Origin of the sequence: Nostoc sp. (genome assembly GCF_036918015.1) — a bacterium.
Taxonomy (GTDB): Bacteria; Cyanobacteriota; Cyanobacteriia; order Cyanobacteriales; family Nostocaceae; genus Nostoc.
In genome coordinates, this window is record NZ_JBALEO010000001.1 from 1 (window position 1) to 57,671 (window position 57,671).

48 protein-coding genes (1 of these 48 running past the window's edge) are annotated in these 57,671 nt (G+C 42.4%); 19 read left to right on the forward strand and 29 right to left on the reverse strand.

Features of this window, described 5'->3' with window-relative positions:
- Window positions 1-236: 236 nt before the first annotated feature.
- On the forward strand, window positions 237-851 hold the full coding sequence (locus V7K61_RS00005) for a hypothetical protein (RefSeq protein ID WP_335049778.1): 615 nt from the start codon (window positions 237-239) through the stop codon (window positions 849-851).
- Window positions 848-1,234: a hypothetical protein gene (locus V7K61_RS00010; RefSeq protein ID WP_335049780.1), complete on the forward strand. Its 387-nt coding sequence runs from the start codon at window positions 848-850 to the stop codon at window positions 1,232-1,234. The genes V7K61_RS00005 and V7K61_RS00010 overlap by 4 nt, the downstream gene beginning before the upstream one ends.
- Here the strand turns inward: V7K61_RS00010 and V7K61_RS00015 are convergent.
- From V7K61_RS00015 to V7K61_RS00025, 3 genes are all read right to left on the reverse strand, one after another.
- On the reverse strand, window positions 1,216-1,377 hold the full coding sequence (locus V7K61_RS00015; protein WP_335049782.1) for a hypothetical protein: 162 nt from the start codon (window positions 1,375-1,377) through the stop codon (window positions 1,216-1,218). The genes V7K61_RS00010 and V7K61_RS00015 overlap by 19 nt on opposite strands.
- 195 nt (window positions 1,378-1,572) lie before the next feature.
- A complete protein-coding gene (locus tag V7K61_RS00020; protein WP_335049885.1) occupies window positions 1,573-2,445 on the reverse strand; it encodes an ABC transporter substrate-binding protein in 873 nt (290 codons plus the stop codon).
- A gap of 171 nt (window positions 2,446-2,616) precedes the next feature.
- Window positions 2,617-4,611 carry a heavy metal translocating P-type ATPase gene (locus V7K61_RS00025; RefSeq protein ID WP_335049784.1) on the reverse strand — a complete coding sequence of 665 codons (1,995 nt, stop codon included), beginning with the start codon at window positions 4,609-4,611 and terminating at the stop codon, window positions 2,617-2,619.
- 728 nt (window positions 4,612-5,339) lie between these two features.
- Here V7K61_RS00025 and V7K61_RS00030 point away from each other — a divergent pair.
- Complete coding sequence (locus tag V7K61_RS00030; RefSeq protein WP_335049786.1) at window positions 5,340-5,720, forward strand: hypothetical protein; 381 nt, start codon at window positions 5,340-5,342, stop codon at window positions 5,718-5,720.
- Window positions 5,721-5,945: 225 nt separating this feature from the next.
- On the opposite strand, the gene V7K61_RS00035 is transcribed toward V7K61_RS00030, so the two are convergent.
- The 9 genes from V7K61_RS00035 to psaK all read right to left on the reverse strand — a co-directional run bounded on the left by V7K61_RS00035 (window position 5,946) and on the right by psaK (window position 17,223).
- Window positions 5,946-8,654, reverse strand: a complete 2,709-nt coding sequence (locus V7K61_RS00035; protein ID WP_335049788.1) for a DEAD/DEAH box helicase — start codon at window positions 8,652-8,654, stop codon at window positions 5,946-5,948.
- Window positions 8,655-8,780: 126 nt separating this feature from the next.
- Window positions 8,781-9,599 (reverse strand): pyrroline-5-carboxylate reductase, encoded by an 819-nt coding sequence (proC, locus tag V7K61_RS00040; protein ID WP_335049790.1) that lies wholly within the window; start codon window positions 9,597-9,599, stop codon window positions 8,781-8,783.
- Window positions 9,600-9,705: 106 nt separating this feature from the next.
- Window positions 9,706-10,314 carry a cell division protein SepF gene (locus tag V7K61_RS00045; RefSeq protein WP_335049792.1) on the reverse strand — a complete coding sequence of 203 codons (609 nt, stop codon included), beginning with the start codon at window positions 10,312-10,314 and terminating at the stop codon, window positions 9,706-9,708.
- A gap of 367 nt (window positions 10,315-10,681) precedes the next feature.
- The gene (locus V7K61_RS00050) at window positions 10,682-11,350 is read right to left on the reverse strand and encodes a YggS family pyridoxal phosphate-dependent enzyme (RefSeq protein WP_335049794.1); all 669 of its coding nucleotides are present in this window, start codon (window positions 11,348-11,350) and stop codon (window positions 10,682-10,684) included.
- Window positions 11,347-11,625: a transcriptional coactivator PipX gene (pipX, locus tag V7K61_RS00055; RefSeq protein WP_069068710.1), complete on the reverse strand. Its 279-nt coding sequence runs from the start codon at window positions 11,623-11,625 to the stop codon at window positions 11,347-11,349. The genes V7K61_RS00050 and pipX overlap by 4 nt, the downstream gene beginning before the upstream one ends.
- A gap of 1,009 nt (window positions 11,626-12,634) precedes the next feature.
- Window positions 12,635-13,552 (reverse strand): energy-coupling factor transporter transmembrane component T family protein, encoded by a 918-nt coding sequence (locus V7K61_RS00060; protein WP_335049796.1) that lies wholly within the window; start codon window positions 13,550-13,552, stop codon window positions 12,635-12,637.
- A 170-nt stretch (window positions 13,553-13,722) separates the two neighbouring features.
- Window positions 13,723-15,093, reverse strand: a complete 1,371-nt coding sequence (gene der / locus V7K61_RS00065; RefSeq protein WP_335049798.1) for a ribosome biogenesis GTPase Der — start codon at window positions 15,091-15,093, stop codon at window positions 13,723-13,725.
- Window positions 15,094-15,415: 322 nt separating this feature from the next.
- Entirely contained in the window at window positions 15,416-16,612 is a 1,197-nt protein-coding gene (locus V7K61_RS00070) for a site-2 protease family protein (protein WP_335049801.1), read from the reverse strand.
- 356 nt (window positions 16,613-16,968) lie between these two features.
- On the reverse strand, window positions 16,969-17,223 hold the full coding sequence (psaK, locus tag V7K61_RS00075) for a photosystem I reaction center subunit PsaK (protein WP_335049803.1): 255 nt from the start codon (window positions 17,221-17,223) through the stop codon (window positions 16,969-16,971).
- A gap of 121 nt (window positions 17,224-17,344) precedes the next feature.
- On the opposite strand from psaK, the gene V7K61_RS00080 reads away from it, so the two are divergent.
- Window positions 17,345-17,989, forward strand: a complete 645-nt coding sequence (locus tag V7K61_RS00080) for a phosphoribosylanthranilate isomerase (protein ID WP_335049805.1) — start codon at window positions 17,345-17,347, stop codon at window positions 17,987-17,989.
- A gap of 127 nt (window positions 17,990-18,116) precedes the next feature.
- On the opposite strand, the gene folE is transcribed toward V7K61_RS00080, so the two are convergent.
- From folE to V7K61_RS00105, 5 genes are all read right to left on the reverse strand, one after another.
- A complete protein-coding gene (folE, locus tag V7K61_RS00085) occupies window positions 18,117-18,824 on the reverse strand; it encodes a GTP cyclohydrolase I FolE (RefSeq protein ID WP_335049807.1) in 708 nt (235 codons plus the stop codon).
- Window positions 18,825-18,931: 107 nt separating this feature from the next.
- The gene (locus V7K61_RS00090; RefSeq protein ID WP_335049809.1) at window positions 18,932-19,657 is read right to left on the reverse strand and encodes an SDR family oxidoreductase; all 726 of its coding nucleotides are present in this window, start codon (window positions 19,655-19,657) and stop codon (window positions 18,932-18,934) included.
- Between the two features lie 356 nt (window positions 19,658-20,013).
- Window positions 20,014-20,994, reverse strand: coding sequence for an acetyl-CoA carboxylase carboxyltransferase subunit alpha (locus V7K61_RS00095; protein ID WP_094349744.1), 981 nt, complete (start codon window positions 20,992-20,994; stop codon window positions 20,014-20,016).
- 204 nt (window positions 20,995-21,198) lie between these two features.
- Window positions 21,199-22,218, reverse strand: coding sequence for a long-chain acyl-[acyl-carrier-protein] reductase (locus V7K61_RS00100; protein ID WP_335049811.1), 1,020 nt, complete (start codon window positions 22,216-22,218; stop codon window positions 21,199-21,201).
- Between the two features lie 176 nt (window positions 22,219-22,394).
- Window positions 22,395-23,093 (reverse strand): aldehyde oxygenase (deformylating), encoded by a 699-nt coding sequence (locus V7K61_RS00105; RefSeq protein WP_335049813.1) that lies wholly within the window; start codon window positions 23,091-23,093, stop codon window positions 22,395-22,397.
- 181 nt (window positions 23,094-23,274) lie between these two features.
- Between V7K61_RS00105 and V7K61_RS00110 the strand changes: the two genes are divergently transcribed.
- The 6 genes from V7K61_RS00110 to V7K61_RS00135 all read left to right on the forward strand — a co-directional run bounded on the left by V7K61_RS00110 (window position 23,275) and on the right by V7K61_RS00135 (window position 31,278).
- Complete coding sequence (locus V7K61_RS00110) at window positions 23,275-24,102, forward strand: carbohydrate ABC transporter permease (protein ID WP_335049815.1); 828 nt, start codon at window positions 23,275-23,277, stop codon at window positions 24,100-24,102.
- A 340-nt stretch (window positions 24,103-24,442) separates the two neighbouring features.
- Window positions 24,443-24,772: a hypothetical protein gene (locus tag V7K61_RS00115; protein WP_335049817.1), complete on the forward strand. Its 330-nt coding sequence runs from the start codon at window positions 24,443-24,445 to the stop codon at window positions 24,770-24,772.
- Window positions 24,773-24,940: 168 nt separating this feature from the next.
- Window positions 24,941-27,403 (forward strand): two-partner secretion domain-containing protein, encoded by a 2,463-nt coding sequence (locus V7K61_RS00120; RefSeq protein WP_335049819.1) that lies wholly within the window; start codon window positions 24,941-24,943, stop codon window positions 27,401-27,403.
- A 513-nt stretch (window positions 27,404-27,916) separates the two neighbouring features.
- The gene (locus V7K61_RS00125) at window positions 27,917-28,195 is read left to right on the forward strand and encodes a hypothetical protein (protein WP_335049821.1); all 279 of its coding nucleotides are present in this window, start codon (window positions 27,917-27,919) and stop codon (window positions 28,193-28,195) included.
- A gap of 262 nt (window positions 28,196-28,457) precedes the next feature.
- Window positions 28,458-28,799: a hypothetical protein gene (locus V7K61_RS00130; protein ID WP_335049824.1), complete on the forward strand. Its 342-nt coding sequence runs from the start codon at window positions 28,458-28,460 to the stop codon at window positions 28,797-28,799.
- 145 nt (window positions 28,800-28,944) lie between these two features.
- Entirely contained in the window at window positions 28,945-31,278 is a 2,334-nt protein-coding gene (locus tag V7K61_RS00135) for a two-partner secretion domain-containing protein (protein WP_335049826.1), read from the forward strand.
- Window positions 31,279-31,333: 55 nt separating this feature from the next.
- Here the strand turns inward: V7K61_RS00135 and V7K61_RS00140 are convergent, their stop codons facing one another.
- Window positions 31,334-32,365, reverse strand: coding sequence for a hypothetical protein (locus tag V7K61_RS00140; protein ID WP_335049828.1), 1,032 nt, complete (start codon window positions 32,363-32,365; stop codon window positions 31,334-31,336).
- A gap of 366 nt (window positions 32,366-32,731) precedes the next feature.
- Here V7K61_RS00140 and moaA point away from each other — a divergent pair, with 366 nt between their 5' ends.
- Entirely contained in the window at window positions 32,732-33,718 is a 987-nt protein-coding gene (moaA, locus tag V7K61_RS00145; protein WP_335049830.1) for a GTP 3',8-cyclase MoaA, read from the forward strand.
- A 59-nt stretch (window positions 33,719-33,777) separates the two neighbouring features.
- Here the strand turns inward: moaA and rpsD are convergent, their stop codons facing one another.
- Window positions 33,778-34,386, reverse strand: coding sequence for a 30S ribosomal protein S4 (gene rpsD / locus V7K61_RS00150; protein WP_094349733.1), 609 nt, complete (start codon window positions 34,384-34,386; stop codon window positions 33,778-33,780).
- A gap of 461 nt (window positions 34,387-34,847) precedes the next feature.
- Between rpsD and V7K61_RS00155 the strand changes: the two genes are divergently transcribed.
- Complete coding sequence (locus V7K61_RS00155) at window positions 34,848-35,501, forward strand: hypothetical protein (RefSeq protein ID WP_335049832.1); 654 nt, start codon at window positions 34,848-34,850, stop codon at window positions 35,499-35,501.
- A gap of 249 nt (window positions 35,502-35,750) precedes the next feature.
- On the opposite strand, the gene V7K61_RS00160 is transcribed toward V7K61_RS00155, so the two are convergent.
- Both V7K61_RS00160 and hetR read right to left on the reverse strand, forming a co-directional pair.
- Window positions 35,751-36,092: a hypothetical protein gene (locus tag V7K61_RS00160; protein ID WP_335049834.1), complete on the reverse strand. Its 342-nt coding sequence runs from the start codon at window positions 36,090-36,092 to the stop codon at window positions 35,751-35,753.
- Between the two features lie 210 nt (window positions 36,093-36,302).
- The gene (hetR, locus tag V7K61_RS00165; protein WP_094349731.1) at window positions 36,303-37,202 is read right to left on the reverse strand and encodes a heterocyst differentiation master regulator HetR; all 900 of its coding nucleotides are present in this window, start codon (window positions 37,200-37,202) and stop codon (window positions 36,303-36,305) included.
- 180 nt (window positions 37,203-37,382) lie between these two features.
- Here hetR and V7K61_RS00170 point away from each other — a divergent pair, with 180 nt between their 5' ends.
- A complete protein-coding gene (locus V7K61_RS00170; protein WP_335049836.1) occupies window positions 37,383-37,601 on the forward strand; it encodes a hypothetical protein in 219 nt (72 codons plus the stop codon).
- Between the two features lie 1,563 nt (window positions 37,602-39,164).
- On the opposite strand, the gene V7K61_RS00175 is transcribed toward V7K61_RS00170, so the two are convergent.
- The 5 genes from V7K61_RS00175 to V7K61_RS00195 all read right to left on the reverse strand — a co-directional run bounded on the left by V7K61_RS00175 (window position 39,165) and on the right by V7K61_RS00195 (window position 49,704).
- Window positions 39,165-41,498: an EamA family transporter gene (locus V7K61_RS00175; RefSeq protein WP_335049839.1), complete on the reverse strand. Its 2,334-nt coding sequence runs from the start codon at window positions 41,496-41,498 to the stop codon at window positions 39,165-39,167.
- A gap of 664 nt (window positions 41,499-42,162) precedes the next feature.
- Window positions 42,163-43,434, reverse strand: a complete 1,272-nt coding sequence (locus V7K61_RS00180; RefSeq protein ID WP_335049841.1) for an inorganic phosphate transporter — start codon at window positions 43,432-43,434, stop codon at window positions 42,163-42,165.
- Between the two features lie 154 nt (window positions 43,435-43,588).
- Complete coding sequence (locus V7K61_RS00185) at window positions 43,589-44,635, reverse strand: zinc-dependent dehydrogenase (protein ID WP_335049887.1); 1,047 nt, start codon at window positions 44,633-44,635, stop codon at window positions 43,589-43,591.
- Between the two features lie 304 nt (window positions 44,636-44,939).
- Window positions 44,940-46,364, reverse strand: a complete 1,425-nt coding sequence (locus V7K61_RS00190; protein ID WP_335049843.1) for an efflux RND transporter periplasmic adaptor subunit — start codon at window positions 46,362-46,364, stop codon at window positions 44,940-44,942.
- Window positions 46,365-46,458: 94 nt separating this feature from the next.
- Window positions 46,459-49,704, reverse strand: coding sequence for an efflux RND transporter permease subunit (locus V7K61_RS00195; protein ID WP_335049845.1), 3,246 nt, complete (start codon window positions 49,702-49,704; stop codon window positions 46,459-46,461).
- 445 nt (window positions 49,705-50,149) lie between these two features.
- On the opposite strand from V7K61_RS00195, the gene V7K61_RS00200 reads away from it, so the two are divergent.
- Together V7K61_RS00200 and patX are read left to right on the forward strand one after the other, a co-directional pair.
- Window positions 50,150-51,916: an FAD-dependent oxidoreductase gene (locus V7K61_RS00200; RefSeq protein ID WP_335049847.1), complete on the forward strand. Its 1,767-nt coding sequence runs from the start codon at window positions 50,150-50,152 to the stop codon at window positions 51,914-51,916.
- 107 nt (window positions 51,917-52,023) lie between these two features.
- Entirely contained in the window at window positions 52,024-52,251 is a 228-nt protein-coding gene (gene patX / locus V7K61_RS00205) for a heterocyst-inhibiting protein PatX (protein WP_335049849.1), read from the forward strand.
- Window positions 52,252-53,059: 808 nt separating this feature from the next.
- On the opposite strand, the gene V7K61_RS00210 is transcribed toward patX, so the two are convergent.
- Complete coding sequence (locus tag V7K61_RS00210) at window positions 53,060-53,959, reverse strand: ferritin-like domain-containing protein (protein ID WP_335049851.1); 900 nt, start codon at window positions 53,957-53,959, stop codon at window positions 53,060-53,062.
- A 354-nt stretch (window positions 53,960-54,313) separates the two neighbouring features.
- On the opposite strand from V7K61_RS00210, the gene V7K61_RS00215 reads away from it, so the two are divergent.
- Window positions 54,314-54,514: a hypothetical protein gene (locus V7K61_RS00215; protein ID WP_012411649.1), complete on the forward strand. Its 201-nt coding sequence runs from the start codon at window positions 54,314-54,316 to the stop codon at window positions 54,512-54,514.
- Window positions 54,515-54,636: 122 nt separating this feature from the next.
- On the opposite strand, the gene glnA is transcribed toward V7K61_RS00215, so the two are convergent.
- On the reverse strand, window positions 54,637-56,061 hold the full coding sequence (gene glnA / locus V7K61_RS00220; protein ID WP_335049853.1) for a type I glutamate--ammonia ligase: 1,425 nt from the start codon (window positions 56,059-56,061) through the stop codon (window positions 54,637-54,639).
- A gap of 357 nt (window positions 56,062-56,418) precedes the next feature.
- On the opposite strand from glnA, the gene apcB reads away from it, so the two are divergent.
- Window positions 56,419-56,928, forward strand: a complete 510-nt coding sequence (gene apcB, locus V7K61_RS00225; RefSeq protein WP_335049856.1) for an allophycocyanin subunit beta — start codon at window positions 56,419-56,421, stop codon at window positions 56,926-56,928.
- Window positions 56,929-56,931: 3 nt separating this feature from the next.
- On the opposite strand, the gene V7K61_RS00230 is transcribed toward apcB, so the two are convergent.
- Window positions 56,932-57,060: a hypothetical protein gene (locus V7K61_RS00230; RefSeq protein WP_335049858.1), complete on the reverse strand. Its 129-nt coding sequence runs from the start codon at window positions 57,058-57,060 to the stop codon at window positions 56,932-56,934.
- Between the two features lie 73 nt (window positions 57,061-57,133).
- Here V7K61_RS00230 and V7K61_RS00235 point away from each other — a divergent pair, with 73 nt between their 5' ends.
- Together V7K61_RS00235 and V7K61_RS00240 are read left to right on the forward strand one after the other, a co-directional pair.
- The gene (locus V7K61_RS00235; protein WP_335049860.1) at window positions 57,134-57,553 is read left to right on the forward strand and encodes an element excision factor XisH family protein; all 420 of its coding nucleotides are present in this window, start codon (window positions 57,134-57,136) and stop codon (window positions 57,551-57,553) included.
- A protein-coding gene (locus tag V7K61_RS00240) for a XisI protein (protein WP_335049862.1) crosses the window boundary here: on the forward strand, window positions 57,541-57,671 show its beginning. Its footprint extends 205 nt past the window's final position; only the first 131 of its 336 coding nucleotides appear in the window; it begins with the start codon at window positions 57,541-57,543; its stop codon lies beyond the right edge, outside the window. Before V7K61_RS00235 ends, V7K61_RS00240 begins: the two co-directional genes overlap by 13 nt.

The window sequence follows — 57,671 nt, forward strand, 5'->3', positions numbered from 1 at the left end:
TCGCCTCTCCCTGAAAAACTAGTTCTTTTATACTACTTTGGGAATTTCAAAATGGGGGTTAATACTCTATTTATTTCAAAATGAGAATTGCTGGGTAAAAGTTTGGTTTGTCATAGGGTGGGTGATAAATGCGTAGCTCCTAGCTTGTCGTTAGACATCGCCTTTTATACTCTATAACTTGTGGAGAAGTGCAATGTCTAGACGCGCTGTTTGGTGACACACTTTAGCTCACTGATATGCTAGTTTCAATAATTAGGCGATCGCTTTTCACTGCTCCACAATCTAATGGGGTACAAGAGGGCTATTCGATGAATTCAAACTCGAAGGAATTGGTAATTACCAAACTTGAGCAAGGATTACCCACTATCACTCCAGCATTTGGTGCAGCATTAGCAGAAGCTTGTGCTGTCTGCTTAACCGACCAAGATTATATTCAGGGTGTAGAACTCAAAGTCAAAGGAGACTTTACGGCTGTTTTTCAACTATATTGGCAAGAAGTCACTGACCAAATGATGCGCTGTTGGAACGACAGTGAATATACTACAGAACAAGCGGCCTATGGAATTGCTTTTTTAGTGATACAAGAACTCACAGACTATACAGTTATTGAACGTTCTCGCAGAGGAACAGGATTTGATTACTGGTTGGGCAAAAAAAGTGAGAACAATGAACTACCATTTCAAAATGCAGTTCGGTTGGAAGTTTCAGGCATACGTAAGGGCGACAACAGCCGCGTCAAAGCTAGAGTTAAACAGAAACTTGAGCAGGTAAGTCCTACAGATGGTACACTCCCAGCATATATCGTGGTTGTGGAGTTCAGTAACCCTTTAGCATTCATCGTGAAAAAATGAGTCAAATTCAAGAGTTACATCAACAGGCAATGGATTTGGCAGAGATGGCACAGGTTGCCAAACTTAGAGGTGACTTGATTTCAGCTTCGCAATTATCCAGCCAAGCATTTGAAAAAGAACGATTAGCGGCAGAATTAATCGCAGATAATCTCGAAGCAGAACCAACCCGTTCAGTGTTACATCGTAGTGCGGCAACTCTCGCAGTTGAATGTGGTGAAATTCACACAGCAGAGCGTTTAATTGCGATCGCTTTATCAGGAAATCCGCCGGCTGAGATTGCTGAAGAACTCAAAGATTTATTTGTGCAAATAAACATTGATAAATATTTTGCGCGTCGCGGCCTTGCATTTGATGAAGCGAAACTTCAAAGCTTCATGGGGTGATTTGTATTGGTGGATGGTGAGGTATGGCGATCGCTATCAATCAGTATATTGCGTATAGCCGTTGCATCTTTGACTGTGACTGGTAAATCAGCACCTACGCCAATCAGTAATGCATAACCGTTGGTAAAAGTTTGGTTTGTCATACGGTGGGTGAGGAATGCGTAGCTCCTAGCTTGTCGTTAGACATCGCCTTTTATACTCTATAACTTGTGGGGAAGTGCGATCGCTTTCAGTAGATATTTCACTATCGCTGCCATCCTTATCTTATTCACCGCTGCTTTCCCTTGTAAGGCTTTCAACAAGCAATCTGTGAAAGCATTATATCGTTTGCGTTGCGCTTAAGGTTGAATCGGCACAAACTCATATTTATCAGTGCCAGGTATTTGTTGAACTTTGACTAAGACGATGGAATTATTTATGCGATCGCCTGATGGTAAAAACTGAATCTTTCCCGTTGCACCATCGACTGAAAAACCCGGACTATGCAACACATTTTGTAATTCATCGCGTCTGTTGGTTCGTTGTAAACCTGCGATGATCGCCAAGGTTGCATCATAAGCCGTAGCTGTTCGCCAATTCACAGTTGCACCCCAAAGTTTTTGGGCTTTTTGCGGAAAGATGTTATTAGGAAATGCTGCGGGATACCAAGGTGCAGAGATTATCAGTCCGTTGATACCTCTGCCCTCCTTTAAGGTTTCGTTAGTGAAAAGTGTAGGACTACCAAATACAGTCAACTGCCCTTGATTAGATTCTGCCACCACTAGACCTTGCTTTATGTTGTCTATATAAAGACCTAACACTAAGGCATTAGCACCGCTACGTACAGCTTGAGAAATGACAACACTAGGGTTAAAGCCACGGGCAGAAATATCGCACTCTGTAGAATTAATCTGACCGCCAGCAGCTTTTATCGCTTTAACAAACTCATCGTTAAACGACTGATTATCTATCCCTTGGTAATCAACACAGATAAGAAAATTAGTTTTACCCGCTATTTTAATGGCGTAATTAGAGACGCTATCTGCTATGGATTTAACACTAGGAGCAGTGCGGAAGATATAATTGCCAACACTGTCAAGGTTTTGGGCATAACTGGTGGGAGATATCATCACTAACCCATCTTTTTCATAGACTGGGGCTGCTGAGAGAGAAGCATTACTAGAATTATGTCCCACGACAGCTAAGATGTTGGTATCTTTGCCAAACCGAATGGCAAGCTGTGCAGATTCACTTGGGTCGTTATCATCGCTAAAGTACCTGTAGCAATAACTTTAATTGATGAATTCATGGGTTCTATTTTGGTTAGTAGAATATGAGTGAGAAGTAGTCATAGTTTAACTACTACAAATTACCAATTAAAGATTCCCGATTTCCCAATAACTTTATTTCATCGCTCTAGTTGCGTTTAAAATTGCCAGCATTGCTACTCCGACATCAGCAAAGACAGCTTCCCACATTGTCGCTATCCCAAAAATACCCAATCCAATAAATAAAGCTTTAATTGCTAAAGCAAACCCAATATTTTGCCAAACAATTTTGCGAGTTTTTCTGGCGATTTGTATTGCTTCTGCCACCTTTGATGGTGCATCTGTCATGATGACAATATCGGCAGTTTCGATCGCCGCATCTGAGCCTAATCCACCCATTGCTATGCCAACATCTGCTCTAGCAATCACTGGCGCATCATTAATGCCATCCCCAACAAAGGCAACTTTACCATGCTTGCCAGCGGTGCTGAGTAACTTCTCAATGGCATTAACTTTTTCTTCAGGTAATAACTCTGCTTCAAAGGTATCTATGCCAAGCTGTTGAGCAATCCGGGAAGCGATCGCTTGATTATCTCCTGTCAACATTACTGTTCTCTCTACACCCATGCGCTTGAGTGCTTGAATAGCAAGTCTTGCATCTTCTTTCACTTCATCAGCAATAACAATATATCCAGCGTAAATATTATCCACTGCTATATGAATAACTGTTCCCTCTAACTGGCAATTATTATGAGCAATCTTCTCTCTGTGGAGTAGGCGATCGCTTCCCGCTATTACTACCCTATTTTCAACCTTGGCTCTAATTCCATAGCCTGCTATTTCTTCATAATCTCCGATCTCAAATTCATCTATTTTTCCACCATAAGCCTTACGGATAGATTGAGCGATGGGATGATTTGAGTGCGATTCTACTTTGGCAGCTAATTGCAATAATTCTTGTTCGTCGAAGCCATTTTCTGGTACTATTTTTGCTACTTTGAATACCCCTTTAGTTAATGTTCCAGTTTTATCAAAAACAACTGTATTAACTGCATTTAAAGTATCTAAAAAAGTAGAGCCTTTAACCAAAATACCACGTTTAGCTGCACCTCCCACACCTCCAAAGTAACCTAAGGGAATACTGATAACGAGTCCACACGGACAGGAGATAACGAGTAAAATTAGGGCACGATAAACCCATTCGGAAGAAGTTGCACCAGAAATGAATAAAGGAGGTAATATTGCAACTGCTAAAGATGTAAAAACGACAATCGGTGTATAATATCGGGCAAATTTAGTAATAAATTTTTCTGTTTCTGCTTTTTTAGTTTTGGCATTTTGCACCAAGTCTAAAATTTTGGCAATGGAAGATTCATCAAAGAGTTTTGTTACTCTAATGCTGAGAACACCTATTTTATTGATCGTTCCAGCCAGAACTGTTTCTCCCATCCTCACCGTTCGCGGTACAGATTCTCCAGTTAATGCAGATGTATCAACTTGCGAGCTACCATCTATAATTTCACCATCTAAGGGAATTTTTTCTCCAGGTTTAACAATGATAATATCCCCAATATTCACTGTTTCTGGTGATACTTTTTTGAGTTCTCCTTCTATTTGGATGTTGGCATAGTCTGGACGGACTTCCAATAATGCTTTGATGGAATTACGAGAACGGCTGACGGCAATATCTTGGAACAATTCTCCAATTTTATAAAATAACATGACTCCGACAGCTTCGGGTAACTTATGAATTGCGATCGCCCCTAATGTCGCTACAGTCATTAAAAACGTTTCATCAAATATTCTACCTCTAACTATATTGCGTCCAGCAGTTTTTAAAACACTCCATCCACTTAATAAATAAGCAGGAATGAAAAGCAGATATTCACCTATTGAGTAGAATGTATTGTGTAATTGATTTTCAAAAATTACACCAGGCGCATATAAACTTAAAATTGCTACCAAAGGCAATATCTCATTTTTGAGATTGAATTCTCCACCGTGTTCGTGATTGTGGTCATGGTTATGATTCTCATCATGATTGTGATTATGAACATGGTTATGATTCTCGTGATGGTGATGTTCACCGCTGCAACAATCTGAAGATTCCGAATGTACTTTCTGCTTCATTTTTTCTATGTAGGCTAGTAAATTAGTTGAGATATGAGCCTTTTTTTAAATGTAATAAAAAAAAGAAGTTTTTACAAGTTGATATTTTAAGAACGAGAATCTATCTCAATCTGTTTGGTTAAGGTTTTTGATGAAAATTCTAGATCCCTAAAGAGGCGATAAATCGCCGTCAAGATGAGAGACTGATTATTGTAGAGACGGCAATTTATCGCCTCTCTTGTCTTAACCGAACAGTAAGTATTAGAATCTATCTCGAATTTATTGCTAAATACATCAACTATCTTTTGATTAAAATTAAGATTTTGAATCAAAAGATAGCTATAGCGGCTTTCAATTGTATAGAATTATGTAAAATATAACTTTTGTTCGTAGTGAGCGATTTATCGCTCTGTATAAGAATTTAAAAATTCCAAGGGGGAAAGGCGCAGATTACTAGCTCTAATTTAATTAAGCTCTTATACTTGCATCAAGCAAATAATCACCATCGTAGGAATATACAACGGATTTAAATTTGCTGAATTACATAACGTTACGTCTAAAAGCCAGATATACAAGCCTGTTTGATTGTTGAATTATCATATAGTAGATAATTTACGATCCAACTGGTGAAGAGATGGAACTTTCTTGGATAACAAGTGTCTATCTAGCTATTCTCAGGGAAAATTCACTTGAAGTTTGAAAGTTAATCGCATACCCTAATCTAGTAGACAATTTTCTCAAGGAAATCTATGAACAAAAAAATTCTTCTGAATTTGCTTTCCACTTCCTCAATTTTTGTGTCGATGATGTCTACGCTGGTGGCATTTCATCCTGCCCATGCTAGTGGTAGCATTACACAGAGATTACTGCACACACAAGACGGTCGTACCTGTATCACTAACCCACATGGTGGACAAGATTTTGTGTGCATTCGAGATTCGGAGAGAAAACGCCCGTATACCTCTACAAGTTCCTCAACTATTGTCACATCAGTATCAGATAAGAATGTTGCCATGTTGAACTTTACTGAAGAGGAAAGCGACGCTGCAATTAGAGTATTTGGCTGCGACTGTCCATTATGTATAAATTCTTTGCGTCAGTTGCAGGGTACTGGAAACTTGGTGTACTAAGATTGAATAGCGCTGATAGCGACTATAACTTTTGTTAGATACACGTGATTAATCACGTATAAAAGATATACAAAACCAAAAAAGCATTTTTAACTACGTACCACTACTATTATTTGGCCAAATGTAAATTGATTGTTGGGACGATTTGTAAGGGCAATTCATGGATTGCCCCTACAGTGTCTTTTTTTGTGTAACTTTTTTTGTGTAAGTACTGAGAGAAAAAGACTATTCAACCACCTCATTCACGGGGAATCTATCAATCAACTGCATCGCTCGATGAGCATTACGCTGGAAAGAGTCTGGCAAATGGGGAACATGGGGGATCTGCGATAATAAATCTAATGTCCGTCGTAAAATTCTCACCACATCGCCTTCGTCTAAGGTGGTGTTCTCGCAGAGTTCTGTCCACTCCACTCCCAGCGCCCATTGTTCCACGATCGCAATTAACTTGTTCTCTGGTTCCTGTTCCTTTTTCTCTGTTCCCTGTTCCAACCATATAGGCAAAGCTACGTTATAACGCCGTTGTAGTTGGAACATTTGGCGGCGAATTCCCTGCAATTTTTTCAAGGCTTCTGTCACTTCATTACTAAGCTTAAAGTAAACCTTGCTATCTGGACGGGGCGTTTCCATCACCAAAGCTGCTGCAGCTGCTGCTAAATGCTGCGGATCTAAGTTGTCCAATTCACCACTAGCGAATACTAAACCCAGCCACAATTCATTCTCGCCTCGAATGGCGGCAGCGATTCGCCCTAATACTGTGGGGACTAAGTTATCCAAAGCGCCAAAGTGTTGCAGAATTGAGATTAAATTCACAAACTCTTCCCAATGACGTTGTGACTGTTGCTCTACTTGCTCTTGCAACTGTTCAAGTTCGGCTTCTAGTTCAACATAGCGGGCGCGGCGCTTGAAAAGCGTGGCAGCATTGCCTGATTGATGTAGGGGATGAGCTTCTAATTGCTCTTGGACGGCGGTAGTGCGACTGAGTTGTTCTGCTACTTCTGGTGCCAGATGCAATGATTCTACCGGATTGGGAATATGGGCAGCGATCGCAAAGGTTTCTTGATTACCCCGGCGCGACTGTCCTGGTTTCAATGGCATCTCTGGCGGTGGCAGGATATCAGGTGGCACTTCAATTCGCGGCAGTTCGGCATATAAATCCACTACATCCCCTGTGGTTGCCACATACCAACGGTTATCGTGTCCCAAGCATACCAAGTAAGGAGCTTGACCAGAACCAGGCGATTTGCCCACTAACACTGCGGTTACGGGTGTAGACACTGTGATGTTTTTACCTTTGAGACTCAACAGAGTTCCTGACACTGCAAATCCCAACATCATCCCCAATTCTTCTTGTCTATCTTCCTGCGCTTGCTCTTGCAAGGTTTTCAATATCTGGCGTTCCACTTTCAGGCGTTGCCGCAATTTTTCATAAACAGCCAGTTCATTTTCATCAACTGCGGCGATTTGCTCATGTAGTTGAGCTAATTGGGTTTGTAATTCGGCAATTTCATCATATTCCGGTCTTAAATGCAAGGTGGCCATGTACTGCCCAAAACTGCGCTCTATCAGTTCCCTGGTTTGATCTAGGGTGTGTGTTTGCAGCAAATTGAGTACCATACCATAACTGGGTGTAAACTGGCTTACAAGGGGGTCTGGCTTGGATGTTCCCAAATACGCAGCTTCTTTGGCTCCTTCAAAAGGAGTTTGGACTGTCACCACATGACCTTGTTTATCCATCCCCCGGCGGCCGGCTCGTCCCGCCATTTGCAAGAATTCGGAAGCGTTCAACAGGCGGTGTCCGGTGTCAGTACGCTTGGAAAGGGTAGAAATTACCGTTGTTCGGGCGGGCATATTAATCCCCGCTGCTAGTGTCTCAGTGGCGAATACTACTTTAATCAACCCTTGCTGAAATAGTTCTTCTACCAGTGCTTTCCAAGCAGGTAAAATCCCAGCGTGGTGGGCAGCAATTCCCCGATACAGGGGGGCAATTTGTCCAGAACGCCCAGCTTCGGGATTACGGGCTAAAAAGTCATCAATCTGTTCGCGTAAAATTTGGGACTCTTCACTATTTACCAGCCATAAATCTCCCACTTCCGCCACTGCTTTATCACATCCCCGGCGGCTGAAGATAAAGTAAATTGCTGGGAGCATATCCCGTTGTTCTAACTGGCTCAAGGTATAAATTATACCCGGAGCTTCAGGTCTACCATTTCTCCCTCTATCCCTTTCTCCCCCTTTCCCCTTTTTCTTCTGAAGTCTGGGGTTAATTTTGGTTTTGCTATCATTCAGCAGGGGGAATAAACCTTTAGGATTGCAAAAGTGAAATTCTAAGGGGACTGGGCGAAAATCGGAGTAAATCAGGTCTGTTGGGCCGTGAACGCGATTTAGCCAATCAGTGAGTTGATCGCTATTGGCAACCGTTGCTGAGAGGGCTGCCAGTTGCACTTCACGGGGACAATAGATGATTGATTCTTCCCAAACAGTACCGCGCTGGCGATCGTTCATGTAGTGGCATTCATCAAGTATTACCGCTTCCACGTCTACTAATGAGATGCCGATTTGCCCAATGGGTGTGCCATAGAGCATATTTCGGAAAATTTCTGTGGTCATTACTAAAATCGGCGCATCCCTGTGGATGGAAGCATCTCCAGTTAATAGCCCGACTCGATCGAACCCGAATTTTTCTCGAAAGTCACGTAATTTTTGATTCGACAGCGCTTTCAGGGGAGTAGTATAAAACACGCGTTTTCCTCGCGCTAGGGCGCGATAAATGGCGTATTCCCCGACTAATGTTTTGCCCGAACCTGTAGGGGCACACACAACAACGGAGCGTCCAGCGTTCAGGGACGCGATCGCTTCTTTTTGAAACTGATCCAGATCAAAGGGAAATATAGACCCTAAGTCAAGTTCTGGAGACGGTGCAGGATAATTCACTCAATCACATTTGCAACCAGATTGTTTACTATACTAACGAGTCTTTTGTCAACTTCGTTAGGTTAAGAGTTAGGAGTTAGGAGTTAGGAGTGAGGAGTTAAAACTCATAACTCATAACTCATAACTTTATTTTCCCAGCTCTTGCGATCGCTCTGTGGCAGCTTTGACTGCTTCAATTAAAGCGGAACGAAATCCTGCCTGTTCTAGCTTGGCAATCCCGGCAATGGTTGTACCTCCAGGACTGGTAACGCGATCTTTGAGTTCTGCTGGGTGCATTTTGGTTTCATGTAACAGTTTCGCTGTTCCCAGTACGGTTTGCAAGGCTAGTTGATTGGCAATTGCTCTAGGTAAACCTGCGGCGACTCCGCCATCTGCAAGTGCTTCTACTAACAACGCCACGTAAGCGGGGCCGCTACCAGATAGCCCTGTGACTGCATCCATCAGCCCTTCTGAAACTTCCACGACTTCACCCACAGCAGAAAAAACTTGCTGTGCTATTTGGTGATGCAAGGCATTGGTATATGCACCTAAACAAATTGCGGTAACTCCTGCTCCCACCGTTGCCGGGGTGTTGGGCATTGCTCTAATCACTGGCAATTGCACAAATGCAGCTTCTAGCTGACTTAAGGGCACACCCGCCAAAATAGAAATGATGAGAGGTGAATGTTCTCTATTAAGAATATCAATATCTGCTAATTCTTGAGCGATCGCACTAAATACCTGTGGCTTCACTGCCAAAAAGAGAACTTCTTTTGCTTCCGTGAAAACCTGGCTATTATCTGTAGTCACAGCAACACCGTATTGCTGCTTTAAAAAATCTAAGCGTGAAGGTAGCGGTTCGCTAACTATGACTTCTGATGATTGATAAATTTCACGCGCGATAAGGCGGGATAAGAGCGCTTCTCCCATTACCCCACCACCAATTAAGCCAAATTTTATAGTCATTAGTCATTGGTCATTAGTCATTGGTCATTAGTCGTTTGTCATTTGTCACCATGAGCAAAACCCAGGACAAATGACAAAGGACAAAGGACTAACTACTAATTTAACTTTATTGTGCCATCCGGTTAGTTTCGTTGCCCCAAGTTTGATTTGGAGTACCTGTAGTCGGGCGAGATTGACGTGCTGGTGGTTGTGGTACTTCATGAAGAACGCCACCTTGAGTGCTAACTTGGACACAACTTGGTGTAAACAAAAAGATGCTCTCACCGATGCGCTCTTGATGTCCATCTAGTGCGTAAGTACCACCTGCAACAAAATCTACTGCTCGTTGAGCTTGATCGGGGTCCATGATTGTCAGATTTAATACCACTGACTTGCGTTCGCGCAACGCTTGAATTGCCTGGGGCATTTCTTCAAAGGTGCGTGGTTCGAGTACTAAAACTTCCGAAATTCCGTTAATTGCTCCTGGCATACCAATCACATTCCCCATTGGCTTTGAACCTGCTGTCATATCATCTCCCATTGTAGGCACTGGTTCCCGCCAGCGTCGATTTTGAGCAGCTGGACTCTCTTGTGGTGCTGGCTGGGGATTTTCTTGCTGATACAGATTTTGATAATTATTATTATTATCTGTTTCTGGTTCTTCTTCGTAATACTCGTATTCCACTTGCTCATTTAGACCCACAAAGTCTCTGAGTTTGGAAAAAATGTTGTTCATTGTGTGTGTACTCTCCTGGTGCGAATAGCCTGTATTGACTTGGCTGAGGATTAGTTGAGATAGGAGCGACCGCTACATCGGTGGATACTTCAGCAAGTGTATTGCTATTTGTAGCTCATACTACGGGTTTTGGCGATGAACTGACACTTATTGGAAAGGTCTGTGCATCGCCTAAACATAATAATGAGTCAAAATTATATCCTAAGGTTTATCCGAAGGAAACTTCTTTATACCCCATTTTCCCTTGGCGATTGCTCTTGTCAATACTATATCCTTTGTTTCGGATTGCACCAGTCTGTGACAAAATTCTTGTCAACAAATCCTTAGCTTCTATTAATACTGCCCTGTAAGGCTGATGATTAATCGGCTAATAGCGATCGCCAAACAAGATTGTTCCTAATCGTACCATCGTTGCGCCTGCTTGCACTGCCAGTTCGTAGTCGCTTGACATACCCATAGATAGGTGCTGCATTTTAATATGCGACCAGTTTTCCTCCTGGATTTCTTTGGCTAGCTCACGATTGCGATTAAACACACTAAGAATTTCGGAATCATTTAATCCTGAAGGCGGAATTGTCATCAAACCTTGAATTTGTAAACTTTTGTATTGATTTAGTGTGGGTAAATCAGCCAAAAGTTCTGGCACACTCCAACCAGACTTGTTGGGGTCGGGGAGAATTTTCACTTGCAGGCAAACCTGGGGACTCACTCCTAGCTGTTGCGCCAATTGGTCTAAGCGCTGTGCCAGCTTCAAATTATCAACGGAGTGAATCCAAGGGAATTGCTCGATGGCTTTTTTGGCTTTATTGCCTTGTAAATGTCCAATAAAGTGCCAGGTAATATCCGGTAAGTCTTGCAACTCGGCTTGTTTGCTGGCAGCTTCTTGGATACGACTTTCCCCGAAATCACGAATTCCGGCGTTGTATGCAGACCGAATAGCCTCGGCAGAAGCTTGCTTGCTAACAGCAATCAATTTGACTGATGTTGGTAGTGAGGAGCGAATGGAAAGAATACGTTCGGAAATCGAACTGTTCATTGGAAGGTGCGCTGGAAAACACTCTGAAGCTGATCGTACTCCTGAGAATGCCCACTGCGCCGCAGGGTACGTAAGCGATTTTCCAACATCATTCTCGCCTCAGTACGTCCTAGAGACTGGAATTTCACACCTTTAACGTCATTTGCCACCAAAAAAAATAAGCGCTGGGCATAAAGGGTGGTGAACAAATCCTGGTTTTCATCAACCATACAGATTTTGTAGAGTAAACCCCAAGTTGGATGGTTTATGTAAGTTTCTGCGTTTTCTGGATTCATTTAAGAGTCAAGGTGTAGTCAAGGTGGAAGTATATATATCTTTTCGCAGTGAATTCCAAACATTCAGACGATAATACCAACATTCGTCAGAATATTTGGTTAAAATGCGAAGCTGCGGTTACGAAGACCTCGATCTAGTTCCTAATCGGCAGATGAAGCTAGTGGTAGTGAAGCGCAATGGTACAACAGAAGCCGCGAAGCGTAGATTCAAAGAGTAGAGGCTGTTCGACAAATATCACCATCTGCTTTGGTGACTTCAATTTATCAATCTGTAGGGACAAGGCACAAAATATTCCCGATCCTCTGGTTGAAAGTTCGACGTGGGAAGGAAAAACACCCTTTGAAGTTCCCAACGGCAACGACGAATTTTTCAACTTCTTTCCATACTGCCACAACTGTCGCTGAATGGCACAAAATTGGGATTGGGGATTGGGGATTGGGGATTGGGGACTGGGGACTGGGTACTGGGTACTGGAAATAAAAATATTATTTATGCAAAAAGTCTATTGATTATCCAGTATTTTCAGTGGTGAAATTTGTGCTTGGGCATTGTGCAGAGATTCATAAGGGTAATCGATCAAAAATATTGAGATTAGTTTGTAGTGTTCAAGTAAGGCTGTTTAATAGCTAAAATCTACAGGAAATGATAGGGGATCAATTTTATGGCTGGGTAGCTGTTCAATTTACCTTATCATATTGTTACCTATAGCTCAATACTGTTCGATTAAGGCAAGAGACGCGATGAATCGCCGTCTCTACAATAATCAGTCTTTGGTAGAGACGGCGATTTAATGTTTTGTTTTACTTCTGACTCCTGTTAGCGCACGGGGCCCATTCTGACTCCTGAATTCTGCTGTATTACCTCTTAGAATACTCCAAGTAAAAAAATGCCCAATTGTCATTGCGATTGCTTCGCTTCGTACCCTTCGGGTTCTCCAAAGGAGTACGCAATGACGGGTTTTGGATCATTTATTTTTTGGAACACTCTTACCATTTTATCGGTGCAAAATTACGCCTGAGTTCCTATAGCTAGTCGTATTCCCCAGAATAAGATTAAAGTTGCGATCGCCAGCCAGTCACGCCCTTTTAATCGTAAATCGTGCCACTGCACTCGATGCTCATTGGGACTGGTAAAACCCCGTACCATCATGGCATTCGCCATTTGATCTGCTCTTAAGAGCAGATTTTCCAAAAGTCTCTCTGCGACTGTCATCCAAACCTTGAATGCTCCTTTTAATCCCAGCTTTTTCCAATTAATTGCCCTTGTCATTACGGAGCGAAATAAGTTTTGCACTTCTTCTAAAACCAGGGGAATGAAGCGCAAGGATAAAGTTAAAGTTAAAGCAATTTCTGTGACGGGCAACTTGAAGCGTCGCAAGGGTTGCATTAGGCTTTCTATGCCAGATGTGATTTCTTCTGGTGCGGTTGTCAGCAGATAGAGGTTGGTACTGTAAATGACGGTAAAGATGAGTGTACTCAAGCGTACTGCCAAACTCAAGGAGTAGCGAGTTACTTTAACCGGGCCTTTGTGAAATAGCACGTAGCTGTATGCTTTTTTCTCGGCTGGTGGCTCTTGAATATTATTAGAATTTGCTGGCTGGGTTAATATTTGTTCGTTAGCTGGCAGACGTGACTGATAATCTACACCCAGTCCATCAGGACTGATGGCTGCGATCGCTAGCACAAAAAAGGATAGCATTAATAACCAACCCATTTGCTGCTGCCATACACGTCGAGGAATTCTGGCAATCAAGGTAGCAAGAATCAATACTACCACCAGCAGCACCCGCCAAAAGTTGTTGGCTAAAACATAGCTTGTTAAAAAGCTCATCAACCAGGCGAACTTGACTCGCGGATCGATTTTATGTAGCCAAGTTTGGGGTTGTTCTAAATAAAGTCCAAGTGGCAGCGATCGCAATAAATCCATTTTAGAGTTATAGAGTTAGGAGTTAGCAGTGAGAAGTTAGGAGTTTTGACTTTAACTCATAACTTTCACCTTCTGCCGCTATCAAACTCAAGTCGATAGGGTTCTATAGTTAGCAATTTTGACTTTAACTCATAACTCTTGTACAGACGCGATTCATCGCGTCTCTATTCCTAACTTATTTTGACGCGAGTTGCTCTATTAACATTACCACTTTCGGCATCACGGACTTTCTTGCTCCGCCACAGTAAAATAATTGGCGTGCCTTTAAATCCTAGCTGTTGACGAAATTGGCGTTCAATGTAGCGGCGGTAGTTGTCGTTGAAGCGTTTCGAGTCGTTGACAAATAGTGCGATCGTTGGTGGTTGGCTACTTACTTGTGTACCATAATAAATCTTGCCCTGACGCCCACCACGGGATGCTGGCGGTGAATGCCAGCTAACAGCATCTGTTAAAACTTCGTTAATTACTGATGTGCTGACACGACGTTTGTGTGATTCAGCCGCCGTTTTCACCAATTCGAGAATCTTTTCTACCCGTTGTCCTGACAAGGCGCTCACAAAAATTGTTTCTGCCCATTCGGTAAAATGTAACCGTGATTGCAGAGTTTTTTCATAGTCGTAGATTGTGTAAGAGTCTTTTTCGACAGCATCCCACTTATTTACGACGATGATGCAGGCTCGACCTTCTTCGATAATCCGCCCAGCTAATTTTTGGTCTTGCTCGGTGACTCCATCTACAGCGTCTATTACTAATAAAACCACGTCAGCGCGACGAATCGCTTTAAAAGCCCGGTTAATACTAAAGAATTCTGTGCCGTATTCGATGTGTTTCTTTTTGCGGATGCCGGCAGTGTCAATCAAGCGGTAGGTTTGTCCTTCCCGTTCAATGACGGTATCAATAGCATCGCGGGTAGTGCCAGAAATGGGGCTGACAATTGCCCTTTCTTCCCCAACAAAAGAATTGAGTAAGCTCGATTTGCCCACATTCGGGCGTCCCACAATTGCTACTTTGATTTCATTCGTGTCTGGAATGTCTTCAATAGCAGGGATGTGATTAACTAACTCGTCGAGTAACTCTCCTGTGCCACTGCCATGAATCGCGGAGATGGGGTAAGGTTCGCCCAACCCCAATTCCCAAAATTCGGCAGCTTGCATTAAGCCTTGTTCTGGGGATTCACATTTATTTACAGCTAATAGCACAGGTACGCGTTGTTGGCGCATCCATTCAGCGATTTCTAAATCTGCCGAGGTGGGGCCTGTTTGACCATCGACAACAAAAATAGCGCCACAAGCTTCTGCAAGGGCTGTCATTGCCTGTTGGCGAATCAACGGTAAAAATTCGGTATCATCATTAAAAACTAAACCACCAGTGTCTACCACTAAAAATTCGCGACCATTCCAGAAAGCTGGAAGATAAGTGCGATCGCGTGTCACTCCCGGTTCATCATGGACAATCGCCGTTTGTTCCCCGGCGAGTCGATTAACCAGGGTGGATTTGCCCACATTTGGGCGTCCGATAATTGCAACAATTGGCAGTGCCATAAAACCAGGGTAAGTGAGAGGTGTAGTATATCACATTCCTACATTTTACTCACTTTAAACTGGAAGTTTTAATTTAATTTTTGGGGATTGGGATTGGGGATTAGGGATTGGGGACTAGGAAAGAAAGGATGAGTAAGATTTGGTTGGGTTTCAATACCAATGCCCAATGCCCATCTATTCAGTGATGCCATACTTTTAAAAATAAAAAAGGTAGGAGAACCTACCTTTTACCCAAAAAAAGCATTTTGTAACCAAATACCAAATTCAATATCACACACGCTTTTGACGTGCTTATTGCAAACCTATGACGAGGGTGTGACGTTTAATTTGTAGTTGATTTCGCGATTACTCCCAGTTGCAACCCAGATGGATAGCTACCTTCTTCCTTGATGCGTTTAATTTCAGCATCGGTTATCTGCAAATTTAACTTTTGTGCTAGCGATCGCACAATATCCCCCCGGTCAATTACACCAGCTACAGCGCCAGCAGGAGACAGCACGGTAATTCTCGGTAACTGCTCATTTTCTAGCTTGTTAATTACCTCAGCGATCGATGTTGACTCTGCAACAGTAGGTATTTCTGTCAGTGGACGCACTATGCTGTGTAAGGTTTCGGTTTCCCATTGACCTCTTTGGGTTAAACGGAAATCGTCAATGGAAACTAGACCCCGGTAACGTCCATCAGAAGCAGCAAAATAAACTTGCGAGGGAGTGGTTTCTAAGAGGTATAAATCGGCAAAGGAACGCAATGTCTGGTCAGCATCAATTACGCGAAAATCACGAGTCATTGCATCGGCCGCTACCACTTTGAGTAAGCTTTCTTGCAATGTAGTCATATTGTCATAGGTGTTAGCGTTGCGGACAGCAAACCAACCCAACAGCGCAATCCACAAACCAACTACTAACTCCCTGGTGACGAAATCTACAACAAATCCTAAAGCTATCGCACCATAACCCAATATTTGCCCAGCCCTTGCAGCCCAGTGTACGGCTTGAAAACGATTACCTGTGATTTGCCATAGTGCTGCTTTTAACACTTGCCCCCCATCTAGAGGTAAGCCAGGAATCAGGTTAAATAGAGCCACAACTAAGTTAATTCTCGCTAAATCTCCAACCATGACACTGAGGGGATTTGTATCAGGTATTACAAAAGCTGCCAGACGGAGCAGGACAAATAATATGATACTTACCAAAGGGCCAGCGATCGCTACTTGAAAGGCTTTGAAAGGAGTTTTAGATTCTTCTTCAATGGCAGCAATCCCGCCAAACATAAATAGGGTAATTGAATTAACTCTAATGCCTTGCGATCGGGCTACCAAGCTATGACCCAACTCATGTAACAACACCGAACCAAATAGCAGCAGTGCCATAACTATTCCAGCACTCCAAGCTATAACAGACCCCCATTCCTGATAAGCTACTCCAAAATTCAGGGTTGCCAACCCTAAAATCACAAACCATAACGGGTCTAAAAACAGGGGAATTCCAAATAATGACCCAATTCTCCAATTTGTTTGCATTACACTGCCCTAAAACTAGATATCGCCAGTACTTTTTATACCGAGATACTATGCATATTCGTATACACATTTATATTGAGCATCAATTCGGTAGTAATAACTGACGAAATGCCCTTATTTCTAGAATAGACAATTAATGCCTGTGAGCAAAACTCTGGAATTGGGAATTGGGCATGAGGCATAAGAGGCAGGGAAGCGGAGGCAGAGGGACAGAGGGGCAGAAGGGAAAGACTCACTCTTCTCCTCTGCTCCCCTGCTCCCCTGCTCCTCTGCTCCCTACTCTCCCTGCCCAAAATCATTTTTAGGAGTTTTGCTTTGATAGCGGGGTTACAAGTAACACCTCTGTCATCACAAAACTATAGACGACCGATGTTAGTCAATCCTAAAACGATGCCAATGCCAATAATATGGCCAAAAGCCATAGCAGCAGCGAATGTGGGAATACTAATTGGTAGGATAGGGAACTTGGGGCCAACTAGGGGTTTTTCGATCTTAGTACTTAGCAAAACAACTACTAAGCTACTGATGCTGATGATAATTCCTACTGTAGGATTCCACACTGGTGTTGCGGGAACAGATGCCGCTACTGCTAGTAAAATAGAGGAAATCAAGCTTTTGTCTCCTGAATAGAAAAGTTAACGTAGACCTACAAGATTATAAAATTACAAGGCCCAAAAATTTTTTAGATAGTTTAGACTTTTCTGATGGTTAGTTTAAATTTGTTAAATATTCATGCGCGTTAAGATTTGCGGCATTACTCAACCACAGCAGTCTATAGCGATCGCCTCTCTAGGCGCAACGGCACTAGGATTTATTTGTGTGCCAAACTCACCTCGTTACGTGACTACATCCCAAATTCGGGCAGCAGTGGCAGAACTCCCAGCAAATATTGACACAATTGGGGTTTTTGCCAACGCTAGTATCCCTGAAATCAGTCAGATAGTTGCTGATTCTGGATTGACTGGTGTGCAGTTACACGGAGATGAATCACCAAATTTTTGCTACCAATTACGTCAAGCTTTACCCAATGTCGAAATTATCAAAGCACTGAGAATTGGTAGTCTTGAGCATCTTGACACAACGGTTGATTACACCAAATTTGTAGATACTTTGCTACTTGACGCCTACCATCCGCAACAACTGGGTGGTACAGGCAAAACTTTAGATTGGACGATACTAGAACAATTTAGCCCTAGTTGTCCTTGGTTTTTAGCAGGAGGATTAACAGCGGATAATATTGTGGAAGCCCTAAATCAGCTTAATCCTAGCGGCGTTGATTTATCTAGTGGTGTGGAACGTACACCAGGAGATAAGGATTTAGATAAAGTAGCACTTTTATTTCACAGTCTCAAGAACATTGAGTTACTTAGAAGTTAGGAGTCATCAGTTGTGAATTAACTCCTAACTCCTAACTCCTAACTCCTAACTCCTAACTCCTAACTCCTAACTCCTAACTCAGCACTCAGCACTCAGCACTCAGCACTCAGCACTCAGCACTCAGCACTCAAAAGAATGCTGGTTGATGGCGAATCAAGTTAAAAAATTCTTCGCGGGTTTTGTGCTCATCTTGAAACACACCAACCATTGCGCTAGTGACAGTCCAAGAACCTGGTTTCTGAACGCCACGCATTACCATGCACATGTGGCTAGCTTCCATCACTACAGCAACGCCTTGAGGTTCCAGAATTGTCTGGATTGCTTCGGCAATTTGGCGAGTTAGTCTCTCTTGTACTTGTAAGCGCCGGGAATACATCTCAACAATCCGGGCCAGCTTACTCAATCCGACAACTTTTTGGTTGGGAATATAAGCAACGTGCGCTCTACCCATAAATGGCAGCATGTGGTGTTCGCACAAACTAAAGAAGTTAATGTCTCTAACTAGTACCATCTCGCTATGCCCTTCATCAAAGATGGCATCGTTAACGAGTTCTTCAAGGGATTGGTTGTAGCCACTGGTAAGAAACCGCATTGCCTCAGCTACTCGTTTGGGTGTTTTCAGGAGTCCTTCGCGTTCAGGATCTTCCCCAACTCCCAATATTATTGCTCGCACGGCATCCTTCATTTCCTCAAGTTGTTCCTCTTTTGGCGGGAACACATCCGCTTTTCGCCCGTTATGAGTATTGCGATCGGGTCTAGGAGTTATGGCTTCTGCCAAGTCGGGAATCAGGGGTGATTGAGAGCAATTGGAACCGTTGGAACTAGCAATAGTCATGATTCAGTCTTGGTTATGGTTTGAATTTAGTTATGAGTTATGAGTTATGAGTTATGAGTTAAAAATTATAATTCCTAACTCCTAACTCCTAACTTCTAACTTCGCAATTAGAGTGCGCCAGCGCTGGGCATTAGGATCAATTCATCAATAACTGCCTGTTGTGGTAACAGAACTGTGTAGAGAATTGACTGAGCTACAATTTCCGGGGTTAACATTTTGGAACGGTCTAAGTTGACATGGACTGTTTCTGTATCCCAAAGTTCGGTATTGACTGCGCCGGGACAGATAGCTGTGACACGAATGCCGTGAGTGCGTTCTTCTTGTGCCAGGGTTTGAGAGAGGGCTATCAAACCAGCCTTGCTGACGCTGTATGCTCCCCAACCAGGAAAGGGTTGCTTGGCAGCAATTGAGGCGACGTTGATAATTGTGCCTGTGCCCCGATCGCGCATTGAAGGTAAAATCCCCAGAATGCACTGAAACACGCTGGTGAGATTCAAGTTAATTACCTGCTGCCAGCCCTCTAGGGGAGTTTCACTCAAAGTAGCTGTATAAGCTATGCCAGCATTGTTTACCAGAATGTCTATATCACCAAAGTCAAGAGCGATCGCTTGGATCTTGTCTTTGACTTCGGAGATCCGCGCTAAATCTACAGCGTAAGCTTTCGCTTCGACCCCAGTATGCTCTACGGCTTCTCTTACCGCCTCCAACTTATCCAAAGAACGGCTGACTAAGGCGACATCTATTCCCGCTTTCGCAAAGGCTAAAGTCGTTGCTTTCCCAATTCCACTACTTGCCCCAGTAATCAGGGCGCGTCGTTTTTGCTCAACACTCATGGTGTCTCCCAATTTTTTGGCAGTTCCCAAAACCTATTACCACCCCATTATTCACACTTCTTGGTTTGGATAGATTAAAGGAATCTAAAAATCTGATGATTTTCATTAAGCAGATGCTATGATTCAGCACAACAGTCCCCATATTGTGGGTTTTAGCAGTGAAGACAACAAATTGTTGCCTGGAAAACCACGCCTGTACATTCAAATTAGATTATTTACATAATACAAAACCCACTCAATCAAATTGAGTAGATTTGCCAAATATGCAAATGCCTATGGCTAGATTGTTAAAAATCTTTAAGCACATAGGCAATTATAGCATTGCTGCTTTACTAATAAATCATTATGCAGTGCCGTTAGTGGGCAACTTCTGTAAAAACACCAATTTTGCGGAATTTTTCATAGCGCAGTTGACGGCGTTCTGGAGCGGTTAAACGATTGAGTTCGTCTAAATTTTCCATCAGTACTTGCTTGAGAGTGGTAGCGGCTTTTAAGGGGTCGGAATGAGCGCCACCAGTAGGTTCAGGCAGTATTTGGTCGATAATTCCCAACTTTTTTAGGTCATGGGAAATAATTTTTAGCGCCACAGCGGCTTGAGGAGCTTTACCAGCATCTTTCCACAAAATTGCAGCGCAGGCTTCGGGAGTGGCGACGGTATAAACGGAGTGTTCAAACATGAGTAGGCGATCGCCTACACCAATACCGAGTGCGCCACCGGAACCACCTTCACCGATAACTGTGCAGATAATGGGCACATCTAAGCAAAACATTTCCCGTAAGTTGTAAGCGATCGCTTCTCCTTGACCTTGGTGTTCTGCTTCTACCCCAGACCAAGCTCCTGGTGTGTCGATAAAGGTTAGTATGGGCATACTAAACTTGTTGGCGTGTTCCATCAACCGCATGGCTTTACGGTAGCCGCCAGGGTAAGGCATTCCAAAGTTGCGGGCAATATTGTCTTTAGTATCGCGCCCTTTTTGATGACCCAACATCACCACAGGTTGCCCACTCAGACGACCAACACCACCAACTAAAGCCGGATCGTCACCACCACAGCGATCGCCATGCAATTCCATCCATTCATCACTAATTGCCTGAATGTAATCGAGAGTACTAGGGCGACGCGGATGACGAGCGACTTGCAATCGCTGGGACGGGGATAGACTAGTGAAAATTTCCTCACGTAGTTGCATGGCGCGTGCTTCTAGTTGACGAATTTGACCAGAAACATCGACGCCATTTTCTTCTGCAAGTTGCCGAATTTGATCGATTCGGGTTGCGAGTTCTGCTAGGGGCTTTTCAAAATCTAACAGTAGCGGTTTACGCTCGGTAGTTGCCATCGTAGGGGTTATAAGTACGAGTTATAAGTTTTTCAGAGTGAGGAGTGAGGAGTTAGGAGTGAGGAGTTAGGAGTGAGGAGTTAGGAGTGAGGAGTTAGGAGTGAGGAGTTAGGTATTAGAAGGAGTGTACTGATAAAAGTTCTTAACTCCTAACTTTTAACTCCTAACTCTTAACTCCTAACTTTTAACTCCTAACTCTTACAGTTAAACCAGCAACGGTCTAAATCCATGTTTCACTGATACCTTACCAATCTGCTCCATTTTGTCTACGGTAATCTGATTCCGTCCCCACGAAAAGTTCGTGTATAACTTCTCAAATTCCAACAGCATTGATTCGGCAAAACAAGCAAACAGCTGGCGGGCTGGCACGTCCATATTGACGATTTTCATAATTTTCCAGTCAATATCCAGGGAATGCTCGACAATCCCACCATTTAACACAAATACACCAGGATGCTGAACTTTGGTTGCTAAGTTTTTCGGATAGCCGCCATCAATCAATAAACAGGGTTGTTTCAAAGTGGTTGGGTCAATTTCCACGCCTCTGGGCATACTAGCAACCCAAACTACAACGTCAGCTTCAGGCAGTGCTTCTGTCAAACCCATGATTTTTCCTCGCCCCAGTTCGCCTTGCAGTTCTTTGAGGCGTTCTTGATCGCGGGCAATCAACAAAAGTTCTTTGACATCTGTTTTCGCATCTAGCCAGCGGGTAACTGCACTACCAATATCCCCAGTTGCCCCACATACAGCAACAGTGGCTTTTGACAGATCGATTCCCAGTTGTTTTGAGGCTTCTTCCACCTGCTTACAAATAATGTAGGCAGTATGTGTGTTTCCTGTGGTGAAGCGCTCAAACTCTAGTTTAATGTTGCGGACTTGGCTAAACTGTTCTAACTTAAAGTTTTCAAAAATAATTGAGGAAAATCCGCCTAAAGCTGTAATGTTAATGCCATGCTTTTGTGCATGAGCCATCGCATTGAGTACTTTGCGCGTTGCGGCTTTGATGCGCCTACTAGCCAGCATCTCCGGCAAAAAGCAAGATTCTACATAGCGTCCTTCAATTTGTTGCCCAGTTATACTGGTGACAATAATGGTATCGACAATTTGCGGTGGGGCGCTGCACCAAAAGTCTAGCCCTTGATCGGCATATTCTGGGTATCCCAATTCTTGAGCTACCGCTTGAGCGTGTTCTAAACTAGTCAGATGTCCAATTAGACCAAACATGTAGTGATTATTAGCCTTATGCTGTCTTGAGGCGTGGAATATGTGGAACTATGTTAAGTGTTTCAGCAGTCCTGAGTCCTAAGTCCTGAGTTCTGAAGTTCTGATAAATTTGAACTACTCAGCACTCAGCACTCTTGTACAGACGCGATTAATCGCGTCTCTACTCAGCACTCTATTTAAGCGGCGATAAGTCCGTAGGCTGACAAGCGCATGATATCGCGAGTCGTAAAACCGATGTTACTCAATGCTTCACCGTATTGAATCATAAAGTCTTCTACTAAAGCATCTTTCTCCATTGCCATTGTGTGGGCATCACCCTCTACTTTATTGAGCATTTTCCAGACGATGGGTAAGTTCTGGCGATTTGCAAGTTCAAGTTCAGCTTTGGATTCTGTGAAATGCTCTTTCAACCATACTTCTCCAAAGTTGAGATGGCTATATTCTTCTTTTACTACTCCTTCCGTGATTTTGCGGGCAAAAGCGTCGGCGACGGGGATGTAAATGTTATATGCTGCGATCGCAAAACATTCGATAATCAAAGACTGAATCAACAGACAAGTGACGACCTTCCCTTCCGCCGCTGCTGCTTGGAAATTCTGGTGTAGTCCAGAGAAAAATTCCTTGGCAAATTGCAAATCTGGGGTAACATTCAAATTGCGTCCACAAGCTTCAAATCCTTTCTTGTGGCGGCTTTCCATCTTGGAGAGGCGAATCAATTCATCATGAGATTCTGGCAGCAGTTCGGCTAATGTGATGTAATTTTCATGGGCTTCTTGTTCCCCTTCAATCACGATCGCATTGATCCGGCTATAAGCATCTTTGTATGTTTCGCTCTTGAAATCTAATTCTTTAAATTGGTCTGCAAGCTGCTGCATGGTTATGTTTACTCCTGTAAACCTGAATTATTTGACACCAGGATTGGAATTTACCCTATGAACTGAGGGTAACAATCTCTGTGGTTTAATTTAACTTAACAAGTAGACTATGTTTATAGATTAATGGTTGCTGGGGGCAATGCTCTAGTACTAGCGAAATAAATGCTTTGCGGCTCAAGTTATGTCTAAACCAAACCTGAATGTGAAATCTGGTGATTTTTTGAGTCTAGTAATCTTGCTGCTAGGGGCATTTATTGTTCTACTACCGCTGTTTGTGGTCTTTCTCACCTCCTTTGCACCAACATCCGCCAGCCCAGAAAATTTGTTCAAAAATAACTGGTCTTTAGCAAATTACCGCGTTGCGTGGCAACAAGGAAAATTTTTGCTGGCGTTTGCTAATTCTACCTTGGTAGCGATCGCTGTGACGGCGTTTCAGATTGTCACTTCTGCTTTAGCTGGTTACGCCCTAGCACGATTGCAGTTTCGGGGACGCCAAGCACTGCTATTAGTCGTTTTAGCAACCTTAGTGATTCCCTTTCAGTTATTGGTAATTCCCATCTTTTTGGTATTGAAGTGGGGACACCTGATAAATACATACTGGGCGCTGATTTTACCCACTGCGGTTAGCGGATTTGGGATTTTCTTATTACGTCAGTATTTCCAGACAATTCCCGTGGAATTAGAGGAAGCCGCAGCTATAGATGGGGCGAACCGACTGCAAATTTTGTGGCGGGTGATGTTACCTTTAGCCCGTCCAGCCTTGGTGACGCTGTTTTTGTTCACCTTCATCGGTGAGTGGAATGATTTGTTTAAGCCTCTGGTATTTACGACAAGACCAGAATTAAGGACGGTGCAACTAGCATTGGCTGAGTTTCAGGAGCAATTTACGAATAATTGGCCATTGATGATGGCGGCAGTGACAATAGCGACAGTTCCAGTGATGGTATTATTCCTCATCGGTCAGCGTCAATTTCTTCAAGGTATTGCTGCGACCGGGATTAAGAATTAGTGGGGAAGGCGGTAAGTGGAAGCCCGATTTTTGTTACTAGACGAGACGCCCACTCGACATTGAAGGAGGCAGAGGCTTTTATGTTTTACCTCAGTTGGGGATTCAAACCCCTCCTGAAAAAGACCTGTCTGGTCGCGGCAGTTCTTGCTGAGGGCAGTTTTACTCCTGCCTCCTGCCTCCTGCCTCCTGCCTTCCAAATAATTTGAATTCGTATTACTTAAAAAATAGCTGTAAAGAAAATCCCGCAGGAAAATTATGAACTTTTATGACACTGAACGTAATCATTGCTAACTAAACTGAAGCAATAATTATACACATCCCGTCAGGAACGAAAACACTCATGAGTTCTCAACAAGTCATAGATCCTCAAATATTACAGCAGTTACAAGAAGAGATTCAGCAGAAAATGGATCAAAGCCTAGAAAACGCTGACTTACACTCAGTGCTTGAAAAGTACGGCTTATTAGAATATAGAGTCTTGAGAATTCATTGGCAGTGTAATCTCGATCCCAATCAACTCAAATCTGATGATGCAGTTGATGAACAGCAACCCAATGCATTATTGCCAGAAACTCCAAGACCTTCATCAATACCAGAAATTGTGTTAGTCAAAAAAGCATTGTGTATCCCTTGTCCATCAACTGGTAGCCCTTTAGGCTGTAACTGCTAAATAATTTTATCTTCGGACTGCAAAGAGTTTATTCTAGTGAATGTAAAAATACTAAACTTTGCTTTTATGTAGTATTTAGGTTACAGAGATAACATCAACGTACTAACATCACTACTTAGCAAAAAGCAGTATTTTAATAAACTCTGATTTTTTGAGCGCCAGTTTTTCATGTCTCAAAATCGAAGCAGTTACCACTGGAAGTTAGGAATAGTGAGTACTTTAGTAATTGCTAGAGTGCTCACTTTTGCTGAGAGTTTTGCCTTAGCTCAAATTCAAAAAGATGCCACACTTGGATCTGAAAGTTCAATCATTACACCAAAGCTCATCGATGGTCAGCCTATAGACGAGATTGATGGTGGAGCAATTCGTGGTACAAACTTGCTCCACAGCTTTGAAAAATTTTCTATCTCTGCGGGAACGACAGCCCATTTTAACAATCCAATCAATATTCAGAACATCATCAGTCGGGTGACAGGCAATTCTGTTTCTAATATAGATGGCATTCTCAAAGCTAACGGCACGGCCAACGTATTTCTGATTAATCCTAACGGCATTGTTTTTGGGCCCAATGCTTCTTTAAATATTGGCGGTTCATTTGTGGCTAGTACGGCGAGTAGTTTGAACTTTGCTGATGGTACAAAGTTTAGTGCTACATCTGGTCAAACTGCACCTCTACTCACAGAAAGTGTTCCTATCGGTTTACAATTCGGAACAAATGCTCGACCTATCCGCAATCAATCCCAAGCAAGTCCCAACAATGCAATTAATACCTTCGGACAAGGTGTTGGTCTACAGGTGCAGCAAGGCAAAACCCTAGCACTTATAGGCGGTGATATAACGCTAGAGGGTGGAAATTTAACGGCAAGTGGGGGAAGAATTGAGTTAGGAAGCGTTGCTGGCAATAGTTTGGTTGGTCTGAGTTCAACGAATCAAGGTTGGGTATTAGGATATGAAGGTGTTCAAAATTTTCAGAACATCGAACTCACCCAGCAAAGTGAGATTCCATCTACTGTAGATACCAGTGGGAAAGGTGGCGGTAATATCCATTTGCAAGGACAACGAGTACTGGTAACTGACAGTTCACAAATTTTGGCTCTTACTCTGGGAGCGCAACCAGGAGGAAATTTAACAGTGAACGCTTCCGAGTCTGTAGAACTTGGACTAAATGCGTTCTTGTCTACTGGAACTCTCGACACTGGAAACTCTGGAGATATAAATATCACTACCAGAAATTTGATTGTCAAAGATGGAGCGCAAGTTGTAATGTTCAATGTTGGTTCGGGATTGGCCGGACAATTGACAATCAACGCCTTAGATTCCGTAGAACTAATTGCAGGCATCCCCATTTCTCCTATGCCAGATGGTAGTGATTTAATATCCAGTGGATTATTTAGTGCAACTTATGGCGCTCAAAATGCTGGCAGCATAATAATTAATACTGGAAAGTTACGTATTGAGGGAGGGGCCGCAATATCAACAAGTTCTGAGGGTATACTTGGGCGTTTTTCTAACCAATTTATACCAGCTACAGGAAATGGAGGAGATTTGATAGTGAACGCCTCTGAGTCCGTAGAATTAATGGGAACCTCAGCAAATGGTTCTAGGCTCAGTAGCTTGTTTGCTGGGACTCAAGGGACTGGAAATGGCGGCAACTTGACCCTAACTACAGGGCAATTGATTATCAAAGATGGGGCGGCAATAACTGTGAGCAGTGAAGCTCGAAAAAATGTTAACTATCAAGGGGGTGTACCCAATTTAGGTCTAGCAGGCGAACTCAATATAAGCGCTCGTTCCATCCTGCTGGATAAAGGAAAACTCACATCTAATAGTGAGTCAGGTAAGGGCGGTGACATTGGGGTACAGGTGCGGGACTTATTACTGATGCGTCGCAACAGTCAAATCTCTACTAATGCCGGAGGTGATAAAACTGGCGGTAATATCAGCATCAATGCACCTAATGGCTTTCTCGTCGCCACTCCTTTCGGAAATAGCGATATTACCGCCAACGCCAACTTTGGTTCTGGTGGTAAAATTGCGATCGCCGCTAAGAATACCTTTGGGTTTGTGCCACGCACCCGTGCAGAGGTGGAGAGGCTAGATCCAAAAGATATAAACCCGAATAACATCCCAACAAGTGACATAACTGCATTTTCTCAGCAAAACCCTTCATTAAGTGGCACTGTCCAAATCAACTCACCAGATGCTGACCCCAGTAAAGGATTAGTGGAACTACCTGTAAATCTGGTTGATGCTTCCCAGCAAATTGCTGCTGGTTGTAGTTCTGGTGGAAAAATAGGAAGAAGTTCATTTGTTACTACTGGGCGTGGAGGAATACAAGCCGATCCTACAGAGCCATTGATAGCTGATGATGCGGTGCTAGCAGATTGGATCGCGCTCCCTCCAGAGAGTCAGAATCGTGCTGGCGGTATTCAGAAAAGAGTGGTTATTCAGGCGCAGGGAAACACAGAAGAAAAATCACAGAAGGTTAATTCTGTCAATGAACCGACTCAAATTGTAGAAGCCCAAGGATGGGTAATGGATGCCAATGGGAACGTGGTTTTGGTTGCTGAAGTACCTACTACAACGCCCCATAACTCCTCGCTTGTCGCTACATCTTGCGGTGCTAATTAAAAATTCAGATTTGTTGTAACTTTTGTTAGTGCGTTGGCGTAGCCCATCGTAGACATCGCTGCTTTGCAATGAACTTTATATGAGCGATCGCTTCTTCTACTGAATTTCGGTGTCAGTGCGATCGCTGATTCGCTATGGACTTTATGCAAGCGATCGCCTTAATAAAGCTTCTAAGTTTATCCAAACCGTAAGCAGAGTGTGAGACTTGAGTAGATATCAATTACTCAATTCTCTTGAGTAATCAACGGTGAGTAACCAGATTCATAAATCCTTTAAGCAAATCCGGCAGAAATATATGAAGTTTTGTAACACTATGCGTAATTATAACTAGTCAAGCTGAAGTCATAATTATCGGAGTTCACAAGAGCGTTAGAAACCTAATGCTTTTGTGCCACTCTAGACTCTGTATTCTTAATTCCTTTGTTGCCAAACTGTATTAATCGAACTCACGTTAATTTAGTACATCACAAGATAAGTTCACACATCTACCACTCTACAAGGAGAGCAAAATTTATGAATTCTCAAAACACACAACAGCTAACAGACGATATTCAAAAGGAAACTAGTCAGAGCTTGAATAACTCTGAATCTAGTAGTATAAGCGAAAATGATGGTATATCAGGAGATAATTATCAAGACTTACAAAGTAATATAAACCTTAATAAAACTGAATTGAATGATGCTAGTGGAGAGAAGGATGTTCAAGATTTATCCGAAGTAATTCCACCTAGAAAGAAGGAGCTAAAGAGTTGCTGGGTGGATGATGACGGTAATAGGGTATGTAAGCCTTAATAGTATTTTCCACTGAACTGCTATTATATTAATTTATTGAGACTAAAAGTGATAACGCTGTTTCTAATTGCGCGAAACACAAATTTTTCTAAGTGCAGAATAGTGTTGTGCTTTTAGCATCTCTTGTTGAAGATGTGCAACTTTATAAATTTAGGTAAACAGCAAAAGGTAAATTACTGTTTTCAATATATCCTATGTAGAATTGGTACAGATTCACTGCTGTTCAATAACTATCACTTCTTTGAAAAGGTGGAATACAAGTATGAGTAATCTTTTGGGCTGGATTAAAGGTATAGGAGTCGTAATGGTTGGTGCAATAGCTTTCTCTGGAAACTCTGCTATTGCTAAAATTAGCCAGGATGTTGCTCTACCTAATAATATTCTGAATACATCTAACTTCAGTACGGTGCTTGAAAAGCATAATATCTCAGGAGATAATGCTCTGAAATTTAATTACAGTATCGATCAAGCTCAAATTCAAGATGAAAATGTTGTAGAGAAGCAAAAATTTCATAGTTTTACAGGAGTAATTCCAGGTAAAAAGGATATTTTACTAGCGGGCTGCGGGATAGATGAGACTGGTCATATGATATGTAAGCCTTAACAGTATTTTCCACTCAATTGTTATTGTATTAATAAATTGAGACTAATGGTAATAACGCTGATTTTAATTGCGTGGAACAAAAGTTTTTCGTAGAGGTACAACATTTTTGTGCCTCTACTACGTATTTTTTACAATAATATCAAGCATGAGTAATCTGTGGGTCTGGTTTAAAAGTCTAGGATTTGCAGTATGTAGTGCAATAACTTTCTGCGGAAACTCCGCTATTGCCCAAATTACCCAGGATGGTACTTTATCTACTAATTCTCAGGTTACATCACAAGGTAATATCACAATTATTCAAGGTGGAACCAGAGTAGGAAGCAATCTGTTCCACAGTTTTGAGCAATTTTCTGTACCTACAGGGATTACGGCTCACTTTCAAAATCCTACAGATATTCAAAACATTATTAGCCGGGTAACAGGTAAGTCTATTTCTAATATTGATGGCATCCTGAAAGCAGACGGTACAGCTAACGTATTTCTAATTAATCCCAATGGGATTATTTTTGGTAATAATGCTTCTTTACAAATTGGCGGTTCATTTGTGGCGAGTACCGCAAGTAGTTTGAACTTTGCCGATGGTACAAAGTTTAGTGCCACAGATTCCCGAACCACACCTCTGCTAACAGTAAGTGTACCCACTGGTTTACAATTCGGAGCTACTGCGGCTCCCATCCGTAATCAATCCCAAGCAAATCCAAATGGGGCACGTAACCCTGTTGGTATACAAGTGCAGCCGGATAAAACCTTGGCACTTGTAGGCGGTGATATAACTCTGGAGGGCGGAAATTTAACTGCAACATCTGGACGAATTGAGCTAGGAAGTGTCGCTGCTAATAGTTTGGTTAGTCTGAACCCAACAAACCAAGGTTGGGTTTTGGGATATGAAGGTGTTCAAAATTTCCAGAATATTCAACTAATCCGACGAACTGTTAACGGTTCGGAGATTCCCTCTCAGGTAGATGCTAGTAATAGAGATGGCAGTGGAGGCAACATCCAAGTGCAAGGTAACACCGTTGAACTAAAAGGTTATCTTGTTCGCCTAAGAACCCAGGTTACAGGTGTAAAAGATGGCGGAGACTTAACGATTAATGCCAGTAAATTAATTGTTCGGGATGGTGCGGCAGTATCCACTATTACTAGGGGAGAGGGTGATGGGGGAAAATTGACCGTGAACGCCTCTGAGTCAGTGGAGGTGATTGGTAACTTTACCGACCCAAATACTGGGTCGATTACATCTAGTGGATTATTTAGTTCAACTGTTGTTGCCGGGAAAGCGGGCGACATAACGATCAATACCAGGAGGTTGCGTATCCAAGATGGCGGACAAGTGGCAACAGACTCTATTGCATCGAATCAGAATTCACAACTTATACCAGGTACAGGAGCAGGAGGAAATTTGACTGTGAACGCCTCCGACTCCGTAGAGCTAATTGGAACCTCAAGCGGTTTGTCTAGTGGCTTGTTTGCTTCAACTAACACTTCTGGAGATGCCGGAAAAGTGACAATTACCACAGGAAAATTGATTATCCAGGATGGGGCTGAAGTAACTGTGAGTAGTCAAGTTGACCAGAATTACAAGTACCCAGGAGATGGATATATTCTAGGTAAAGCAGGCGATGTAGATATAAATGCTCGTTCCATATTTCTAGACACCAAAGGAAAACTCACATCTAGTAGTGATTCAGGTAAGGGTGGAAATATTACGCTACAAGTGCGGGACTTATTACTAATGCGGCGCAATAGTCAAATATCAACTAATGCAGGAGCTAATGGAGATGGCGGTAATATCACGATAAAAGCACCTAATGGCTTCCTCGTCGCCACTCCCTTCGGAAACAACGATATCACCGCCAACGCCTTCTCTGGCTCTGGTGGTAAAATCACAATCACCGCTAAGAACCTTTTTGGTTTTGTGCCCCCCACCCGTGCAGACGTACAGAGGCTCGATCCAAAGGAAATCGACCCGAATAACTTGCCAACAAGTGACATCACGGCATTTTCTCAGCAAAATCCTTCATTAAATGGCACAGTACAAATCAACTCACCGGATGCTGACCCCAGTAAAGGATTAGTGGAATTACCCGTAAATCTGGTTGATGCTTCGCGGCAAATTGTTGCTAGTTGTAGTTCTGGTGGAAAAATAGCAAGAAATTCATTTATTACCACTGGACGTGGAGGACTAGTAGCCGATCCCACGGAGCCATTGATAGCTGATGATGCGGTGTTGGCAGATTGGATTGCGATCCCTCCAGAGAATCAGAATCGTGCTGGCGGTATTCAGAAAAGAGCGGTTGTTCAGGCGCAGCGAAACACAGAAAAATCACAGAAAGTTAATTCTGTCAATGAACCTACTCAAATTGTAGAAGCCCAAGGCTGGGTAATGGATGCCAATGGGAATGTAGTTCTAGTTGCTCAAGTACCCACAGCAACGCCCCATAACTCCTCACTCACCGCTACATCTTGCGCTGCTCATTAAAATTTGAAATATGGCAATACTTCGTAACTTTGCAGTTAAGCGCAATGCTTACTTCCTAATTCGTCTCCTGAATTTGCAAACGAATAGTGTGTTCAGTCGCACCACTAAGTTGCAATTCCATGATTTCACCACCCAGAGGTTCCAAGCAAGTGAGGAGCGATCGCAAGTTGGGTGTACTTGCGCCAGTATCTACATATAATCGATCTGCTAAATTACCGATCCGTTTCCAAGTCATGTACAACTTAGCGATCGTTTGTTCGATTTGCGATGCTTGATTGACCAAATCAGCAGCAATGCTCAAACAGCCGACTCTTTGCGCTTCTTCTAAGGCTGTTTCAATGTCAACATCTTCCTTCGTCAGCGCCTGAACTTGAGCTGCCCCTTTGAGATATTTCGCCAAGTTACGCGCTTCGGTAGTTACCTGTTTCAAGGTATCTACATCGGGATTGGCAGCTATTTCCTTTTGGATAAACTTTTGATGCGATTCTGGCAGTTTTTCCATTTCCTTCACCAGAGGGGCAATGTAGCGTGGGGGAAGGGTGTTATCTGCTGCTTTTTCTTTGACTGATTCAGGTAATAAATCTGAGGACATGGCTGTCCATTCATCGCTGAGTTGACGCACTTCTCGCCTAGTGATGCGATCGCCTTTTTGGGCGGCTTCACTCACCATCTGTTGCACTTCTGGGACTGCTTTGGAGGTTTCGACAAATGCCCGTTTACTAAAGTTGTTCACAGATCCGGGGTCAAGTTTACCGTCTTCAATGAGAGTATCGGCACTATTTGCCAGTTGAATCCAGGAGTATGCTTGACTTTTGCTGATTTCCCGCTCTTTTAGCCATCGGAGAAAGCCAGTACCGCGTCCGTCACCACCCACTTTTTCTCTGTCGCGGATCGCCCGTAAAATTCGCCCCCGCCAGATTTCAGTTTGCAAATCAAAGCGATCGCATACCTGCCAAGCTATTTCTAGCTGCTGTTGAAAATCTGACTCTAGAATCTGCTCATCTTCTGGATCGGGCAGTTCAAAGCTGATATCGGCTGGCTGTAGTAAAGCAGCAGCAAGGTCGTTGATGGAGTCGGTATCTTGCACGATTGATGACTAACTAGTGGATGCGATCGGCTTATTATGCCACAATCTGTGGACTCATACTTAAGGGGGAGTACGGTATTTTGAGTTACAACAAAGATAGTAGGAAGGGGTAAACCACCTTTGTGAAGTGTTTAACAAGAAAGAATTCAGGAGTCAGGAGCCAGAATGGGCTAAACCTTAGCTATCCGCTAACAGAATTTAAGTCTGTGTGATGCTTACCGATCTAGTTCTACAGAGCTAACTGTAAAACTTGTTGAAGTACTGGCGGATAGCGCAGAGTCTTGTAGAGAGTGTCTTAATTCTGACTTCTGAATTCTGAGTTCTGCATTCTTCTTTAATTAATTCAGAGACAATAAAAATAAAACGATGAACCAGGTAGACTACCTCCGCATAAGCTTAATCGATCGCTGCAATTTCCGTTGTCAGTACTGTATGCCAGAGGGAGTAGAACTGGACTATATTCTCAAGCAACAGTTATTGACTGATGAAGAACTACTCACCTTAATTCAAGAGGTATTTATTCCAGTAGGCTTTACCCGATTTCGTTTGACTGGGGGAGAACCCTTATTGCGTCCGCGTGTGGTGGATTTGGTAGGTGCGATCGCAACTTTACCCCAAACTCAAGATATCTCAATGACGACCAACGGTTTTTTGCTGGCTCCGATGGCACAAAACCTCTATAATGCTGGTTTGCGACGAATTAATATTAGTCTTGACTCTCTCGATCCTGATATTTTTGACCAAATTATCGGTAATCAGGGGCGTTCTCGTTGGCAACAAGTTTGGCAGGGGATTCAAGCAGCCCATCAAGTTGGATTCGACCCCCTGAAGCTGAATGTGGTGGTGATTCCTGGCGTTAATGACCACGAAGTTCTCGATTTAGCCGCCCTGACAATTGATAAACAGTGGCACGTTCGATTTATTGAATTTATGCCCATTGGTAATGTGCATTTATTTGGCGATCGCGGTTGGGTATCTTCAGCCGATTTACGAGAACGCATTCGCGATCGCTGGGGCTTGACAGAATCACAAGTTCGTGGTGCTGGCCCTGCTGATGTCTTTCAAATTCCTGGTGCGAAGGGGACACTAGGATTTATTAGTCAGATGTCAGAATGTTTTTGCGATCGTTGTAACCGGATGCGCCTGAGTGCTGATGGCTGGCTACGTCCCTGTTTATTAAATGAAACTGGTCAAATAGATTTAAAAACTGCCCTACGTTCTGGTGTCAGCACCGCTCAATTACAAGAACAGGTAAGACATTTACTCGGAATAAAACCAGAAATTAACTTTAAACAACGTGATTCTGGTAATTTAGGTGCATATACCCGCACCATGTCGCAAATTGGAGGGTAGTAATTGGTCATTTGTCCTTTGCAAATAACTAAGGACAAATGACTAAGGACAAATGACAATTAGGCTTGTCGTGAGTAGTATTCCACCACAAGTAGTTCATTAACTTGTAGTGCCACCCATTCGCGCTCAATAACGCTGTTGACTTTACCAACCAACTTATTTTTGTCAAATTCCAAATGACTGGGGAGGTTGGCCAAACCGGGATATTGCAAGTTAGCTTCTACCAACTTCCGGGATTGTGCCCGATCTCTGACTGCAATTACTTCGCCAGGACGGCATTGGTAGCTGGCAATATTCACTACACGACCGTTAACAGTTACGTGACCGTGATTTACCAGTTGACGAGCTGCTGGGATAGTCGGAGCTATACCCAAGCGGAAAACGGTATTATCCAAGCGCATTTCTAGCAATTGCAGCAGCACTTGTCCGGTAGAACCAGTAACACGTCTGGCTTTCCGCACGTAACGGAGCAATTGCTTTTCAGTCAAACCGTAGTTGAAGCGGAGCTTTTGCTTTTCCTCTAGACGGATAGCATATTCAGAGCGCTTCTTGCGGTTCTGACCATGCATACCAGGTGGGTAAGCGCGTCTGGCACTTTTACGAGTTAATCCTGGTAAGTCGCCCAAGCGGCGGACAATTCTGAGGCGGGGCCCTCTATATCGGGACATGAGTTTCCTTAATCTAATCCTGTTTAAACTTTACCCAAACATTCCATTTTGACATTCCACTGATGATAAATCAGCAGATTCTTGGTTTTTTGAAGGTGCTTGCTTTGGTATGACGTATCCTACCAATGTAGAGGCATCTCCTTTACGCCAGTTGCTTTAAGTCGGTTGAGCCGACACACTAGCTTCCAAGCCTGAATTCCGACGTGCCCCGCCGTACTACTGCCAATAAGTTTTTTGTGTTTATTTAGTTTCGTAGGCTACTCAATCATCAGATTGGTTTACGCAGTATTCTTACTCTGAAATACTTTTTACGTTGCCTACTTATCTTTCAAACAGCTATATTAACACAATTTTCGACATAATTAATTATGTCTATACTTTACTACCTCTGAAATTCTTAGATTACAGAGGATTTTTAAGATATTTGAGTTAGCATAACTTTGGGTGTTTGGAGAATGGCAATGTCAATGAGCAAAAAAGTGGTTAGCAGAGTTAAGAACAAACAAGGCAGTTCCACCTCCAGGATTTTAACATTACCAGTTTTGGCTATAGCTGGATGTTTAACAATCTTGCCTAATGTGGCTGTTGCTGCCTCCTACAGCAATGATTATAGTGTCTGTGCGGGTCGCCTCTTGAGTGTGGGTGTAAAAGCAGAAGCGGCATCAGAAGGTTGTGCAGCAGCACTGCGTCCAAAAGATTTGGCTGCTTGCGTGGTAAAAATTGATAAGGAAACCCAAATTGCTGCGACGGATGCGCTTTCTTCTTGTGGAAAGGCACGGCGTCCTGAAGAGTTAGCAACCTGTGTAGTTGGTGTCAGCTTAAGTACTAAGGAAGAAGCTAATCCGACAGTTTTAGATTATTGTGGACGCAGTTTGTTACCCGTGCGCTTTGGCCAGTGTGTGGTTGGCTTGCGTAGTCAAATCGACTTTCCCGCTACTCAAGCGCTAGAAACTTGTATCAGTGCTGATGATAGTGTTATCGGTGCTTCATCTTCGTCTACACCGCCAACGATAATTCCTGCGGGTTCAAGTCCAAGTTTAGAGACTACCCCATTTCCAAACCAACCAGTTGTTCCAACCCAACCAGTTGTTCCAACTCAACCGGGCACTAATTAGATTACAGTGCTTTGTGTAATTGATATACAGGTTGAATTTAGAGTGGCTATTTGCCAACCTGATTCAGGGACTACCAAAAAATAAATCATCTGATTTTAATTTGTAGGTTGGGTTGAGCAACAGCGAAACCCAGCCTTATATATTTACAATGCTTCAACCTGACTGGGTAATTTACCTTTGCTGACTATATAGCTTTCGTTAGGCAATGACAGTAATATTTACATTAGTCAGCATGGACTGATTCGAGAACTAGGCGACTTGAACTTGTGCAGCTTTACCAATTGCATCTGCGTCAAAGAAAAGATTAACCGTAATTTGATCGTAGAGAAAGCGATCGCTTTGTCGCACTAGTCCCAAGTCGGAACAAGCTGGAATTGAAGCAATAATAGTTACTATATTTCTTACTTTGGTCTCTATATCACCATCGAAAGGTTGAAGAAGTTTCTGCACCTCGCCCAAAAAAGCCGTCTTTTTGCCCTTCTCCATGATGTCAACACCTGGTCTTATCCAGATTACAAAGATATCACGCGAACCTTCAGGCGGATTGTACACTAATGTAACTTCCGTCAAACGCTCTATTAGCTCAGACAAACTTCAGTACCACTTCTGCTACTTGTGGGCATACGATACCTAGCACTGTTTCCAAAGTGTCCACTAACTAGGTAAGCATTCAAATAAATGAAAAATATTATAATTATCCTCTCCAACGCAAAGAGGAGTTGGAGAGAGGTTAGTTGAACTCACGTCAGTTTTTCAGCTTTGGTAATTTAGAATTTTGCACAGTTTGCACAGTTAGTTGTACTAGTCTTCTCTTTCACCAAAAGCTGTCTGTAAAACCACTGCAATACCACCGTCTTGGTGATATTTGTCTGCCCAGGCACGGATAACTTCATCTAATTCTTCCATAGCCTGATCCATTTTTTCTGGCAGTATGTCAAGTTCTTCCAGCAAGCGCATGGCGTTTCGTCGCCGTTCTGCCCAATTTTTCATCATGCGGAAATACCGAGCGGTATCTTCCACGGTGATGTGTGTACGCTCTTCATCGTCTGTTGGGGTATAAGAAAGACGGGTAAGCGCGTAAAAGGGCATTCCCCAAGGAGAATCAATCCGTGTTACCGTTCCTGAGTAAAGCAGACGGCGCTTAATATGCTCACCCAAAGCTTCACTCAAAGGCATTTGGTGTTCGGGTGGCAAGTCTTCTTGCGATCGCTTGTGTAAAAACTCGATCAAATCCAGAAACTCAAAGGAGCTAACTAACTGAGCATCAGGTAAATTACTGGGCAGTTTCTGCTCAATTTGTCTTTTTTCTTCACTTGTCAGATTAGTACCAGGAACGCGCGATCGCCCCGGTTGCCAAGGATATTTTTCTAGCCAGACATAAGGCAATTGAATTAAATAGCGAGGTTCCTGAGAACCCAGCATTTTTAACAGTTTGCCTTCTGTTAGTGCCTGTCTGACTTCTTCTACAATAATTTTTACTCGTTTCGGCTCCAAGTGATGCAAATGCCCTGTCATTCGCAGGTTTTGTCCCTGCTCTAGATAGGTCATGTAAATTGCACACTTTGCTGCTGTTGCGGCTGCGTCTAAAAATGCCCCATGCCTGTGCCCACTCGTCCGCATGGCACTAAAAGCCAGATAAAGCATGATCTGATCCATCGCACTGGGGTCAAGACGTTTGATCAGATCTATGTCGTTACTCATATTACAGACAATTGAATAGCACGTTTACACAATTTTTAATCGAATGAAAATAGGTAGTATACACCTGGCTGAAGGCTGTCTTTACTTCAAACTATATTAGTATGCGATAAAGATGATATCGGTGGTAGCGCAAACTACCATTTTCGCATATTTCCTGGTAGAAAAGCAGAGTCGCTAGTTGTGACTATAACTGTCTCTGCATCTAACCGAGAAATTAGAGACGCCATCAAATCTAGCTTAACGGCGGTTTCTCTCCCAACAGTCAAATATGCTGCAATTAATCTCCAAAGCCTTTCAGGTTTCTGGTTTTTTCATCTTTCAAAAGCAACAACGTCAAGCTGCTTACACCTAATTATGGCACTATGCCGACTCAGAGTAAAAACTAGTTTGCGCGGTTAATCTGGGATATTTGTTACTAGAAAAAGATGCTTTTTTTCAGCTTTGACGAATTATTTGTAGTACATAAGTAACTAGAAATAATTGGGAATAGTCTCAAAACAAATCGCTTACCAGGTGTAGCCACATTTAGAGGTTGAGCTATACAACTCGTTGTGAACTATCCATTCGGTTCACAACCTCCAGTGATGTCTCGGCTGTATCAGCCGTTGGCTTGAGGAAAAATAGTAGACATCAAGTAGAGCAAATAATTCCAATTTCAAAATACCTGTTGTTTTTCAAATATTGTTCCTTATCATATCACTATTTTTTAGTTTTGAAATAAAATTGTGCATTTTAAAATTTATAAATCATGACTATTTAAATATTTTATACTGGGCTTAAATCAAGGTTTGATGATATTCTTATATCTATTCCTAAATTCAAGTTTTATTTACTATTTTATATTGATGATTGGACACAAAAAGCCGCGATTATTTCCAAATAAATCGCGTATTTATAAGGCTTTGGCGTTCGTGCTAATAACCAAAAGATTAGTTAATAGCCATACATATAATAAAACATCTTGGGTTCCATCCGATGATTATTTAGAGACTTTTTAGCAATAAATTTATATTTATTTCATGAAAGAATTTTAAACTTTCGTGATTTAAGTAATTTATTGGCTACTTTTAAGTATGTTTTTACCTCGCTATTTTATATATTTGAGAGACTTGAATTACGTAGATAGTTTGTTGCTGTAAAAGGAGGATAACCCTTAGCAAGCTACGATATAAGCTTATTTTTCTGGGTGTCTGAGCGATACCTACGGTGGGCTACGCCTACGCAGATTAAGTTGACTAGTATAAAACGACAGAAATAAAGATACCATCTTACGAAACACAATTAGTAAGTCGGTGTGAGATTTGTAGTGACTTAGTGCGGTCTGATAAACTTCCCTATTAGCGACAAATAAAACCGTTCGCGCAGCGTCTCCGTTAGGAGAAAGATCGGGACTTTAGCCTCACTACAAGGCATTTCATGTAATTTACATTGCTTAACATAAGTTTGTTTATTCTTGCCCACTTACCTTTCCCTACGAAAAAACAGGTAGGCCGACCGCCTAATATCAACAAAGTGCGTTTGGCTTGAAAAAACGGGGTACTCTAAACATTTCTGCGACTTCTCCATCTCTTAGTTCCAAAATGTGCTGCACTGGTCTTAACTCCTAGCGAATCTTCTCTCTGAGCAAGTACTCGTGCTCAATTGCTGGAGTCAGTACTACTCATATTGCTTACATATACGTGTTTTCCCTACCTGTATCAGGCTAAATCCCTAAAAATATATTACAAGTCGATTTATTCTGAATACTGCTTGCCGATCCATAAAGTGTTATCTACACCCATACAGCATTCTGAAATCATTCGTAAAAACTTAAATCCCCGACTTCTTTGAAAAGTCGGGGATATTGTTTGTCACAGATGATTTAGAGAAGTTACAAGTGGGTGCATTAGCGTCAGGATTGATGCAGAGAGTAATGGGGAGTAAAGTAGCTCCCATCACCCTTAAGCTGATTGAACTCGCCATTTAATTCGTGGGACTAGAGGGTTTAACCTGATTTCGCATTGTTTCAAAGCTGAAAGCAGCCGCGCCAAAGGTTACAAATAACACTCCCAGAATTTGCACAATATCCAAATTTTCTTGAATGATGAACCCAGCGAAAATCACAGTTAGAACTGGGATGCTACCACCAATGAGCGCCGATCGCGAGGCACCTAGTTTACTAATACCAACATTATTGAGCAAATAACCTGCAAGGGTCAGCACACCCAAAATAAATGCGCTTAAAACCAATTCCAGCATTTTAGAGGGGTCAATTACTACCAAGTTCCAGCTGCTTGGCAAAGGTAGCATCAAACAGATAAAGCTCAACAACAGCATGGTAGTGAAGTTAATCAAAGTAAAAGTCACAGGATGCAGTTTGCTAGCACAGACTCGCGTCAGAATTATATAGGCAGCAAAAGCCACACCCGAAAGAATGGCGGTGCTGCTTCCCATTGAAGTATTACCGATACCGATGCTGGGAGAACCCCCTAAAACCAACAATTCACCGCAGCAAATCGCGGCGATCGCCGCGATGCGGAATAGAGTAGGGCGATCGCGAAACAGAAACCACGAAAATAGACCGCTAACCATTGGATAGATAAAGAACAGTGCGATCGCCATTCCGGTTGGGACTTGAGCGATCGCAATGTAGATTAGTACCTGAGATAAAAACAAAAAGCATCCACTCACAATTGACAACACCAAAATCTGCTTGGTAGCTGCATTAGCAGGCGTGGAATTTCCTCGGACTGAAGCAGACAATGTTTCCAAGTCTTGCCACAGTCTTGGATGCAATATCGGAGACAAAAGTACCATTAGTGGTACGACTACCATAAACCGTAGCGTAAGAATTAACAGAGTATTGCCTAAAGTCGGCGGTAGCAATTGCTCTACCTCTAATACTCCAAAAATCTGGGAACCTTCATGGAAAATCACCTTGATGGCTACGTTGTAAAGCGACGATACCACTGCCGATAAGACAATCAAGAATAAACCGATTTGGAGTGTCGATAAGCCAGAAGAATTAGGCGATCGCGATTGTGGGGGTTTTGCTTCCGCCTGCGGTTCTGGCGCAGTGGTCGATGAGGATTCAGCTTTGCTTTGCGATACGTTCTTACGGCGGACAGAAAGTGGTTCAGTAGGAATCTTTAGAGAAGGTCGAATTGTTCTCGGCTGTAGTACAGCTGGGATCGCAGGCTCTGATTTCGTTTCGTTGTCTGGCGATTCCTGATTGAGGACAGAGATTGGCTCGGTAGCATTGTCTTTTGGTGGGGGAACTACAGCCGCAGTAGGTTCTGATGGCATTTCCCTTGACGACAAATCCTTGCTGGGAGAAGAAATTGGATTCGCGGTGTTTTCTTTAACAATGGTTGGCTCTGATGTCGTTTCCTTTACCGACAAATCCTTGCTGGGAGAAGAAATCGGATTCGTGGTGTTTTCTTTAACAATGGTTGGCTCTGATGTCGTTTCCCTTACCGGCAAATCCTTGCTGGGAGAAGAAATCGGATTCGCGGTGTTTTCTTTAATAATGGTTGGCTCTGATGTCGTTTCCCTTGGTGAAAATTGATTGGAGATCGGGGAAATTGGCTCAAGGGAATTTCTTACTATTTCCTCAAACTCTGGCAGGGATGTTTCAACAGAACTGTTTTTTTCTGGCTCCGTAAACTGCAAAACAGTAGGTATACCTGCTGTTGCTGATTTACGTGTAGTTTCTTCTATAGTTTTTTCTAGTTCTCCATGCAGGCGGTTAACAAACTCCGCCAAAATCGTTTCCCCTTGCTGCTGCTGGCTATACATCCGTGACAGCTGTTGGGAAAGATTACTTTGATAGTTCTTCAGCTCCTGTTGTAAGGAATTAAAGGTAACAGTAACGGTGTCATCTAGACTGTCAAACATATGTTCGACTTTTTCATTAATTTCACCTACTACATTGCTGCTCACTTCAGCAGACTTCAACGCCGCTTGTTCGTAAGACTTGCCCTCCATACTTTGATTAGCTAAAGTTGCCAGAGAGGATTGTAGTTGTGAAGATATATGCTTCGCCAGAACTTCTGCCAGTTGCCGAATTAACACTTGCTGCTCAGTAATTTGGCGCACTTGTTGTAAATGCTCTTTTTCTTCTACCAAGCTTTGAATCTCATCAGATAACCGATTTTTTTCTGACTGAAGCCGCTTTACGTCTTCTTGCAAGGCTCTGAGGACATTCTGCTGAAGATTTTCTAAGTCTTCAACTACAGCCCAAAGAGCATTTTCTGCTGCTCTAGATAGCTCCCCTCTGACTCTTGGGTTTTCTGGTTGCTTCTCGAATCGCCCCATTAGCTTCTAACCTCTAACACTTTGACGATAAAGCTGCTTCCCGTACACTTTATTGGCGGTCATCCTAATTTCCTGTATTTTGTCAGATAAATTAAAAATTTTAACAGCACTTCCGCATTTCAACGTAATTCTGTCATACCAGACACAAGTTAGCAAAGCATCTAAGTTTGCCACACAGCTTACTACACCGTGTTCTCTTCACCATTGACAACCATTTGACCATTAGATTTTGGATTTATGGCCACGCTCGGAAGTCGCTTGAACTAAGACTTTTTTGTTTTTGGTCAGTTTAATTTTCATAAATTATTTGCTAATGAGATTTTTACTTTTAAACAAATCTCACTCCAAATAAATATTTATTGTTTTGCTGCCAATAATACTTGTCAAAGACTTGCAGATGCGTGTGATATAGTCACAAAATTGTCTAACTTACGAAAGTAGCTGTAAATTTGTCTGGAATGTAACTTTTGTGACAGTTTATATCTCTAAATGGAGATTAAAGTATCTTTCTGTGGAAATTCAAAGTTACGCTATCCCCTGCACAACATTCTAATGAATGAGCAGCAATTCTGCAAAAGCACGCTTTTTTTGGCGTTGTTGCAGTCTAGATTTTGCTTTGAGTGAATTCTAGTAGAGGAAAAAGTTAGAAAAATATTAATAATTCTTAGAAGAATAAAATTCGGGCAATGGTGAATATGGCAGCGCTAAGGGCAGCACTCACGGGGATTGTAATTAGCCATGCGGCGGCAATGCCTTTTAGTGTTTGAAACTTAATTGAACTGAGATTTTGTACTAGTCCAATACCAACTACACCACCGACGAGAGCGTGGGAAGTGGAGACTGGTAAACCTAGCCGAGAAGCGATGAGGATGGTGGTAGCAGTAGCTAGTTCGGCACAAAATCCACTACTAGGTTGCAAGGTAATGATGTTTTCGCCAATAGTAGCAATGACTTTTTTTCCCCAGACAGCTAAACCACCAACAATACCAGCACCACCAAGAATTAAAATCCAAAGCGGGATAGTTATACCATCAGTAGGTACGCTACCAGTGCGATTGATATAAACGATCGCAGCTAAAGGAGCGATCGCATTTCCCACATCATTAGAACCGTGAGCAAAGGCTACAAAGCAAGCACTTAGTAGTTGGAATCGGGCAAATAATTTTTCTACGGGATTGGGGATTGGGGATTGGGAAGTGAGAAACACTTCTTCAGTTTTTTGTAACTGTCGCCAACTAATGATTGTGAGTCCAACTGCTGCTACTGCACCGGTTAACAAGGGGATGTCGTAAGTAGGGATATTGAAACCAGTTTGCTCAATTACAAAATTGGTTAGCGGTTCTGTTAGTGATGGTAATACAATTACGCCGAAGACACCTAGCAGCAGAGTACTTAACCAGGGAATCCATTCTTGTAACTGGACTACTTGATTAGGTTGATCCAAAATCCAGTGCTTGATTTGACTGTAAAATAAAGCAGCGATCGCACCACTAATTAACGGCGTTAAAATCCAGCCAATGGTAATTAAGCCAATTGATGACCAATCAATTGCATTTACTCCCAAAGCTACCCAACTAAATCCTGCGATCGCACCAACAACCGCATGAGAAGAGGATACAGGTAAACCGCGTGATGTGGCAATTTGCAACCACACACCACAGGATATTAGTACTGTTACCATCCCAACAACGAATATTTGGGGTGTAGCTGCGAATAAGGCGGGATTAGCAATTTTTGTTGCTAGAGTTTCCGTTACCTCATGTCCAAACAACACAGCACCCGTAAACTCTAATACACCAGCAATTATTAGTGCTTGTTTGAGGGTGACAGCTTTGGAACCTACAGAGGTTCCCATCGCGTTAGCGACATCGTTTGCTCCGAGATTCCAAGCAACGTAGAAAGCTAGTAAAGCTACGAAAAGTAGGGTAATAAGCATTTTGGGGAGATGAGGGAGATGAGGCAATACGGTTCGGATAAGGTTTTTTGATGACACGCCATAGATCGCAAAGCAAAGACGCGATGAATCGCCGTCTCTACAAAGGACTGATTATTGTAGAGACGGCGATTTATCGCGTCTCTTGGCTTAACTTTTACGGGTAAATTAAGATTTTATAAGTATCCGGTGTGGGTGCGATCGCTTGCTCAACAGCTGCTGATAAATCTTTTAATGGATAGCGATCGCTAATCAACGCTTTTACATCAATTCGCTGGTTAAATACAATATCGGCGGAGAGATTCTGAAGCCGATAAGATGAGCTATAACTGCCTATCAAGTCGATTTCCCGACGGTAGAGGATATTTGGATTAATGGGAATTTCCAACTCATCAGGAAATTCGGCGAAAAATAAGATTTTACCGCCTTTGCGGGTACTATCAAGTGCCTGAAAGAAGGCTTTCTCACTAGGAACAGCCAGCAAGGTAACATCAACACCTAGTCCACCAGTTAGGGCATGGATTTTGGCGGTTAAATCGGGATCACGAGCATCAAAAGCCGCTTCTGCACCGACACTCAAGGCTTTATCAATTCTAGAGGGTAGTAAATCAGTAGCGATCGCTTTTGCTCCGAAATACTTCACCAACATGATAAACATTAACCCAATTGGCCCAGCACCAGTAACTAACACAGTTTGTCCTGGAGCAATTTGGGCTTTTTTCACAGCTTTCAAGCAGCAGTTAGTCGGTTCTACAAAACTCGCTTCTTCAAAACTGATGTTATCCGGGATAGGAATCAACCCACCATTTTCCACAATATGTCCAGGAACCTTGACATAATCGGCAAAACCGCCACCACTGGCGTTAAAGCCTGCGGTAGTGGAGATGTTTTTGTAAACATCGCACATCGAGAAATTATCATTTAGGCAGTAAGCGCAACGCATACAAGGGATGTGGTGCATCACCGCTACACGTTGTCCAACTTGCCAACCTTTGACATTATTGCCTAATGCTGCGATCGTGCCGGCAGTTTCATGCCCAAAAATGCGCGGCGGTTCATACAGTGGATAACGAATTTTTTTAATATCTGACTGACACAACCCCACAACCCGCACCTGTACCAGCACCTCATCTGGTTCCACGGTTGGAACTGGGATATCTTCGTAAGAAAGTTGATTAACGCCTCTAAATACCTGTGCTTTCACGTTGGTTTTTCCCCGCTCAACGATACTAGATGTAACATTAGTGGTCAACGTTAAGCTATTTATTATTGGTTAAATTTACTTTGTTGTAACTCAAGTCACATGCCTTTTCTAACGAAATGCTGCGCCTAGCTTGCTTCCCCATTCGGTAAAGTGTCCCGTAGGAAAGAGATACACTCCAAACTCAAAATTAAGAGTTATAGCATTTCCTAATCATAATAAGGTAAATTATAGTCCCCTCCTCGCTTGCGGGGAGGGGGTTGGGGGTGGGGTTCTTTTACATTACTCAATCGAGAACTGCTATATTTTAATTCTTAGTCTTATGCTTAGATGCAAGTACCTGAACCGATTTCCCATCTTGAAGAGCATCCGTAGGATTAGTAATTAACCTCACATTAGGGCTTAAACCAGAAACAACTTCAACTTCAGTACCATAATCTCGTCCAAGCTCTACTTTTTGGTACTTAACTTTCTTTTCCTTTGTCACAGTGGCTACTTGTATACCATCTGCATTAATCACTAAGGTATTAGCTGTTACTAATAAAGGTGGATTGGCACGTTCAGCCTTAAAAGTCACTTCAGCATACATCCCAGGACGCAACACATTGTCTGAATTCTGTATTTCAATTTCAGTTAAAAGAGTATTAGAAGTAGCATCTAAGACATCAGCAGTCCGAATAACTTTACCAGAAAAAGATTTTTTTGGTAGCTCACGAACACTAATAAGCGCAGTTTGTCCAGTGTGAATTGATTGCACAAAAGCCTGGGGGACATTAATTCGGATACGTAAATTCTTTGTCTGAGCAACCTTAAATAACCAGGAATTTCCACTATTATTATTGCTCCCCGCAGAAATTAAAGCTCCCGTATCTATATTGCGAGCAGTAATTACACCTGCAAAAGGAGCAACAATTTGTTTGAATGTTTGTAAAGAAGTTATCCGTTGTAAATCTGATTTACTAACACTCCTACTTGCGATAAACGCATTAATGTTAGCTTTTTGGGAATTAATAGCTGCAAGAGCAGTATTTACACTTTCTTGGTCTGAATTAACGCGAGCAATTAAAGTATCTACATTAGCTCGACTTGCATTAAAAGCACTTTCACGTTCATCAGCAGCTTGTGTAGTCACGGCTCCTTGCTTTTGAAGTAATTGCCAACGTTGCCAAGTTTGACGTGCTAGTTCTAGGTTAGTACGTGCTTCGGCTAATTCTGCTTGTCTAGCTTTTAAGTTAGCTTTTGTTTGAGAAAGATTACTTTGCTTTTGTGCTAAATCTGCCTGAACTTGAGCCAAATTTGCCTCAGATTTTGCCAATTCTGCACGAGCTTGCTGTATATCTTGGTCAGTTTCTGGGGCATCAATTATAGCGAGTAGCTGTCCCTTATCTACACGTTCGCCAATATCTACAAATTTCTTTTGTAAATAGCCACTGGTACGGGCATAAATTGTGGTTTCTTGGCTGGCTTGAATGCTGCTAGGTAGAACTAGTTCGGTGAAATTAGCAGCAACTTTTGGTTTAACTACATTGACCGAAGAAACTTTTTTTGTTGTAGCTTTAGCGAAAGCATTTAATTCTGATTGCTTTTGTAAGCGAGGGATAATACCAAGTGCTAAAAGTCCAGTAACAACTAAAGTAGTCGTAGCAATAATGGTGATAGAAGTGAAACGACTTTTTTTAGTCGTTGCTGCGATATCAGAATTATCAACTTGGGTATTTTCTTGAGTATCCATACTATAAAATTCTATTTGATTTGTTGATTTATCGAAATTATTTCAGATCCCCGACTTCTTAGAGAAGTCGGGGATTTAATTATTCACGAATTATTTACCGATTAGCTACAGTTAATTTGATAGTAGAGGATAGTTCTTCTTCCAACTCTAAATTTTGGGGTTGTTTTCGGCGCAAAATACTATAAATTACAGGTACAAAAATTAAAGTTGCCACTGTTGCTGCTAATAATCCACCAATTACAGCACGTCCTAAAGGAGCATTTTGTTCACCACCTTCTCCTAAACCAAGAGACATTGGTAACATCCCCATAATCATGGCTCCAGCAGTCATCAATACTGGACGCAAACGGGTGTAACCAGCAGATAAAGCAGCAGAAACAGCTTTTTCTCCTATTAGGCGTTGCTCATTAGCAAAGGTGACAAGCAAAATACTATTAGCAGTAGCAACCCCAATACTCATAATTGCACCCATCAAAGAAGGTACGCTAAAAGTCGTGTTAGTCACAAACAATATCCAGACAATTCCTGCTAAGGCATTTGGTAGTGCCATCATAATAATGAATGGATCAACCCAAGATTGAAAATTGACTACTATTAAGCAATAAACTAATCCAATAGCAAATATCAATCCTACTTCTAATCCTAGAAAAGATGAATTCATCGTTTCTACTTGACCTTTCACCATAATTGACGTTCCACGTGGTAACTTCTGCTGAAATTGCCCAACTATTTTATAAATATCGCTGGCTACACCACCTAAATCACGACCTTGAACATTGGCGTAAATGTTAAATACAGGCTGTACGTTGTAATGATTAACAACAGCAGGAGCTTTGCCACGTTTAGCAATAGCAATGTTGCTTAAAAGTTGTGACGAGCTAGAACCGTTAGCAATAGGAGTATTCTGAATTTTTTCTAGTGAGTTCAGTTTGTATTGGGGAACTTGTACTGCTACTGGATAACTGACTCCTTTGATAGGATCGAGCCAAAAATTGGGTGATGTTTGACCACTAGAACTTAATGATGTGAGTAGATTATTGGCAACATCTCGTTGAGTTAAACCGTTACGTTGCGCTTGAGAACGATCTACATTAATACGTAAGTCTGGGGCATCAACGACTTGATGTAAATGAACATCAACGGCTCCCGGAATTTGAGCTATTTGGGTTTTGATTTGTTTGGCAATCTTGTAATTATCCCGACGATTTTTAGCTGGGCCTATGACCTGAATATCAATAGGGGCTGGTAAACCGAAATTGAGAATTTGAGTTACTATATCCGCAGGTTGGAAAAAGAAAGTTAATTCAGGAAATTGGGCGGTTAATGTTTGGCGTAGTTGTCTAACATATTGCCAAGTAGGATGATGTTTACCTTCTTTAAGACCTACAAGAATTTCCCCATCACCAGGGCCGATGGTTGCTGTGTCGCTAAAAGCCAGGTTGACTCCACCTACAGGTAAACCAATATTGTCAAGAATAATTTCTAATTCTTGCTCAGGAATAACCCGACGAATCTCATTTTCAACTTGAGTGAAAATCTGTTCTGTCTTTTCAAGTCGTGTTCCCGCAGGAGCGCGGACGTGCAGCCGAAACTGACCTGCATCTACTTGAGGAAAAAAGTCTTGACCAACAAAAGGTAGTAAAACTAAGGCACTTACCCAAAAAGCACCAAACATCGCAAAAACTATACCCCGATGATTTAGAGCTTTGGCTAAAGTATTTCGATAGGTTTGGCGAAATTTCTCAAATTGGCGGTTAAACTGCTCATGAATCCGCCAGAAAATATCTTTTTTAGAAACTGGGTCAGATACATGACCATTACCGTTATTATCTAAATTTTCATGTTCAGTATAAAGATGTAGTTCCTTTCCAAGAAGAAACTTTGCCAACATTGGTACTACTGTCCGCGACAGTAGATAAGAAGCAAGCATCGCAAAAACAACCGCCATTCCTAAAGGCATAAATAGCGATTGTGCTACTCCTGTTAAAAAGACAATTGGGATAAAAACAATACAGATTGCCAAGGTAGAAACGAAAGCCGGAACAGCTATTTGTTGTGCGCCATCTAAAATAGCTTGTTGCAGAGGTTTTCCTTGTGCCAAATTGCGGTGGATATTTTCAATTTCTACTGTGGCATCATCAACTAAAATCCCAACTGCTAGAGATAGACCTCCCAAGGTCATAATATTTAGAGTTTGTCCGATCAATCGCAAAGCAATGATAGAACAAAGAATTGATAAAGGAATGGAAATTGCCACAATTAAAGTGCTGCGCCAACTGCCTAAGAATAATAAAATCATGGCGGCAGTTAAACAAGCTGCAATCAATCCTTCGATTAATACTCCGTGGATGGAAGCTTTAACAAATATAGATTGATCAAATAATATTTCTAAATCTAATTCTTTGGGTAATGTGGCTTGAATTTTTGGTAGTCTTTCTTTGACTCTAGCTACAACATCTAAAGTTGAAGCACTACCACTTTTGAGAATAGTTAATAAACTAGACCGTCGTCCATCTCGACGAACAATATTATTCTGCACTGCAAAGCCATCATGGACTTGGGCAACATCACGTATATAAATTACAGTGCCGTTAATCTGTTTAATGGGTAAATTGTTTAACGCGTCTAAGACTTGGGGACTGCTATTGAGTCGAACACTGTACTCGCGATCGCCTAATTTGGCATTTCCTCCAGGTAAGATCAGATTTTGGGCGCTGATTGCGGTTGTGACATCTGTAGCTGAAAGACCTTTGGCAAATAGAGCCTGCGGGTCAATATCTACCATAATTTGCCGAGGTTTACCTCCATAAGGTAAGGGTACAGATGCACCTTGAACGGTCGCTAGCTGAGTCCGCAGAAAATTATTGCCGTTATCGTAAAGTTCTTGCTCTGATAGTGATGTGCTGCTAACACTTAGCTGAAGAATTGGCACATTTGAAGCATTGTAGCGAATAATTAAAGGAGGTGTAATTCCTGGAGGTAAACCTCGAAGAATCGTTTGAGTATTAGAGGTAAGTTGAGCTACTGCTGCTTCAATTTTTGCCCCTGGTTGGAAGAAAACCTTAATGACGCTAACACCATTTAGTGATTGCGATTCGATGTGTTCAATATCATTAACAGTGGTTGTAAAGGAGCGTTCGCTCGCTGTCACGATACGCTGTTCCATTTCTTCTGGTGAGACACCACTATAAGACCAAATTACACTGACAACGGGAATATTAATTTCTGGGAAAATGTCCGTTGCCATGCGCGTAATAGTAACTACTCCTAAGACAAAAATAAGTATAGAAGTAATTACAAATGTATAGGGGCGACGAAGAGCAAGTTTAACAATCCACATTGTTTTTTAGTCTAAATTATTCTTTCTTCTTCAGTTTGTTAGTGTGATTTACACTAAAGGAAATTATTATTTAAATTTTAGTTATTCATTGCCAAACCAATATTTACTGAATGCCTTCACTTGCAATCAGCTAGATTTAAAAGCATTAAGCCTCAAATAATCCGGCAACTCGATAGATTTACAGTATTTTGTAAAATTATCTTTGCATACAGATGTGTAAAATGCAAGACCCTTGTACCTCACCAAGGCAAATATGTAATATTTCATACGTAATTGTGGTAGTACATTTTCAGGGTTTGTAGTCAGCACTTTAGTGCTTAGAAAAGTCTTCTGAAACTTGACAAAAGCTGATTTCTAGAGGTGAATTATAAACTCAGCTGATAAAAGTAGAGCCAAGGATCAACCGAAATCAGCTAAATAGCTAACCCTGGTGGAGGATTTGGTCATGGTTCATCAGACATATACAGCTGATGTCTTAGTTGTTGGTGGAGGAACCGGAGGGACTGCGGCTGCTATCCAAGCGGCGCGACGGGGAGCGAAAACTATTTTGGTGAGTGAATTTCCTTGGTTGGGCGGGATGCTTACTTCGGCTGGTGTATCTGTACCTGATGGCAACGAATTAGAAGCCTTTCAAACGGGGTTATGGGGTGCCTTTTTGCAGGAATTGCGACAACGACAGTCGGGAGGATTAGATAACAGCTGGGTAAGCTTTTTTAGTTACGATCCCCGGATTGGGGCAGAGATTTTTGCCGATTGGGTGCAGGAATTGCCCAATTTGCAGTGGATTTCGGGACAAGTACCTTTAGAAGTCTTCCGACAAGGTGATTCGATTACTGGTGTGCGCTTTGCTGATTTTGCTGTCACAGCCAAGGTTATTCTCGATGGCACAGAGTTAGGAGATTTATTGGCTTTAGCTAACATACCTTACCGCTGGGGCTGGGAATTGCAATCGGAGTGGGGAGAACCCAGCGCCCCAGTGACTTTTAACTCTTTAACCCAAAGATATCCTGTGCAAGCGCCCACTTATGTAGTCATTATGCAGGACTTTGGTGAAGCCGTTGCCTCAGAGATTCCGGCTGCGCCTAACTATAATCCATCCCAGTTTACAGGTGCTTGGGACGGTTATGGAGCAGAGACATTTTTAAATTATGGACGTTTGCCTGGTGGCCTATTTATGATTAATTGGCCAATCGGTGGCAATGACTACGGCGAAGGGGTAGGGAGGTTGATAGAGTCAGATGTATCCAGAGGTGAATTCATCCAAGAATCTCGCTGGCACAGCCAAAATTTTGCTCACTTTATCCAAAAACAGCTTGGTCGTCGCTATGGTTTAGCAGAAAAAGTATTTCCTCACACCTCTACAGCTTTTGCACTGCATCCTTATTACCGAGAAAGCCGCCGCTTGGTGGGGCTAACTACTATACGAGAACAGGATATTTTGCCGATCGCAAAAGGTAGAGTTGCATCTATATTTAATGATGCGTTCGCCCTTGGCGTTTGCGAAGCAATCGCAGTTGGTAATTACGCCAATGACCATCATTATCCTGGTGTTCAATTCCCACTGCAACCTAAATCGATCCGCTGGGGAGGACGTTGGACTGGAACTCCTTTTACAATTCCCTACAGTTGTCTAATTCCAGCCACAACAGATGGTTTCTTGGTCTGTGAAAAAAATATTTCTGTCTCCCACATTGCCAATGGCGCTACCAGATTACAACCTGTGGTTATGGGCATTGGTCAAGCAGCAGGGATGGCAGCGGCGATATGTGTCGAATTAAACTGCCAGCCAAGAGATTTACCTGTTAGGACGCTGCAAACGGCTTTATTAGAAGATAATCGCTCAAAAGCGCTAATTATTCCTTTCTTTAATCTTCCCCCCAATCATTCGGATTGGCGGCACTGGCAACTGTATTACTTAGATAACCCACAAGCTTATCCAGTTAATTGCGATTGCCCTTGCCCATTGGGGAAGGCATTAATTCAGGAAAGTAACTGTTTTACAGGCATTTTTTACCGCTTGGAACAGCAGGAATACAGATTCACTGTCACAGCACCAGCCACATATCAAGGGCAAAGCTGGCAGCTTGTGACTTTGCGATCGCATATCAACGAGCAATTACGCGCTTATCCCCACGAACAATTAGTTACATTGTGGGGTCGTTACAATCACTCTGGCAATTGGTTATTAGTCGAACATTTAAACGGACGGTAAAAGGAGTTTATTTTCAGTAAAACAGAATACTTTTTGATGAATTGTCCGGATATTAATCAAAAAGCTAAGTATCAGTGAAGTGGAGAGTTCCAAAATAGACATTTGCTATGCGTGCTGCCATTTCACTTTTAATATCGAGTCTGGTGTTCGGCCCCTTAGCTTTTAACCGCCAAGCAATGGTCAATCACTTATCAACAGGGCTGCCTTCCACGCCTACTTCGGAACAGTGGCTCTCGGCGGCATCTGAACAAGCTTCAGATGATGCGCCACGTCATCGCGGTAGTGGGCGCAGAGAAGTGACACAAAAAGTCCGAAATATCTATGCTGTGGTTTAATTACTGTAGGGTAATACCTCTTTTCCCAAAGGAACAGAATTACCAGAAAACAGGATGTTGTGCTAACGTCTTTGACACAGCTTTTCTGGCAGAGATATATACAGTTGACACACGAAAGTCTTCAGCGATCGCTTAGTATTTCAACTGCAAACTTTGTATATATAATAGTTGGTCTTAATCCTGCCGCTCAAAACGCAAATCAAATTAAGTGCTTTGATCGATAGCATTACCAACTCCTCAAAAGCTCTACAACTGTTGCTCATATTCGCTAGAAAGCTTTGCATCTCAATCCTCAACGATTCTAGAAATAGATGTTACTTAGGCTATCAGTTAATCTAAAGTACATCTAATTCAGACATTTTGCTTGTTGAGGAAATAGTCTTAAGGCAACTTCACTTTATTCCCCAATAGATTTTCTTCTCATACATTCAGTAGCTGATTATCTACATAAGCAAGTAACCGATCTTCGCTCTGACATCTGTTTAGCGTCTTTTGCCGAAGCATAAAATCCCTTTCGTTTCATTTCTTGCTTATCTAGCGTATGGATTCACATAAGTAGTATAGGTTTATAGCAGTTGCTAACAAATCTACTATTCTTTACCTACTTTTGCCCCTTGGTTCGTTCTCTTCGTAGATGCCTCCCAACAAAATAAGTGTTAAGAAGGATCTGCCAGATCGTCTTAGTCTTTTTAACTATTTTACAATCCAAGACCAGATGCAAAGTTTTGCATTTGGTCTTTTTAGATGAATTTTACTTAAAGAAAAGGGAGTGGGGAGCAACCCTCTGCATCTTGTGCCCAATGCCCTTTTACACCGTTGTTTTCTTGCGGTTATTTTCTCTTCCCTGGATGCCGTTGAGGAACATTGGCACAAACTTCTCGATAAACGTCTGTGGATCTCGCTGCCAAGCCTTTTGTGCAGCTTGAATCCTAGTAAATTGCAACTCCGGCGCTAGCAAAGTCTGGGGTAAGCGTTCCATCAGGTATTGAGGACGTTGCCAAAGCGGCATGGTATTTGCGACTTCCATCAGGTTGGCAACTCGCCGTAGTTCTGCACCCAAGGTGATATCCATTCCCGATTCAAACGCGGCTTGTTCGATTGCGGTATATTTTCGCTTGGCTTGCTCTACCTTTTGCTGATGTTCTGGACTTTTACGCGCAAGTTCTCCTAGCCAGCGATTACCCCAGCGGACGTGTCCTGCTTCCTCTGGGAGAATTTTTTCAATCGTTTCCCGAATCTTGATGTTTTCTTCTATCTGCGGTGCTTGTTTAAGCGCATGAATGTGAGCAGAGAAATACTCACAGCCCCGTTTTTCGGTGACGTTAATTGCGGCAAGGGAAGAAATCACAAAATCTTCGAGGTTTTGGACTGGATCTTGTTGTTCGCTATCGAGTAGGCGTTCAAATTCATTGATATATGAGGAACCGGGCGGCTTACCAATATCTGCTCCCAGGTCTGTCAACAAGTCAGTTAGCCACATGGCATGACGAGCTTCATCTGAGATGTGATGAGACAAATCCCGCACTAGTTCTCGCGGCTGTCCATTTAGTTGTTCAATTAACTCAGTCAGGTCTTTGCAACTGCGTTGTTCGCTGTAGCGGTAGCGGTTGAGGGTAATTAGATGGATTTCGCGATCGCATACCACCCGTTTTAATACATCTCTTGCACTCAAAACATTCTGAAATTTACGCGGGTAGGTAACTGTCATAAATTATGTAAATTTTTGTAAATCTTTATTTGATAGTAACTTAATTTTTGCGAGTGCTGTATTTGTGCCGCTTCACCGAAAAAAAGAGTAAAAGTTGAACTTAAGTGTAAATAAAAGTAACGAATAAATGTTCAGTCTTGGGTAAAGTGTGTTTTTAAGGTCAGACCAATCTGAAGCTAGATGATTTTAGCTATCAAAAGTGGATTGGAGAGATTTTCCCCCAAAGCCGGAAAATTGTAGGCAAAACAAAATATAAATTTTTGTAAAAAGTAGCTTATGCTACAGAACTTTTGTTATATTAGTCTTGTGAGAAAACAAAAATTATATATTCACGAAATAGAGAGGGCTATGGTTATGTCTATTGCAGATAAATCTCGTGCATTAATGGTGCGTGAACACCAACAAGTCAAGAATCGCCAACAATCAATGCTGATGCGTGCGGCACAAGAACTAGGTCTTCCTGAAGAAGTATCTCACTACTGGAACCCGATTCAAGGGAAGGTAGATGCTAGCAGTCGGATGATTTATGGCCCCAGCCATGCTTCTATGAGCTAAGTTTCAGGAGTCATAAGCTGGATTCTTTGAGTGAATGTCTGAACTGATAAATCTGAAAAAAAAGCCACCCTCTACTTTAGGGTGGCAAAACTTATTACTTTTTAGTTAGATACGACTCTTCATTAAGCATCGTAGTAGAGGTAAAACTCGTAGGGATGAGGACGCAGCTGCAACTGTTTGACTTCGTTACCTAGCTTGTAGTCAATCCAATTTTCGATAAAGTCTTCCGTGAAGACGCCTGATTCTGTCAAAAAGGCGTGATCTTTTTCCAGTGCTTGCAACGCCAATTCTAAAGAACCTGGAGTTGAAGGAACCTTTGCTAGTTCTTCTGGAGAGAGTTCATAGATATTCTTATCTAAGGGTTCACCAGGATGGATTTTGTTCTTGATGCCATCGATACCAGCACAAAGCATTGCAGCAAATGCCAAGTAGGGATTAGAGGTAGCATCTGGACAACGGAATTCCAAACGTTTAGCTTTGGGGTTAGTACCAGATAGAGGAATACGGATAGAAGCAGAACGGTTCCCTTGGGAGTAAGCCAAGTTAACAGGAGCTTCATAACCAGGTACTAGGCGCTTGTATGAGTTGGTACTGGGGTTGGTAATTGCCAATAACGCTGGTGCGTGTTTGAGTAGACCACCAATGTAGTACAAGCCCATATCGCTCAAACCAGCATACTTATCGCCTGCAAATAGAGGTTGGCCGTCCTTCCAAATGGACTGGTGACAGTGCATTCCCGAACCGTTATCACCAAAAATTGGTTTTGGCATGAAGGTGACGGTTTTGCCGTATTTCTTGGCAACGTTCTTGATGACATATTTGTAAATCATCAACCAGTCAGCCGCTTCGATCAACTTCCCAAAGCGGAAACCCAATTCGCACTGACCACCAGTAGCAACTTCGTGGTGATGCTTTTCAATGGGCACACCTAGTTCTGCCATTGTCAATAGCATCTCTGTACGGATATCTTGGAAAGAATCCGTCGGTGCAACTGGGAAGTAACCTTCTTTGAAGCGTGGTTTGTAACCCAAGTTGGGTTTGTTCTCTGTACCGGCTTTACCGGAATTCCAAGCACCTTCTTCAGAGTCTAAGAAGTAGTAGCCTTCGTTAGCAGTTTGGGCAAACCTGGCACTATCAAAGATAAAGAACTCAGCTTCAGGACCAAAGAAGGCTGTGTCACCAAGACCAGTGGAAACCAGATAATCTACTGCTTTTTGGGCAATAACGCGTGGGCAACGATTGTACCATTCGCCCGTGCGGGGTTCTTTGATACTACAAATGATACTTAGTGTTGGCACTTCCATGAATGGGTCGATCCAAGCAGTGTTGGGGTCGAGTACCATCGTCATGTCCGATTCGTTGATCGCTTTCCAACCCCGAATGCTGGAACCGTCAAAAGGTACGCCATCAGTGAATGCAGTCTCATCGATTTGGTTTTGGTACAGTGTGAGGTGCTGCCAAGTCCCTACGGTATCGATGAATTTGAGATCAATCAGCTGAATTTTTTCATCTTGAATTCTCTTCAAGAGTTCTTGTGGTGTTGTCATTGTTACTCCTTCTCTACCAATTTTCTAAAGTAAACCAGAATCTTCCAAAGCATCCTAACCCTGCTGATCTCAATCAGGCCGTGACACACCAGAAATATCTTAAATACTAGACATTAGCGGATTTTGTAGCTTGTACTACAGATATCTGGATTATCAGGTTATATTAACCTTTCGGCGTTCATCTGCACAAAACTGGAAAGTTCATCATATAGGGGTCAACTTTGACATAAAATCCTTATGTAGTGGATAGATCGTTTTTGTGCCGAATCTATTTTTAATAGCACAAAAATTTACTGGTGCATAAGTGCAGCCAAATAAATATCAAACCATAAATAGCAATGATTGGGAGAAGAAGGAATGCGCGATGCGGTAACAAGTTTAATTAAGAATTATGACTTAGCTGGTCGGTATTTTGACCGGAATGCGATCGATAGCCTGAAGTCTTACTTTGATAGTGGTACAGCAAGAGTACAAGCAGCGGCGGCAATCAATTCTAATGCGGCTGCACTTGTCAAGCAAGCTGGTTTAAAGTTATATGAAGAACTGCCAGAATTGATTCGTCCTGGTGGAAATTCTTATACGACTCGTCGTTATGCGGCTTGTCTGCGGGATTTAGACTACTACTTGCGTTACGCCACCTATGCGCTAGTTGCTGGAAACACAAATGTATTGGATGAACGAGTGCTGCAAGGGCTGCGGGAAACTTATAATTCTCTAGGAGTGCCTATTGGGCCTACTGTTCGCGGTATCCAAATTCTCAAGGATCTGATTAAGGAACAAGTAGCAGCAGCAGGTGTGGTTAATACTGCTTTTGTAGATGAACCATTCGATCACATCACACGCGAGTTGAGCGAGACAGATATTTAGATTTTAGATGGGCAAGGTGTCTGCCCCGATAGAAACATAAATAGCGATCGCACTTTGGTTTAATGGAGCGATCGCTTTTTTATGAACCCTACTAGGCGTTGAGAAGAGCTTTATCCAAGTTTTCGCTGCCAAAGGGCAACATCGCGCCTCTGTAAAAATAATTTTGCTAGATTAAAGCTGTGTTTTTGGAACTATCTTTCGACTAATGCCAGCCAGAGACATCTACCACGCCGCAGTCATTAAAGCACTTATTGCAGATGGTTGGACAATAACCAACGATCCCTTATACCTGGCATACGGGGGTAGAGAACTTTATGTAGATATTGGAGCAGAAAAAGTTACTATTGCTGCTGAGAGAGACGATCAAAAAATAGCTGTTGAAATCAAAAGTTTTCTGAGTCCTTCTCCCGTAAATGACCTCCAGGAAGCTGTAGGACAGTATGAAGTTTATCGTAGCGTACTTAAAGAACTACAACCAAAACGCCAACTTTATTTAGCAGTTCCCAAACGGGTTTATGAAGGTATATTTGCCGAACGCTTTGGTCAGCTAATTCTTAATAGTATAGGAATAAACCTAATTGTCTTTGACGAGCAACTAGAAAGGATTATCAGATGGATAAGCTAGCTCGGTATCGTGAAATTATTCGTCAGTTGATATTTGACTATGCTAGTCACAAGCCTGCTAACGGTCAAATAGAGACAGAAGCAGTCATTGATTTGGAGCGAGACCACTACGAAGTGTT

What these genes read in the sequence shown, in the direction of transcription:
- V7K61_RS00030 (WP_335049786.1), top strand. Translation starts at nt 5,340, where the DNA reads ATGAACAAAAAAATTCTTCTGAATTTGCTTTCCACTTCCTCAATTTTT.
- V7K61_RS00105 (WP_335049813.1), bottom strand. Translation starts at nt 23,093, where the DNA reads ATGCAGCAGCTTGCAGACCAATTTAAAGAATTAGATTTCAAGAGCGAA.
- rpsD (WP_094349733.1), bottom strand. Translation starts at nt 34,386, where the DNA reads ATGTCCCGATATAGAGGGCCCCGCCTCAGAATTGTCCGCCGCTTGGGC.
- V7K61_RS00120 (WP_335049819.1), top strand. Translation starts at nt 24,941, where the DNA reads ATGTCTCAAAATCGAAGCAGTTACCACTGGAAGTTAGGAATAGTGAGT.
- V7K61_RS00095 (WP_094349744.1), bottom strand. Translation starts at nt 20,994, where the DNA reads ATGGCAACTACCGAGCGTAAACCGCTACTGTTAGATTTTGAAAAGCCC.
- V7K61_RS00045 (WP_335049792.1), bottom strand. Translation starts at nt 10,314, where the DNA reads ATGAACAACATTTTTTCCAAACTCAGAGACTTTGTGGGTCTAAATGAG.
- V7K61_RS00155 (WP_335049832.1), top strand. Translation starts at nt 34,848, where the DNA reads ATGTCAATGAGCAAAAAAGTGGTTAGCAGAGTTAAGAACAAACAAGGC.
- V7K61_RS00180 (WP_335049841.1), bottom strand. Translation starts at nt 43,434, where the DNA reads ATGCTTATTACCCTACTTTTCGTAGCTTTACTAGCTTTCTACGTTGCT.
- pipX (WP_069068710.1), bottom strand. Translation starts at nt 11,625, where the DNA reads ATGAATCCAGAAAACGCAGAAACTTACATAAACCATCCAACTTGGGGT.
- folE (WP_335049807.1), bottom strand. Translation starts at nt 18,824, where the DNA reads ATGACTATTGCTAGTTCCAACGGTTCCAATTGCTCTCAATCACCCCTG.
- V7K61_RS00010 (WP_335049780.1), top strand. Translation starts at nt 848, where the DNA reads ATGAGTCAAATTCAAGAGTTACATCAACAGGCAATGGATTTGGCAGAG.
- patX (WP_335049849.1), top strand. Translation starts at nt 52,024, where the DNA reads ATGCGTGCTGCCATTTCACTTTTAATATCGAGTCTGGTGTTCGGCCCC.
- apcB (WP_335049856.1), top strand. Translation starts at nt 56,419, where the DNA reads ATGCGCGATGCGGTAACAAGTTTAATTAAGAATTATGACTTAGCTGGT.
- hetR (WP_094349731.1), bottom strand. Translation starts at nt 37,202, where the DNA reads ATGAGTAACGACATAGATCTGATCAAACGTCTTGACCCCAGTGCGATG.
- V7K61_RS00190 (WP_335049843.1), bottom strand. Translation starts at nt 46,364, where the DNA reads ATGGATACTCAAGAAAATACCCAAGTTGATAATTCTGATATCGCAGCA.
- moaA (WP_335049830.1), top strand. Translation starts at nt 32,732, where the DNA reads ATGAACCAGGTAGACTACCTCCGCATAAGCTTAATCGATCGCTGCAAT.
- V7K61_RS00130 (WP_335049824.1), top strand. Translation starts at nt 28,458, where the DNA reads ATGAGTAATCTTTTGGGCTGGATTAAAGGTATAGGAGTCGTAATGGTT.
- V7K61_RS00175 (WP_335049839.1), bottom strand. Translation starts at nt 41,498, where the DNA reads ATGGGGCGATTCGAGAAGCAACCAGAAAACCCAAGAGTCAGAGGGGAG.
- V7K61_RS00100 (WP_335049811.1), bottom strand. Translation starts at nt 22,218, where the DNA reads ATGTTTGGTCTAATTGGACATCTGACTAGTTTAGAACACGCTCAAGCG.
- V7K61_RS00005 (WP_335049778.1), top strand. Translation starts at nt 237, where the DNA reads ATGCTAGTTTCAATAATTAGGCGATCGCTTTTCACTGCTCCACAATCT.
- V7K61_RS00195 (WP_335049845.1), bottom strand. Translation starts at nt 49,704, where the DNA reads ATGTGGATTGTTAAACTTGCTCTTCGTCGCCCCTATACATTTGTAATT.
- V7K61_RS00090 (WP_335049809.1), bottom strand. Translation starts at nt 19,657, where the DNA reads ATGAGTGTTGAGCAAAAACGACGCGCCCTGATTACTGGGGCAAGTAGT.
- V7K61_RS00135 (WP_335049826.1), top strand. Translation starts at nt 28,945, where the DNA reads ATGAGTAATCTGTGGGTCTGGTTTAAAAGTCTAGGATTTGCAGTATGT.
- V7K61_RS00235 (WP_335049860.1), top strand. Translation starts at nt 57,134, where the DNA reads ATGCCAGCCAGAGACATCTACCACGCCGCAGTCATTAAAGCACTTATT.
- V7K61_RS00060 (WP_335049796.1), bottom strand. Translation starts at nt 13,552, where the DNA reads ATGGATTTATTGCGATCGCTGCCACTTGGACTTTATTTAGAACAACCC.
- V7K61_RS00125 (WP_335049821.1), top strand. Translation starts at nt 27,917, where the DNA reads ATGAATTCTCAAAACACACAACAGCTAACAGACGATATTCAAAAGGAA.
- V7K61_RS00015 (WP_335049782.1), bottom strand. Translation starts at nt 1,377, where the DNA reads ATGACAAACCAAACTTTTACCAACGGTTATGCATTACTGATTGGCGTA.
- V7K61_RS00025 (WP_335049784.1), bottom strand. Translation starts at nt 4,611, where the DNA reads ATGAAGCAGAAAGTACATTCGGAATCTTCAGATTGTTGCAGCGGTGAA.
- V7K61_RS00110 (WP_335049815.1), top strand. Translation starts at nt 23,275, where the DNA reads ATGTCTAAACCAAACCTGAATGTGAAATCTGGTGATTTTTTGAGTCTA.
- proC (WP_335049790.1), bottom strand. Translation starts at nt 9,599, where the DNA reads ATGACTATAAAATTTGGCTTAATTGGTGGTGGGGTAATGGGAGAAGCG.
- V7K61_RS00215 (WP_012411649.1), top strand. Translation starts at nt 54,314, where the DNA reads ATGTCTATTGCAGATAAATCTCGTGCATTAATGGTGCGTGAACACCAA.
- V7K61_RS00210 (WP_335049851.1), bottom strand. Translation starts at nt 53,959, where the DNA reads ATGACAGTTACCTACCCGCGTAAATTTCAGAATGTTTTGAGTGCAAGA.
- V7K61_RS00050 (WP_335049794.1), bottom strand. Translation starts at nt 11,350, where the DNA reads ATGAACAGTTCGATTTCCGAACGTATTCTTTCCATTCGCTCCTCACTA.
- der (WP_335049798.1), bottom strand. Translation starts at nt 15,093, where the DNA reads ATGGCACTGCCAATTGTTGCAATTATCGGACGCCCAAATGTGGGCAAA.
- V7K61_RS00080 (WP_335049805.1), top strand. Translation starts at nt 17,345, where the DNA reads ATGCGCGTTAAGATTTGCGGCATTACTCAACCACAGCAGTCTATAGCG.
- V7K61_RS00070 (WP_335049801.1), bottom strand. Translation starts at nt 16,612, where the DNA reads ATGCAAACAAATTGGAGAATTGGGTCATTATTTGGAATTCCCCTGTTT.
- V7K61_RS00115 (WP_335049817.1), top strand. Translation starts at nt 24,443, where the DNA reads ATGAGTTCTCAACAAGTCATAGATCCTCAAATATTACAGCAGTTACAA.
- glnA (WP_335049853.1), bottom strand. Translation starts at nt 56,061, where the DNA reads ATGACAACACCACAAGAACTCTTGAAGAGAATTCAAGATGAAAAAATT.
- V7K61_RS00200 (WP_335049847.1), top strand. Translation starts at nt 50,150, where the DNA reads ATGGTTCATCAGACATATACAGCTGATGTCTTAGTTGTTGGTGGAGGA.